At 38.6% G+C, this 57,671-nt stretch carries 45 protein-coding genes and 1 pseudogene (1 of these 46 running past the window's edge); 19 read left to right on the forward strand and 27 right to left on the reverse strand.

Annotated elements, in window-relative coordinates; all coding sequences use genetic code 11:
* From PVV63_RS00005 to virB11, 6 genes and pseudogenes are all read left to right on the forward strand, one after another.
* Positions 1-139, forward strand: a pseudogene (locus PVV63_RS00005) (trwi protein); the annotation flags it as partial.
* 239 nt (positions 140-378) lie between these two features.
* Positions 379-522 carry a TrwH protein gene (locus PVV63_RS00010; protein ID WP_273790050.1) on the forward strand — a complete coding sequence of 48 codons (144 nt, stop codon included), beginning with the start codon at positions 379-381 and terminating at the stop codon, positions 520-522.
* A complete protein-coding gene (locus PVV63_RS00015) occupies positions 519-1,220 on the forward strand; it encodes a virB8 family protein (RefSeq protein WP_273790051.1) in 702 nt (233 codons plus the stop codon). Before PVV63_RS00010 ends, PVV63_RS00015 begins: the two co-directional genes overlap by 4 nt.
* A 13-nt stretch (positions 1,221-1,233) precedes the next feature.
* A complete protein-coding gene (gene virB9 / locus PVV63_RS00020) occupies positions 1,234-2,043 on the forward strand; it encodes a P-type conjugative transfer protein VirB9 (protein ID WP_273790052.1) in 810 nt (269 codons plus the stop codon).
* The gene (gene virB10, locus PVV63_RS00025) at positions 2,043-3,200 is read left to right on the forward strand and encodes a type IV secretion system protein VirB10 (protein WP_273790053.1); all 1,158 of its coding nucleotides are present in this window, start codon (positions 2,043-2,045) and stop codon (positions 3,198-3,200) included. The genes virB9 and virB10 overlap by 1 nt, the downstream gene beginning before the upstream one ends.
* Entirely contained in the window at positions 3,175-4,236 is a 1,062-nt protein-coding gene (virB11, locus tag PVV63_RS00030; protein WP_273790054.1) for a P-type DNA transfer ATPase VirB11, read from the forward strand. The genes virB10 and virB11 overlap by 26 nt, the downstream gene beginning before the upstream one ends.
* 3,312 nt (positions 4,237-7,548) lie before the next feature.
* Here virB11 and PVV63_RS00035 read toward each other — a convergent pair.
* The 7 genes from PVV63_RS00035 to rimM form a co-directional block, all read right to left on the reverse strand.
* Positions 7,549-8,328: a succinate dehydrogenase iron-sulfur subunit gene (locus PVV63_RS00035; protein WP_273790055.1), complete on the reverse strand. Its 780-nt coding sequence runs from the start codon at positions 8,326-8,328 to the stop codon at positions 7,549-7,551.
* A 14-nt stretch (positions 8,329-8,342) separates the two neighbouring features.
* Positions 8,343-10,187 (reverse strand): succinate dehydrogenase flavoprotein subunit, encoded by a 1,845-nt coding sequence (gene sdhA / locus PVV63_RS00040; RefSeq protein ID WP_273790056.1) that lies wholly within the window; start codon positions 10,185-10,187, stop codon positions 8,343-8,345.
* Between the two features lie 6 nt (positions 10,188-10,193).
* Positions 10,194-10,580, reverse strand: coding sequence for a succinate dehydrogenase, hydrophobic membrane anchor protein (sdhD, locus tag PVV63_RS00045; protein ID WP_273790057.1), 387 nt, complete (start codon positions 10,578-10,580; stop codon positions 10,194-10,196).
* 18 nt (positions 10,581-10,598) lie between these two features.
* Entirely contained in the window at positions 10,599-11,000 is a 402-nt protein-coding gene (gene sdhC, locus PVV63_RS00050; RefSeq protein WP_254492571.1) for a succinate dehydrogenase, cytochrome b556 subunit, read from the reverse strand.
* A gap of 475 nt (positions 11,001-11,475) precedes the next feature.
* Positions 11,476-11,916, reverse strand: coding sequence for a 50S ribosomal protein L19 (gene rplS, locus PVV63_RS00055; protein ID WP_273790058.1), 441 nt, complete (start codon positions 11,914-11,916; stop codon positions 11,476-11,478).
* 209 nt (positions 11,917-12,125) lie between these two features.
* Positions 12,126-12,824 (reverse strand): tRNA (guanosine(37)-N1)-methyltransferase TrmD, encoded by a 699-nt coding sequence (gene trmD, locus PVV63_RS00060; RefSeq protein WP_273790059.1) that lies wholly within the window; start codon positions 12,822-12,824, stop codon positions 12,126-12,128.
* A gap of 283 nt (positions 12,825-13,107) precedes the next feature.
* Entirely contained in the window at positions 13,108-13,665 is a 558-nt protein-coding gene (gene rimM, locus PVV63_RS00065; protein WP_273790060.1) for a ribosome maturation factor RimM, read from the reverse strand.
* Positions 13,666-13,796: 131 nt separating this feature from the next.
* Between rimM and PVV63_RS00070 the strand changes: the two genes are divergently transcribed.
* Complete coding sequence (locus tag PVV63_RS00070) at positions 13,797-14,618, forward strand: SapC family protein (RefSeq protein WP_273790061.1); 822 nt, start codon at positions 13,797-13,799, stop codon at positions 14,616-14,618.
* A 3-nt stretch (positions 14,619-14,621) separates the two neighbouring features.
* A complete protein-coding gene (locus PVV63_RS00075; RefSeq protein ID WP_273790062.1) occupies positions 14,622-15,590 on the forward strand; it encodes a tyrosine recombinase XerC in 969 nt (322 codons plus the stop codon).
* Positions 15,591-15,608: 18 nt separating this feature from the next.
* Here PVV63_RS00075 and PVV63_RS00080 read toward each other — a convergent pair whose 3' ends face one another.
* Positions 15,609-15,881, reverse strand: a complete 273-nt coding sequence (locus PVV63_RS00080) for a BolA family transcriptional regulator (RefSeq protein WP_273790063.1) — start codon at positions 15,879-15,881, stop codon at positions 15,609-15,611.
* A 124-nt stretch (positions 15,882-16,005) separates the two neighbouring features.
* Between PVV63_RS00080 and PVV63_RS00085 the strand changes: the two genes are divergently transcribed.
* The 3 genes from PVV63_RS00085 (at position 16,006) to cobT (ending at position 19,718) form a co-directional block, all read left to right on the forward strand.
* The gene (locus PVV63_RS00085) at positions 16,006-16,626 is read left to right on the forward strand and encodes a J domain-containing protein (RefSeq protein ID WP_273790064.1); all 621 of its coding nucleotides are present in this window, start codon (positions 16,006-16,008) and stop codon (positions 16,624-16,626) included.
* Between the two features lie 201 nt (positions 16,627-16,827).
* A complete protein-coding gene (gene cobS / locus PVV63_RS00090) occupies positions 16,828-17,808 on the forward strand; it encodes a cobaltochelatase subunit CobS (RefSeq protein ID WP_273790065.1) in 981 nt (326 codons plus the stop codon).
* Between the two features lie 14 nt (positions 17,809-17,822).
* A complete protein-coding gene (gene cobT / locus PVV63_RS00095; protein WP_273790066.1) occupies positions 17,823-19,718 on the forward strand; it encodes a cobaltochelatase subunit CobT in 1,896 nt (631 codons plus the stop codon).
* Between the two features lie 48 nt (positions 19,719-19,766).
* Here cobT and PVV63_RS10415 read toward each other — a convergent pair whose 3' ends face one another.
* The 3 genes from PVV63_RS10415 to rpmB all read right to left on the reverse strand — a co-directional run bounded on the left by PVV63_RS10415 (position 19,767) and on the right by rpmB (position 22,226).
* On the reverse strand, positions 19,767-19,961 hold the full coding sequence (locus PVV63_RS10415) for a HaeIII family restriction endonuclease (RefSeq protein WP_375658048.1): 195 nt from the start codon (positions 19,959-19,961) through the stop codon (positions 19,767-19,769).
* Between the two features lie 1,144 nt (positions 19,962-21,105).
* Positions 21,106-21,789, reverse strand: coding sequence for a VUT family protein (locus tag PVV63_RS00100; RefSeq protein ID WP_273790067.1), 684 nt, complete (start codon positions 21,787-21,789; stop codon positions 21,106-21,108).
* Positions 21,790-21,908: 119 nt separating this feature from the next.
* A complete protein-coding gene (gene rpmB, locus PVV63_RS00105; RefSeq protein WP_273787609.1) occupies positions 21,909-22,226 on the reverse strand; it encodes a 50S ribosomal protein L28 in 318 nt (105 codons plus the stop codon).
* 297 nt (positions 22,227-22,523) lie between these two features.
* Here rpmB and PVV63_RS00110 point away from each other — a divergent pair, with 297 nt between their 5' ends.
* From PVV63_RS00110 to PVV63_RS00120, 3 genes are all read left to right on the forward strand, one after another.
* Positions 22,524-23,306: an SURF1 family protein gene (locus PVV63_RS00110; RefSeq protein WP_273790068.1), complete on the forward strand. Its 783-nt coding sequence runs from the start codon at positions 22,524-22,526 to the stop codon at positions 23,304-23,306.
* A gap of 717 nt (positions 23,307-24,023) precedes the next feature.
* Positions 24,024-25,643: a bifunctional phosphoribosylaminoimidazolecarboxamide formyltransferase/IMP cyclohydrolase gene (purH, locus tag PVV63_RS00115; RefSeq protein WP_273790069.1), complete on the forward strand. Its 1,620-nt coding sequence runs from the start codon at positions 24,024-24,026 to the stop codon at positions 25,641-25,643.
* Between the two features lie 349 nt (positions 25,644-25,992).
* Complete coding sequence (locus tag PVV63_RS00120) at positions 25,993-26,145, forward strand: DUF1127 domain-containing protein (RefSeq protein WP_273790070.1); 153 nt, start codon at positions 25,993-25,995, stop codon at positions 26,143-26,145.
* Positions 26,146-27,075: 930 nt separating this feature from the next.
* Here the strand turns inward: PVV63_RS00120 and PVV63_RS00125 are convergent.
* The 3 genes from PVV63_RS00125 to htpX all read right to left on the reverse strand — a co-directional run bounded on the left by PVV63_RS00125 (position 27,076) and on the right by htpX (position 31,344).
* The gene (locus tag PVV63_RS00125) at positions 27,076-28,821 is read right to left on the reverse strand and encodes a heparinase II/III family protein (RefSeq protein ID WP_273790071.1); all 1,746 of its coding nucleotides are present in this window, start codon (positions 28,819-28,821) and stop codon (positions 27,076-27,078) included.
* Between the two features lie 64 nt (positions 28,822-28,885).
* Positions 28,886-30,250 (reverse strand): RsmB/NOP family class I SAM-dependent RNA methyltransferase, encoded by a 1,365-nt coding sequence (locus PVV63_RS00130; RefSeq protein WP_273790072.1) that lies wholly within the window; start codon positions 30,248-30,250, stop codon positions 28,886-28,888.
* A gap of 47 nt (positions 30,251-30,297) precedes the next feature.
* Positions 30,298-31,344, reverse strand: a complete 1,047-nt coding sequence (gene htpX, locus PVV63_RS00135; protein WP_273790073.1) for a zinc metalloprotease HtpX — start codon at positions 31,342-31,344, stop codon at positions 30,298-30,300.
* Between the two features lie 83 nt (positions 31,345-31,427).
* Here htpX and PVV63_RS00140 point away from each other — a divergent pair, with 83 nt between their 5' ends.
* Complete coding sequence (locus PVV63_RS00140) at positions 31,428-31,643, forward strand: DUF1674 domain-containing protein (protein ID WP_273790074.1); 216 nt, start codon at positions 31,428-31,430, stop codon at positions 31,641-31,643.
* A 135-nt stretch (positions 31,644-31,778) separates the two neighbouring features.
* On the opposite strand, the gene rpsP is transcribed toward PVV63_RS00140, so the two are convergent.
* The 4 genes from rpsP to PVV63_RS00160 form a co-directional block, all read right to left on the reverse strand.
* Positions 31,779-32,153: a 30S ribosomal protein S16 gene (gene rpsP, locus PVV63_RS00145; RefSeq protein ID WP_273787601.1), complete on the reverse strand. Its 375-nt coding sequence runs from the start codon at positions 32,151-32,153 to the stop codon at positions 31,779-31,781.
* Positions 32,154-32,169: 16 nt separating this feature from the next.
* Positions 32,170-32,499: a chorismate mutase gene (locus PVV63_RS00150; protein ID WP_273790075.1), complete on the reverse strand. Its 330-nt coding sequence runs from the start codon at positions 32,497-32,499 to the stop codon at positions 32,170-32,172.
* Between the two features lie 24 nt (positions 32,500-32,523).
* Complete coding sequence (ffh, locus tag PVV63_RS00155) at positions 32,524-34,092, reverse strand: signal recognition particle protein (protein WP_273790300.1); 1,569 nt, start codon at positions 34,090-34,092, stop codon at positions 32,524-32,526.
* 230 nt (positions 34,093-34,322) lie between these two features.
* Positions 34,323-34,979, reverse strand: a complete 657-nt coding sequence (locus tag PVV63_RS00160; protein WP_273790076.1) for a carbonic anhydrase — start codon at positions 34,977-34,979, stop codon at positions 34,323-34,325.
* 275 nt (positions 34,980-35,254) lie between these two features.
* Between PVV63_RS00160 and PVV63_RS00165 the strand changes: the two genes are divergently transcribed.
* Positions 35,255-39,964 carry an NAD-glutamate dehydrogenase gene (locus PVV63_RS00165; protein WP_273790077.1) on the forward strand — a complete coding sequence of 1,570 codons (4,710 nt, stop codon included), beginning with the start codon at positions 35,255-35,257 and terminating at the stop codon, positions 39,962-39,964.
* A gap of 1,311 nt (positions 39,965-41,275) precedes the next feature.
* Here PVV63_RS00165 and PVV63_RS00170 read toward each other — a convergent pair.
* From PVV63_RS00170 to PVV63_RS00185, 4 genes are all read right to left on the reverse strand, one after another.
* Positions 41,276-42,331: a DUF2125 domain-containing protein gene (locus PVV63_RS00170; RefSeq protein WP_273790301.1), complete on the reverse strand. Its 1,056-nt coding sequence runs from the start codon at positions 42,329-42,331 to the stop codon at positions 41,276-41,278.
* Positions 42,332-43,057: 726 nt separating this feature from the next.
* On the reverse strand, positions 43,058-43,804 hold the full coding sequence (locus tag PVV63_RS00175; RefSeq protein WP_273790078.1) for a glutamine amidotransferase: 747 nt from the start codon (positions 43,802-43,804) through the stop codon (positions 43,058-43,060).
* Positions 43,805-43,948: 144 nt separating this feature from the next.
* The gene (locus PVV63_RS00180; RefSeq protein ID WP_273790079.1) at positions 43,949-45,508 is read right to left on the reverse strand and encodes a heme biosynthesis protein HemY; all 1,560 of its coding nucleotides are present in this window, start codon (positions 45,506-45,508) and stop codon (positions 43,949-43,951) included.
* Between the two features lie 11 nt (positions 45,509-45,519).
* On the reverse strand, positions 45,520-46,704 hold the full coding sequence (locus PVV63_RS00185) for a COG4223 family protein (RefSeq protein WP_273790080.1): 1,185 nt from the start codon (positions 46,702-46,704) through the stop codon (positions 45,520-45,522).
* 286 nt (positions 46,705-46,990) lie between these two features.
* Between PVV63_RS00185 and tsaD the strand changes: the two genes are divergently transcribed.
* From tsaD to PVV63_RS00200, 3 genes are all read left to right on the forward strand, one after another.
* Entirely contained in the window at positions 46,991-48,085 is a 1,095-nt protein-coding gene (gene tsaD / locus PVV63_RS00190; protein ID WP_273790081.1) for a tRNA (adenosine(37)-N6)-threonylcarbamoyltransferase complex transferase subunit TsaD, read from the forward strand.
* A 587-nt stretch (positions 48,086-48,672) separates the two neighbouring features.
* Positions 48,673-49,107, forward strand: coding sequence for an EVE domain-containing protein (locus PVV63_RS00195; protein WP_273790082.1), 435 nt, complete (start codon positions 48,673-48,675; stop codon positions 49,105-49,107).
* A gap of 905 nt (positions 49,108-50,012) precedes the next feature.
* Entirely contained in the window at positions 50,013-50,693 is a 681-nt protein-coding gene (locus tag PVV63_RS00200) for a response regulator transcription factor (RefSeq protein WP_273790084.1), read from the forward strand.
* A 914-nt stretch (positions 50,694-51,607) separates the two neighbouring features.
* Here PVV63_RS00200 and PVV63_RS00205 read toward each other — a convergent pair.
* The 5 genes from PVV63_RS00205 to argH form a co-directional block, all read right to left on the reverse strand.
* Positions 51,608-52,378, reverse strand: coding sequence for a class I SAM-dependent methyltransferase (locus PVV63_RS00205; RefSeq protein WP_273790085.1), 771 nt, complete (start codon positions 52,376-52,378; stop codon positions 51,608-51,610).
* A gap of 222 nt (positions 52,379-52,600) precedes the next feature.
* Complete coding sequence (locus PVV63_RS00210; protein WP_273790086.1) at positions 52,601-55,030, reverse strand: TIGR02302 family protein; 2,430 nt, start codon at positions 55,028-55,030, stop codon at positions 52,601-52,603.
* A 126-nt stretch (positions 55,031-55,156) separates the two neighbouring features.
* On the reverse strand, positions 55,157-56,437 hold the full coding sequence (gene lysA, locus PVV63_RS00215) for a diaminopimelate decarboxylase (RefSeq protein WP_273790087.1): 1,281 nt from the start codon (positions 56,435-56,437) through the stop codon (positions 55,157-55,159).
* A gap of 8 nt (positions 56,438-56,445) precedes the next feature.
* Positions 56,446-56,625: an LPS translocon maturation chaperone LptM gene (locus tag PVV63_RS00220; protein ID WP_273790088.1), complete on the reverse strand. Its 180-nt coding sequence runs from the start codon at positions 56,623-56,625 to the stop codon at positions 56,446-56,448.
* A gap of 51 nt (positions 56,626-56,676) precedes the next feature.
* A protein-coding gene (gene argH, locus PVV63_RS00225; protein WP_273790089.1) for an argininosuccinate lyase crosses the window boundary here: on the reverse strand, positions 56,677-57,671 show its 3' portion. 406 nt of this gene lie beyond the right edge of the window; only the last 995 of its 1,401 coding nucleotides appear in the window; its start codon lies off the right edge, out of view — the gene reads right to left on this strand; its stop codon occupies positions 56,677-56,679.

Raw genomic sequence — 57,671 nt, forward strand, 5'->3', positions numbered from 1 at the left:
CCAGAATATAAGCTTCATGTTTGGGGGAGCTCTCATCTTGTCCATTATATCCATCATGCTGTTACTCAAACTATCAAGCGTTGCCAATTCTCTCGCAAAAGGCATTACATTTGGACATCTATGGAGACATAGAAACTAGATGAGATAAAAAGCAATGGTCCCCGTAACAGACGCCCTTAATACCCATATGACAAAATAACAAGGATATCCAATCCTACAGTAAAAAATATTCGCACTGAAATTGAGCTGTTTTTATAAATTAAAATGGAATAAAAAAGTAAAATAATTACACACAACGTACTTTACTTTATGTTCAAAATAATAATAATGACAACAAATATCAGGATGTATATAACAATAAAAAAGAGTTATATTAAAATGAAGTCGATCATTCTTATAATTTTGATTGCAAACCTTTTATCGGCTTGTGCATTAGCACCAAAGCTAAAACAGCCAAATGATAGGAACCGTGTGCCTATTAATAAAACAATCCCTGCCGAAATTAAGCGAGGAGACAGATGAAAACAAAACAAGCAAAACCAGTGAAAGCCGAACAACTTAGAAGTTATTATGAAGAAAGCCGTGGCTTAGAACGTGATCTTATCAATGAATTTATAAGGTCGCGCAGAACGGCATGGCGTGTCGCGAGTACTGTGGGTCTTTTTGGCTTATTCGGTATGATATGTGGAGTTGTTGGATTTTCTCAACCAGCTCCAACTCCCTTAGTATTGCGCGTTGATAATACGACGGGTGCAGTTGATGTTATCTCAATCATGCGTGAACACGAAGAAAGCTATGGTGAAGTTGTAGATAGGTATTGGCTAAACCAATATGTGCTTAACCGCGAAACTTACGACTATGATACCATTCAACTGAACTATGACACAACCGCACTTTTAAGTGCGGCATCTGTTCAACAAGAATATTATAAAATCTATGATGGAGAAAATGCACGGGACAAAGTGCTTTCCAACAAAGCACGTATCACAGTTAAAGTACGATCAATCCAGCCTAATGGACTCGGTCAAGCAACTGTACGTTTTACGACTCAGCAACTTGACAGCAACGGTGCTGCTACTGGACCAAAACAGCACCAGATTGCAACAATTGGTTACACCTATATCGGTGCACCCATGAAATCATCTGATCGATTGCTTAACCCCCTTGGTTTTCAAGTAACAAGTTACCGTTCTGACCCAGAAATACTGTTGAATGATTAAGGAATTGATTGTTATGAAAAAACTTGCGTTCGTTGTTCTATTGTCTTCGTTTTCTTCTCTTTATACGGTACCTGTGCAGGCGCTCAAAAGTCCATCAAATTCACAATATGATCACCGCATTCGCTATATAACATATAACGAAGCCGATGTGGTTCAAATTGAAACAGTTCTTGGTGTGGCAACACATATTATTCTTGAAGAAGGTGAACAGTATATAACTCATGCCTTTGGCGATTCTGAAGCCTATGCCTTTGCTCATAAAGGGCGGCATATTTTTATTAAACCAAAAGCAGAGCTTGCCAATACCAATCTCATCGTTGTAACTGACAAACGGAGTTACAAATTCCGACTACAGTTTCGGAATGACCGTGCGGGATCAACTTATGAATTGGCTTTTCATTATCCCGATTCAAACGATGAAAAGTCAGAAGAAAACAATCGACGCCTTGCGATTGAACGTGGTTTTCACCAAAGCGTCAACGGCTATAATCTCAGTTATACCATGAGCGGTCACCAAGATATTGCTCCGATAAATGCTTGGGACAATGGGCGCATTACTTATTTCAAATTTCCCGCTAACATGGATATGCCATCGATTTATGTCGTAGATGCTGAAGGCAATGAAAGCTTAATACCACGCACCGTTATCGGCAGTTCTAATGATATTATCGCCGTTCATAAGGTCAATCCTAAATGGCTCATACGGCTTGGTAAACGCGCTCTAGCTGTTTTTAATGAAGCCTATGACCCCAATGGCGGCGTACCAAACACAACAGGGACAGTATCTTCGGTGGTTTATCGTATCAATAAAGGAGGAAAATGATGTTTGACAATAAGGAAGGAGAGGGAAAAGGTACAAAACTGGACAACGTCGAGCAAAAACATATTGAAGGTGCCTATGGAGGGTCCGAACTAGGTTCTGAACGTCGTCCGACAATTCCAGGTACCCGTGCATTGTTAGTGGTAGGACTTATTGTCATAGTAACGATACCGATTGCATTGACTTGGAAAGCTTTTACAATGCGTAATACCGTGGAAGTTGAGGAAGAAAAACCACAACAAATAGTACAGCAAATTATACCAAACTACGTCCCTCGGATTATAGAAGAGCCAAAGACTGTAGAAGAAGCAGAAAAATCAACACAAATAGAAGATTCAAACCTAGATATTCCACCGGCCTTGAGTAAGCTTCTTCAAACAGCCATTCCTCCACATATGCTCCAAGATTCTGAAGAATTAGCACGCAAACGTATGCTCAGTTCTAGCCTTAACAACGGTGGTAGCGAAGGATCTACAGATACGAATAATAAAGCATCGAATAATGATACAGGTAATGGCGCATTATTTGATAACCTTCAGCCCGTGCGTTTAGGTCAATCACATGCGATGCAACTTCGTAACCGTGACTTTTTGATTACACAAGGAACGCAAATAGATTGTACGTTAGAAACAAAGATCATTACATCACAACCCGGAATGACGACGTGCTATTTAACACGCGATATTTATTCCACAAGTGGACGTGTTGTTTTGCTTGACCGTGGTTCTAAAGTCGTTGGTTTTTACCAAAGTGGCATACAACAAGGACAAACGCGCGTGTTTGTGCAATGGTTACGCATCGAAACGCCTTCTGGTGTTGTTGTCAATCTTGACTCACCAGGCACAGGTCCTCTAGGTGAAGCGGGTATTGGTGGCTGGGTTGACAGACATTTTTGGGAGAGATTTGGTAGTGCAATTATGGTAAGCATTATCGGTGATTTAGGAGAATGGGTAAGAGGAAAAGTTAATAAAAGCAGCAAAGAAAATAAAGAGAATTCACAAAATAAAGATGCTCAGAATGCTGAATCTATAGCAATCGATGTTCTTCAAAATTCCATCAATATCACACCAACACTTTACAAAAACCAAGGCGAACGAGTAAATATTTTTGTTGCTCGTGATCTGGATTTCAGCAATGTCTACAGTCTCGTCACACGTTAACCCGATACAGAAAGATCAAGCAGTTTTTCAGCTTCTGCAACCGCTTGATTGTTTCTTAGAAGATCCCACGATCACTGAATTATCGATTTGCCGCCCCTATGAAGTATGGACGAAAAGCTTTAAGGGTTGGCAAGTACATAGCGTACCAGAGTTAACAACCACTTTTTTGCAAACGCTTATTACAGCTATTATCGTTTATAACGGTATGGCTCCCAGAAGTATTAATTATGTGCTCTTGCCTGGTGGACAACGTGGTACAATTATACAAACACCAGCTGTTGTTGATGGTGCTCTTTCCTTTGTAATTCGTAAACATTCTCTTGTAGTTAAGACGTTAGAAGAACTCAAAGAAGAAGGGGCATTTGACGATTTTTCTGATGTAAGTTTTAATAAGCCTTCAGCAAAAGAAGCCAATAACTTGTTATCGAAGCAGGACTTCACACGGTTGGAACCATTTGAAGTTCAACTTTTGCAACATAAACGTGATGGAAAAATTCTTGAATTTTTACAAGAATGCGTCCTTCACAAACGCAACATTATTATTGCAGGTAAAACAGGATCTGGTAAAACAACATTTGCCCGCTCTTTAATTGAAAAGGTTCCTGTAGAGGAGCGTATTATCACAATTGAAGATGTTCATGAGCTTTTTCTACCCAATCATCCCAATCATGTACATATGATTTATGGTAACAATGTAGGCCGTGTTTCAGCTGAAGAGTGTCTAGATGCGTGTATGCGTCAGTCGCCCGACCGAATTTTTCTCGCTGAATTGCGAGGCAATGAAGCATGGGAATATCTCAATTCGCTCAACACTGGCCATCCTGGATCGATTACAACGACGCATGCCAACAGCGCTTTGCAGACATTTGAACGATGTGCCACCTTGATTAAAAGATCAGAAGTTGGCCGGCAACTCGAGTTAGAAATGATAAAAATCGTTCTCTATACAACAGTTGACGTAGTGTTGTTCTTTAAAGATAGAAAACTCTCTGAAGTCTTTTACGACCCAATTTTTGCTAAATCAAAAATCGCTTAAGGGGAGCTTCCTCTCTCGGTAAGATGATACAAACAAACAATAGCCGCAACTAATTGTTACGGCTATTTATTTAACTTTTCCTATTCTCTTTTCTTTTCCAATGGATCTTCTACACTCTTCATGAATAAAAGAAGAAAAAAGTTAATAGACAACAACTCTACGAGAAAAACAAATTATACATAAGGCTCTCTCTATTCTCTTACCTTTGATCATTCTTCCCATTTATCTTTTGAAAAAGTATGTTTAATGCAAAAAAATAGCTATAAAATAAATATTTCAACAAAAGAAAAGAAGAAATTTTGATTCGCATATCAATGAAAGCTTCGTAAAACAGGTCCTTTCAATCATAATAAATAATTATCGTCAATCAAGACCAAAACTTATCGTTTAAAAATTCTAAGCGCTATTTTCAAGTGATTAATAAATATGTTTTTTCACCAAACAATCTCCAGATACGGAAAACCTCATACGAAATAAACTATCATTTCGATTTAGCATCCATAAACCACATTCTATTTGGTAATAAAAAGTATAGTCGCATATCGACGTCTTCTTCGGACGAAGAAAGATTCTTAACCTACGGCTGTTCGTAAACAACTAAATTTCTCTTAAGCAAGCTTTGCTAACCATATCACGTGGCTTATGTCCCCATCCTAAAGAGGATATCCATAGACTACACAGGTAAGCTCTACTCTCTGAATATTCCTGCTCTCTTCTCTGCACCTCAAAAAGCAAAAATTCCTAAAAGCACAGATATACAATCCCTCTTCTTAAGCCACGTCACATTGATTTATAAAGAGTGTTCATTATTTTGCGTGTTGGATAAAAGATCTTAATACCGTAAGATTCTCTCATTTCAAAGCTGTCTATTAACCAAAACCATGCTCTTGCACATTACAAGCGAATAAAGCCGTATAGAATGAAACTGTACAAAAAAGCACTAAAAATACCTTTTATAAACCATCCAAAATGCCAAAAACTGTCGCAACATTGGGAGTTTGCAAAGTGTCTAATGGCACCCAACTTGCTCTTTTATGAAGTGTAAAAATGGAGATGCTCTATAAATTTTATATTATTCATCGGAGCTTTACCATTATACCATCCACGAGCACTGTCGCGAAATGAGCTGGGGCTCCTTAAAGAAAGGTTTCTTTAAAACAAGCGCATAAATTGACAAGCCAGGTGTATTTGGGTTGGGGCGTTCTGTTTTGTATAAGGATTGTGATCTTATTAAAAAACGAGAGAAACAAAAGCGTGAAGCAATGCATAATCTCTATTATTTAAAAGACATTACTCTAGATACTTTTGAAAGTCATAAAACTGAACTAAAAAATGACGGCAAAATAGAAACTGGTTTGCACCTTTACAGCTTCATATTCCCCCCAAAATTAGGAGACTGTATACCGGTTTCAGAGATTATGCCAACAGAGAGATACCTAATATTCTTAACTCCCATCTGGTAGGTAAAAGCTGCAACAGCAAAAGCTTTTTTAGAAAAACAACGCCATAAAGTCATTAATGAACAGGCAATGAATTGGAGAAATGTTCCAGATTTTTATCAAACACTCTGCAAAGCAACAATAATGATACAACTGGCTTTGCGTCTGCTTATTCTTACAGGTGCTCGTACCCATCTCTTACATCAATTCGTGAAGATCAGATTGAAGAGGATATATAGACAATTCTTGGCTCGAGAATATGAAAGGTCTGCGTAATACTACAGGAGATTTCAGCATACCCTTATGATCAGAAGCATTAAAAATTTTAAAACAAGCGTGCTTGTTTTTTCGCAATGATTTCTTTTTTCTGCAACCGGTCGTGGTCCTTATTAATGTGAGTTTCCTATCACAATATATAAGAGAGATTAGTCTGAAAACCTGTCCACGTAGATTTCGCTCTAGTTTACGTAATTGGCTAACAGACTCCACCTATCACACCTCAAAGGGTGAAGCTTTTTACACGCACTGAGCTGCAAATTATCCGCCTCCTCGCCTAGCAGATTTCACCTTCTAACCACTTTAATTACCACATCCTAAATAAGATAGTGTTTTACAGCACAACAGAATAAATATCAAAACAATGACCGATTATACCGTTAATACTTGGACACCTCTCTTTCATGTTAAGAAATATCTTTTATGCTAAAAAATAAAATAAAAAACACTTTTACTGCTTAAATAACTTTCTTCAGCATATATACAAGAAAAAATGAAATCCCCTAACATAATAAATGAGACCTAAACCTAGAAACCTCTATTTTTTATAGATAAAAACATATAAAATCAAAACCTATGAAACTCATAAAAACACAACATGTTTTCTTTGATGATTGAATTCATTCAACTCAAACGAACCTATAAACATCCCTATTCCACATTCGCAACACGTGTTCTTAGAATTCTCACTAGCGTTTTCTAAATTTTTGGAAAAAACTATAAATTTGATATTTTTTAAAAACGTCTTATTTTCTCTTTAATGAATTTAAATCTATGACGTTACAATAGTTTTAAATTACAGCCCCCTTAACTGTATGATTATCTCTACACAAAAGAGAGGGATTTTACGTTCTCCATTTTGAGAACTATAAATTTTGTTTTTTAATGCGATTAACAATAAAATCTTTAAAATAAAAAATATGACCTTTATATATAATGCTTTTATCAAAAATTCCTAATCCATGAATATTAGCAATGTTTTCGATATTATAATAAATGTGTCGTAAAATGACGAACTGTCATAATAATCACTCCTGTGTATTTCATTTAAATAATTTACATGCGTTTAATATTTGTATCAGCATTTATTTTTTGTTCTATATTTATACAGAGTTATCATTTTTTATAAAAAATGATTAATTGAATCTGCATCAAAGTATAAATTATGATAATAATTTAATAAAAATAAAAACACATAACATATTGATTTTATTGTTTTTACATAGAACGCTATTTAAAGTATAGTCTACCCAAAAGACTATTGCCTTTTTAAAGGCAATAATAACTATGCTAACCGCCTCATAGAAGCCAATAAATTTTTAGAGATTAAGCCTCAAAGAGGCACAAAAAACACGCACAATTTTCTATTTTTCTTTTTACTGTTCGTTAAAAGGTCAGTTTTCAAAGATAATATTCAACTATGAGTTTTCTGCTCAGCCATTGCAAGAATTGCTTAACTTTTTAGGGATTACTTCACTTTTAGAATGATTATAGCTACTGCGCCCCCATAAGCAGCCGATCTTCTTTTAGAGATTTAATTGCTAAAAGGAGATACAATTTTCCACCTTGCGCTTTATTTTCATCAATCAGTAAATTTTCAAAGGCGGCGTTCAACCATGAGTTTTTTAATTTCAGCAATCGCTTTCGCTGGATTTAATCCCTTTGGACAAGTTTGCGCACAATTCATAATCGTATGGCAACGATAAAGGCGGAAAGGGTCTTCTAAATTATCAAGACGTTCACCACACATCTCATCACGTGAATCCGCAATCCAGCGATAAGCTTGAAGCAAAACAGCGGGACCCAAATAACGATCACCGTTCCACCAATAACTTGGACATGAAGTCTGACAACACGCACACAAAATACACTCATAAAGACCATCGATTTTTTGGCGATCGGAGTGACTTTGTAACCATTCTTTTGCAGGTTCAGGAGAAACTGTTTGTAACCAAGGCTCAATAACTCGGTGTTGCGCATAAAAGCGATTCAAGTCAGGAACCAAATCTTTAACAACCGGCATGGAAGGCAAAGGGTAGACTTTAATGGGGTGTTTTACATCATCCATACCTTTGGTACAAGCCAATGTATTGGTTCCATCAATATTCATCGCACATGAACCACAGATGCCTTCACGGCAAGATCGACGAAGTGTCAAAGTTGGATCAATGTGGTTTTTAATAAACAAAAGCCCATCAAGAATCATAGGACCACAAGCAGAACGATCCACATAATAAGTATCTAGATGAGGATTTTCCTCATCATCAGGCGACCAACGATACACGTGAAATTCCGTCAACTTTGTAGCACCTTCAGGTTTAGGCCAAACCTTTCCCGGTTTTACTTGAGAGTTTTTGGGAAGCTTAATTTGTACCATATTTCATTCTCCCCTTAATAAACCCGTTTTTTAGGTGCAATGCGCTTTAAATCGATCCCACCATCAGCTTCAGATGTTAATGGGTCCACATGGACAGGTCGATATGATAATGTCACCTTACCCTCTTTTGACAAATGTGAAAGCGTATGTTTACGCCAGTTTTTATCATCACGCTCTGGATAATCTTCACGAGCATGAGCGCCACGGCTTTCTAAACGTGCTTCGGCAGAATGAACAGTCATGATTGCATTCGCCATGAGATTTTCAAGCTCTAATGTTTCAACCAAATCAGAATTCCATATCAGAGAACGATCTGTGACTTTGAGATCCGACAATTCCCCCCAGATTTTATTCATCCGCTGACATCCTTGTTGCAAAGAATCTTCTGTACGGAATACTGCCGCATCTTCTTGCATCGTGCGTTGCATTTTTTCACGCAATAGAGCTGTTGGTATCGCCCCTTGTGCAAAACGTAAACGATCAAAACGCGCTATAATTTCGTCAACAGCTTCTTCATTGAGGGGTGGAATTTCTGCATTCCGATCAATAACTTCACCCGCGCGAATGGCAGCAGCACGACCAAACACCACAAGATCAATCAACGAGTTTGACCCCAAGCGATTAGCCCCATGAACAGAAGCACATCCTGCTTCTCCTACCGCCATCAGCCCTGGTTGAATACGATCAGGCGAATCAGCCGTTGGATTGAGAACTTCCCCGTAGTAATTGGTAGGAATCCCACCCATATTATAATGGACCGTTGGCAAGATGGGGATAGGCTCTTTTGTTACATCCACACCTGCAAAAATCCGAGCTGATTCCGAAATTCCCGGTAAACGCTCGTGCAAGATTGCAGGATCAATATGGTTGAGAACCAAATGAATATGGTCCTTCTTAGGTCCAACACCACGTCCTTCACGAATTTCAAGTGTGATACAACGCGAAACCAAATCACGTGAAGCCAAATCCTTAAAGGAAGGTGCATAGCGCTCCATAAAGCGTTCACCTTCAGAGTTGATTAAATAACCTCCTTCACCACGAGCTCCTTCTGTAATTAAGCAGCCAGAACCGTAAATCCCTGTAGGATGGAATTGCACAAACTCCATATCCTGAAGAGGCAATCCAGCACGTGCGATCATTCCACCACCATCACCCGTACAGGTATGCGCCGATGTCGCGGAAAAATAAGCGCGTCCATAACCACCGGTTGCAAGAACAACCATTTTAGCAGAAAAACGATGTATTGTACCATCATCGAGATTCCATGCCACAACCCCCGTACAAACCCCATCCGTCATGATGAGATCGAGTGCAAAATATTCAATAAAAAATTGCGCATTATGCTTTAAGCTTTGTCCATAAAGCGTATGCAAAATGGCGTGGCCTGTACGATCAGCGGCTGCGCAAGTACGCTGAACAGGTGGACCTTCACCAAATTGTGTCGTATGTCCACCAAAAGGACGCTGATAAATTTTGCCTTCTTGCGTCCGCGAAAAAGGAACGCCATAATGTTCTAATTCATACACAGCAGCAGGAGCATTACGCACCAAATATTCCATTGCGTCGGTATCACCCAACCAATCAGAACCTTTCACGGTATCATATAAATGCCACTGCCAATTATCAGGTCCCATATTTGAAAGCGATGCAGCAATTCCCCCTTGTGCTGCAACCGTGTGTGAGCGCGTTGGAAAAACCTTCGTAATACAAGCTGTCTTTAATCCTTGTTCCGCCATACCCAATGTTGCACGTAATCCTGCACCACCTGCCCCAACAACAACAACATCAAATTTATGATCTACAGTGCGATAAGGGGCGTTACCTGCTTTAGCGCCCAGAGATGATCCTGTACCCGCCATATTTGTTTAACCCCCTAATGCAATTTTCAAAAGAGAAAAAATAATGATACCACCTATGAGAAAACAAAATAAAATATTTAACGTCAAAAAGAATATCCGGAAACCTTCACGTGGAATATAATCTTCAATCACCACTTGCATACCAAGTTTCATATAATAAAGGACCGAAAAAGTCATCAATCCCATCAAAATAGCAACAATAGGATGTGCAAGTCTTGCACGCACAATGCTATAGTCCTTTCCCACAAGCGAAAGAATAAGAACAATAAAAAATATCAAAAGTGGTAGATTGATAAACCCTGTCAAACGTTCTAGCCAAAAATGCTCTGTTCCTTCATGAGCACTGCCACGCCCCCGTACTTTTCCAAGTTCCGTTCGAAAATCTTTTTTCATATCTCTTTTCACCCCCAGCTAAACAACGGTATATCCAATAATCCAAATCGCAAAAGTAACAATAAGAGAAATAAACACTGTCGCCCAAGCAGTGACTGTTGCCTTTTCTTTTGCCAAAAGGCAAGGTTTCAGATCCCAAACAATGTGGCGAACACCACCAACCATGTGATGAACCCCTGCCAAAGTATAAAGAAACAAAATACACAATCCAAACCAAGAACTATAAATCTCGTGAACCGTTCTGAATGCCTCCTCCCCGCACGCAATAGCAATTAACCAAACAGCAAGAAAAACCGTTCCAACATAAAGTGCCATACCCGTAATGCGGTGTGCAATGGACATAGCCATAGTAATTGTCCAACGATAAATACTTATATGAGGGGAACGAGGGCGCTCTTTTATCCTAGTTGTCTCTGTCATAAAATATCCTGACCTGGTTTTTACTGCAACCGCAATGAACGAGAGAGTTCGCGCAAAACGACTAAATATATTCTCTCGTTTTCACTTGTTTGGCATCTCAAGATACCGATACTACAGGTCGGTTGTCTCAAATAACGGATTAAAGGTCACGCATAAAAAAACCGATTACTCCACGGATATGATCCGCAAAACTTGCTTTAATCTAATACAATTTTATCTTCACGTCAAAGGTCTAACATCTTTTCTCAAATATAAACAGGAATTTTTTCAGATTAAACTTATCCTTTTGAGTATCCATGATATATGCAATGGTATCTTAAATTGCACCCATGATTAAGGATAAAAAGAGGAAAAAATTGATAGATTAAACATTTTTATGTCCCCTCCAAGCCTTTTAAAAGGCAAAACGAATCACGAAAGACACAAATAAGCGGCATAAAAGCCGCTTTTGCATAAAGTTTAGCCGATATAATCTTTACTCAGCAACTTTCTTTTCAACATCTGTGCTGACAGATGCTGCTTCTACTTTCTCAATAACCTTTTCAGCTTTTTTCCGATAATCTCTCTTTTCAGCGATACGCGCAGCTTTACCTCTCAAACCACGAAGATAATAGAGTTTTGCACGGCGCACTTTACCACGGCGCACCAGCTCAACACCTTCAATCAACGGAGAATAAACAGGAAACACCCGTTCCACCCCTTCACCATAAGAAATCTTGCGCACTGTAAAGGTCTCATTCAACCCACCGCCTGAACGTGCAATACAAACACCTTCATAAGCCTGAACACGCGTCCGCGTACCCTCCGTCACACGCACCATGACACGAACTGTATCTCCTGGCTTAAAGGCTGGAAATTGGCGCTTTTCTTCAATTTTTGCACATTGTTCAGCTTCAAGTTGTGCGATAATATTCATTTCTTTTATCCTTCATGTTCTTTATCGAACAGTCAGAGCGCTCAACTCTTACCAAAAAAGCCTTTATTAAGAATAAGGAGCTCTTTAGGCTATGTCTTACACAGGAGCGAATACACCATTCCTTCATTTTAATTTTGGAACTACAGAAAACCTTTTATAAAAAACTCTCTAAAAAGAGAGCCATGCAATACACTACCTTATCATATGAATCAAGTTTTCTGATGATTTTTATCATAACGCGCATAAAGATCAGGGCGACGTTGACGTGTCAACAATTCGGCTTGGCTTTGACGCCAATCTGCGATCGCTTTGTGATGACCTGAGAGCAATACAGGCGGAATACCCCGCCCTTCGAAAAGAGAAGGGCGTGTATATTGCGGATGTTCCAGCAAGCCATTTTCAAAACTTTCACACCTTGCAGAAGCTGCATTCCCCATCACTCCAGGCAGAAGACGTATAATAGCATCTAAGATAACCAATGCGGCTGTTTCACCCCCTGAAAGAATATAATCACCAATAGAAACTTCTTCTAATTCTCGTGCTTCTATGACTCGCTCATCAACCCCTTCAAAACGTCCACAAACTAACGTTACACCCGTATCACGAGCCAAGCTATGCGCGTAAGCTTGGTCAAAAGGGCGCCCACGTGGACTCATCAACAATCTTGGCGAATCCTGTGGACAACAATCAAGAGCCGCCGCCAATACATCCGCCCGCATTACCATACCCGCCCCCCCACCAGCAGGTTTATCATCAACGCTATGGTGTTTGTCTAAAGCAAAATCCCTAATCTGCACCGTCTCCAGTGACCAAATTCCGCGCTCTAAAGCTTGCCCTGCTAAAGAATACCCTAAAAAACCAGGAAACATTTCAGGATAAAGGGTTAAAACGCGCGCCTGAAACTTCATTTTATTTCTTATCCTTATTTTCTTAAACAGACTCTTAATAGCAAAAATAGCACAAACAAGATTTTTAACGCTATAGCGTTAAATTGAATCTCCTTGATCTGCGCTTTATTCAATACGATCCTTCTAAATACTTGCACTAAAAAAGACTCTAAAAATTCAGAACTATTTCGAGATAAAGTGCTTACAATATCTGCTCAAAAGTGCATTTTTAATATTTCCACACATTCCACTTTTTATTGACGAAATTCATCTGTTATTTTTTCCTTCATCTTTATTTTTAGATTCAAGCTATTTCCTTTTTATCATTATCTCCCCCATCAATTAAACCAGCGGCCATGGGATCAACAACAAGAAAACCAGAATCCATACAAATTTCTGGTACCGCCGCCTTACTAAAGGGAATAAGGACTCTTTTACCCGTATTCAAACGTATTTCAAGCAAATCACCAGCCCCGAAATTAAAAAAACCACACACTTCACCTAAGATTTTTCTTCCACAATCTTGGACACACAAGCCTATTAAATCGACTTGATAAAACTCATCCTCCATCAAATCATCAATTAATTGATCACGCGTCACATAAAGGCGAATACCTTTTAAAGACTCAGCCGCATTACGATTTTCTATCCCTTTAAAACGTACAATCGCCTTATTTTTTTGTATGCGAAGAGTTACAATTTCATAAGAACGCCCCATATCATCATAAAGAGTGCTGTAAAACTTGAAACGCTGTGGCTCAGCACTTAGAATTTTAACAAAAACATCTCCTTTTATACCATGAGGCATACCAATAATGGCAAGATAGACTTTATTTTTAAGCTTTTCTTTATTATACTTCATACGAAAATATTATCTCTCAAAAATGAACCCTTCAATCTTATAGTTTTCTATTCAATCTTGTTGCCATATGAGACAATCTTCTAAAAGACCTTTCTTGGTAACAAAAACAAATTAATAAAGGAGAAAGTCTTATGGCAAATATTATGCTATTTTACAAAGATATCACGCCAATCAACAAAGTTTCCCATAAAAATCTAAAATTTGCTCCTCCAAGTGATATGTCTTTTGCCAAGGATACTCACTGGGTTCCTTTAGCAAGTACTGAATATTTTCAAGCAGCACTAGACTATCCTATTTTATTTATGTGCGCCGAAGATGAACAAAAAAAACGGCACTACACATCCGCGGCTCTTGTCGGTCTTTCTAATGACGAAAATGACTATATCGCTTCTGATAAAAGTTGGAAAACCAATACTTATGTTCCCGCTTTTGTCCGTCGCTATCCTTTTGTTTTGGCACAAATTAGCAATGAAAAAGAACTTTCTGTTTGCTTTGATCAACAGTCAGGTATGTTTAATGAAGTTGCAGGAACAGAACTTTTTAATTCCGACGGCTCTATTTCTCCTTTTATGGAAGAACGTATTCGTTTTCTTGAAAGTTTTAAAATCGCTATGGAAAAAACCTCTGAGTTTATTGATGCTCTTGTAGAAATGGATCTTCTAAGCCAAAAATCTATCAATGTGAAAAACGATAAAGGTCTCTCAGCTCAATTAGAACATTTTTGGGTTGTTGATGAAGAAAAATTGAATAAATTATCAGCAAGCCAACTTGCCAAACTTCATAAAAATGGCTTTTTAGGATTAATTTTTGCGCATTTGATGTCAACGCACAATCTTGTGAAAATACTCTCTCTCAAAGGTGAAAAGCAACTTATCAATCGTGAAGAGCAACCCCAAAACAAGAATGATCATTCTAACGATGAAAAATCTAAAAAGAAAGAAACTCTCAACTAGATAATGCCTATCAAAAACGACAAGAGAAAAGATGAAAATATTCCTCTCATTCCAGCAGACCATGCAATTTTAAACGCAAGGAAAAATTGGTTAGAGTGTCTTACCCAAACACGTCGTATGTCAGCACAAACAGTGCAAGCCTATGAACGTGATACGCGGCAATTTTTGTCTTTTCTCTGTCAACACTTAAGTCATACACCAACCCTTACAGATCTTGCTCATTTACGCATCAGTGACTTGCGTGCTTATCTTGCTTATCGGCGTACAAACAATGTAAGTGCTCGTTCTTTAAGCCGCGGAGTAGCAGGCATCCGTTCTTTTTTCAAGTACCTATCACGTGAAGGAATCGTCAATGTTCCGGCGGCTCAACTTATCCGAAGCCCCAAACACCCAAGATCGCTCCCAAAACCTTTAGCGATCAAATCAGCACTTCACATAGTCAAACAAGAAAACCAGCTAGAAAATGAACCTTGGATTAGCGCTCGTAATGCGGCTGTCCTCATGCTTCTCTATGGCTGTGGAATGCGAATATCAGAAGCCTTAAGCCTCACACCAGAACAATTTTCTGATCCTGAAAAAACAAGTTTATTTATAACAGGAAAAGGTGGAAAAACACGCCTTGTTCCTCTCATCAAAATTGTTTCCGAAGCTGTACAAAATTATCTCAAATGTTGTCCATATCCTTTAGTGGATAACCAACCCATATTTCGCGGGGCACGAGGCGGTCCCCTACAGCCCGCCATTATTCAGAAAACTGTACGCAACTTACGAGCAAGCCTTGGTTTACCAGAAACTGCAACGCCTCATACACTGCGCCATTCTTTTGCCACCCATCTTTTATCACGTGGGGGAGATTTGCGCACGATTCAAGAACTTCTTGGGCACGCTAGTCTTTCCACCACACAAATCTATACCCATGTCGATACAGACCATTTGTTAAAAATTTATCAAAAGGCCCATCCCCGTTCCTAAAAGTGTCTCATCAAAAAATTAGAGTGTTTCAACCTCAAGTGCCAAAGCATGAACACAAGTAGCTAACTCTTCTTGTAAAACTTTATAAATCGCTCGATGTATTTCTACGCGTGTTATATTAGAAAAAGAAGAAGATAAAATTTTCACTCGAAAATGTGTTTCTCCTTTACCATCAAAAGCATGTTCATTATGAGAATGCCCCTCATGAAGATGACTTTCGTTAATCACTTCAAGCTTTTGCGGATGAAAAGCATCCTGAAGCTTTCTCTGGATTATTGTTTCTATAAACATTTTTCATTCCTCAAACAAAATGAACGTGCAAAAATACACCTTTTTCATAATAGAATAAGTGTGAAAACAAATTTTTCAAAAGTCAATTCTTGTAAAATTAATCAATTTTGCATAAACCAATAATATGACAATAACATCTAAATTATTCGATTCAATTCGCATAAGCTCAAATAAAAAACAAAACGCTGAGCCAGAAGCACAACAGTGTCAGTGGGAAGGTTGTGAAAAAACAGGGGCCCATAAAGCACCAGCAGGTCGAAATCACGAAGGACAATATTTATATTTTTGTATTGAACACGTACGCGCCTATAATAAAAATTTTAATTACTTCTCTGGTCTTAGCAATAAAGATATCGCAAAATTTCAAAAGGATGCTCTCACAGGGCATCGTCCGACATGGCCTACAGATCTGAGCAATGGTACATCGAAAAAAACAGCCGCTAATTATGCAAAGATTCGCTCTGGAACAGCTGCCTATCAAAATCGTATGCGCGATCCCTTTACGCTTTTTACTGGGCAGCATTCAAGCAATAAATTCTCACGAAAATTAAAGCCCTTAGAAGCAAAAGCTTTTGATACACTGGGACTACAGGCAAACGCTTCAGCAGAAGACATCAAAATGAAATATAAAGAGTTGGTAAAAAAGCACCATCCTGATTCCAATGGTGGTAATCGTGCTTCAGAAGAGCGCTTTCGTGATGTTTTACATGCTTATAATTTGCTAAAAAAGTCTGGTTTGTGCTGAAAACATGCGCTTATATGAGTCTATTTTCATTTAGACCATCATTATTTGCGCAAAATGTTACTTTTTTTGCAAAACATTATAGAATACGTAAAAAATCTTTCTTCAATATCTAAGGCTCTCATTATAGAGCATTGCATAAATACTCTAACTCTTGTATCGTTTCTAATGAATAAATAGCATCCTCTCCCTTCCAGAAACACAATGACAAATCTTACCGTTGAAAATTTGCCCGATATTACACTTTGTGCTCGCGATCTATTTCATATTGAAACAGATCTGAAAGTCCCTGCTTTTAGCACAAAAAGTTCCCATGTTCCTGATATCGATTCTGATTATCTTTTTGATCAGCAAACAACTTTAGCGATTCTCGCAGGTTTTACCTTCAACCGCCGTGTAATGGTTTCTGGCTATCACGGTACAGGGAAATCAACGCATATTGAACAAATTGCTGCACGTCTCAATTGGCCTTGTCTTCGCATTAATCTCGATAGTCATGTAAGTCGTATCGATCTTGTAGGAAAAGACGCTATCGTTTTAAAAGATGGCTTACAAATCACTGAATTTAAAGAAGGCATTTTGCCATGGGCTTATCAAAATAATATTGCTCTTGTTTTCGACGAATATGATGCGGGGCGTCCCGATGTTATGTTTGTCATCCAACGCGTTCTTGAAACCTCTGGAAAACTAAGCTTACTTGATCAAAGCCGTGTCATCTCTCCACACCCAGCCTTTCGTCTTTTTGCAACAGCAAACACCATTGGTCTTGGTGATACAACTGGTCTCTATCATGGTACCCAACAGATCAATCAAGCTCAAATGGACCGCTGGTCTATTGTTACGATACTCAATTATTTACCCCATGATAAAGAGGTTAATATCATTTGTTCAAAGGTCAAATCCTTTCAAACGACTGAAGGAAAAAAGATAATTTCACAAATGGTTCATGTTGCTGATATGGTACGCCAATCTTTTATCAATGGAGATCTTTCAACTGTCATGAGTCCACGTACCGTCATTACTTGGGCAGAAAATACAACAATTTTTCAAGATGTCGGCTTTGCCTTCCGATTAACCTTTCTCAATAAATGTGATGAACTCGAACGTGCCACTGTTGCAGAATTTTATCAACGCGCCTTTGGACAAGAGCTTCCCGAATCACTTATTCATGGTGTTTCGCCTTAAGGAATCTGTCACTCATGGCTACCGATATTGGCGACAACAAAAATCCGGCAAAAGATTCTTCCAACAACACTCTTAATATTGAAGCTTTTAAAAAAGCACTTTCCACCTGTATGCGTGCAATTGCAGGCACAAACAACCTTGAAGTTTCCTTTAGTCATAACCGACCATCTTTAAGCGAAAGTTGCGCGCGTTTACCAGAATTACCTCAATACGCAACGAATAAAGACATCACCATTACCCGCGGATTAGGTGATTCCATGGCTCTGCGCAAAGCATGGCATGATAACCGCATTCACATGCAATTTTCTCCACTAGAATCAGAAGCACGTGCTGTCTTTGATGCCTTAGAACAAACACGTGTTGAAGCAATTGGTACTTTAGCCATGGAGGGGCTTGCAAAAAATCTTGATATCATGCTCGCCGATAAATACAAAAGAGCCCATTATCATAAGATTAGCAACCAAAGTGAAGCCCCCATCCAAGAAGCAATTGCACTTTTATTGCGTGAAAAAATAACAAAGCGCGCAGCTCCAAGAGAAGCGGGTCCTGTCTTAGAACTGTGGCGTCAAGAACTCGAACAAAAAGCAGCAGCAGAACTCAATGAACTCCCACATCATATTTACAACCAACAAGATTTTGCACAGATTGTTCGCCAAATGCTTGTTACACTCAAAATGACAGTGCAACAAGCTGAATCTTCTAACAGTGAAAACAATAAAAAATTAAAAAATGCGTGTGAACCTCAAGACCAAGGAGAAGAAGAGAGTAAAAACAAAAAACACGCTCAAAGTGAAGAACAAACCAGCACTGAACAAGAAAGTGATGTGCAAGATGACGGAAAAACACAAGCGACACAATCAAACAACAATGATCAAGCTGACGGCGAGCAAAAAAATGGACCTTGGCAAGAAAAGCCGAGCAAACCCAAACACCTTTTTTCTGATTCGGAACAAATGGAAAGACTTGGCAATTATAAAATCTTCACCCGTCAATTTGATGAAATTTTGGAAGCAACAGATTTTTGTTCTGAAAACGAGTTAGATCACTTACGCCGTTATCTTGATAAGCAAATCAATCATCTCCAAAACATCGTTGGACGTTTAGCAAACCGTCTCCAGCGCCGCTTGATGGCGCAACAAAATCGCAACTGGAACTTTGACCTTGAAGAAGGATGTCTTGATACAGCACGGCTTCCACGTCTAATTATTGACCCCATGCAACCCCTTTCTTTTAAAATGGAAAGCAACACCCAATTTCGGGACACAGTTGTTTCACTTCTCATTGATAATTCTGGCTCAATGCGCGGACGCCCCATTAGCGTTGCCGCAAGTTGCGCTGATATTTTGGCACAAACTCTTGAACGTTGTGGTGTCAAAGTTGAAATTTTAGGTTTTACCACCAAAACTTGGAAAGGGGGCAAATCGCGCGAACAATGGCTTACCCAAAACAAACTCCATAATCCTGGACGCCTCAATGATTTATGCCATATCATCTATAAAAGTGCTGATACCCCATGGCGTCGCGCACGACGCAATTTAGGTTTGATGATGCAAGAAGGATTATTAAAAGAAAATATCGACGGAGAAGCTTTGATTTGGGCTCATCAACGCCTTTTATCACGGCGTGAACAACGTCGCATCCTCATGGTCATTTCTGATGGCGCTCCTGTTGACGATTCGACATTATCGGTCAACGCCAGCAATTATTTAGAAAAACACTTACGCGCAGTGATTCAAGAAATCCAAACACACTCCCCTATCGAACTCATTGCCATTGGAATTGGTCATGACGTCACACGTTATTATCAACGTGCTGTAACAATTATGAATGCTGAAGAACTCGCCGACGCCATAACAAAACAATTAGAAATACTTTTTAGTGATAAAAGGACTCATTTTCATAAGAAATAAACCTGCCTTAAATCAGCAACGATTACATTTAAAACATTATCTCTATCATTAAACCATCGGAATTTGATGACTAACAACCTGAGAAGATAATCCCACAAATTGAATAGCGAACTTTAAAGAAACTTCTACTTTACTGGATGCATTATAAATTCTAAAAGAAATGCTCCAACCATCTTCAAAAATTATAATGAGTTTGTTTTTACTTTCTGGTTTTAGTGCAACTGATAAAACTTTTCTTGGAATTTTTCATTTACGTTCATATCCCAGAGTGCCATTCAAATTAAAAGACTGAATAATTACCCGTTTTTGTCTCGATCTTGTGTTATTTCATTATATTTAAATATTGAAATACACGTATATAAAAAAATATCTCCACTAGACATAGCTCTAAAGTGCTGCTCTCACAGAAAATATAATGCATAGACTTTCACCTTCAGTAACACAAAAAGATAAAAGTTGTATTTATTATACGCAAAAAAAGAATCATCCAAAGAGGATATTTTAAACACTAAGAATTATTTTATAAAAGAATCGGCATAAATGGATTCATAGCAATTTTTCGGCAAAAATCGCTAAAGCAAGCGAAAGCCAACCTGTTCCCTAACCTTCCCAAAACAGTACTCACCACGGGTGATCTATCAACATAAGCTCCCATCTCCTAGATAAAAGAAAAAATCTTTACTCACATAAAATATAAGAAAAACACGAAAAAAAGAATATTACTTCATTCACGAAAAAGAACACACCATTATATATCTTATCCGCACTCCTACTTTAAAGAAACATTCTTCCTTGCTTCCAAGCTTATTTCACGACAGCGCCCATATATGGCATAATGCAAAATCCAGAATCATCCTTTACTTTACAAGCTACAAGCCAAAAGCAAAATCCTACTTTCAAGCTTCCAATGTTTTTAAGATAAATCAATATACTTCCAGCGCCTAATATTGCACTTCTATTACATTAAAGCTCTTCATAAGAGTATTGCTTTCTCAAATGACGTTGTCCGCACGCCAATTCCTCTTATAACATAGGCAAGCAAATGATTTTTATTAACTCAATATAAGAGTATTTAAAACGCGTAAAATTTTATGATATTGAGCTCTTTCACTCAAATGAAAAATATAAGTTATCATTTTAAATCAATCTATTAATAAACATCAGTTGCAATTTCTGTCACATTTAATCATTTGTAAAAAGTATATTAGCCCCTTCTCAAACAAATGACTTTATCTTTTCCTCACAAGAGAATTTTGAAATAAAAAACGCGTTTTGTGTTGGAACTCTTACTTAAGTTGGCAAATGATAAAGTATCCATTATAAATAACGTGCCACACCAAGCATAGCGTACAATTTTCTTGGCTTCATGAAAAAAAGACAAAAATCATTATTTATGACAAACAAAAGAAGAATCATCCTTTGAATGACTTTGATAAAGAGGAAGCTTTACAATATTAAGAATTGTCCCATAAGGAATCAACATCAACAGGCTCATAATAATTTTTACCGAAAAATCACCAAAAGCAAGCGATAGCCAAACTGGCATGCCTATCCCTCCCAAAACAGTACTCTCCACCAGTGAACTATCAGCATACCCTGTTATCTTATCAAGAACAGCAAAAGAGCTAGAAAAAGCAAGAGCAAAAAACAGCACTGTATCCAAAGCTGAACCAACCAACGCTGCTGCTAAAGGTGCTTTCCACCATGTTTTACGTCGTAAAGGAGTAAAAACAACAATATCAAGGAGTTGCCCAAATAAAAATGCAAAACTAGAAGCAAGGGCAAGCCGTGGTGTCGCCAATATCCAAGAAACAAAGACCCCCGCAAAAAAACCAGCATAAACCACACGCCGCGCCGCAGATGGACCATAAAAACGATTGGTTAAATCATTGATCAGAAAAGCAAATGGATAGGTAAAAGCCCCATAAGTCAACAGCTCATTTAAATCAAACCAATAGACAGGATATTGAACCAAAATATTAGAAGCCGTAACAGCAAGGCACATTGCAAAAATAGAAAAAACAACATACCTTTTCTTTTGCTGTTCTAATAAAGGACCGCTTGAAGACATTTTTTTAACCTGGGATATGGAACCAATAAAATGAAACGATCAACCTGCAAAAAACTTAACTTCTAGAACAGAAAACCGAAATCAAAGCGTTAATAAACCAAAAAGAATAGCGCTAACAATTACGCTGCTTGTTCAGCCTTTTGCTCACCTTCTTGCTCAGCTTTTTTCTTAATGATTTGGCGTTTTAGCAAACGCGCACGTTGCGACAACTCTTTATCATCTGCTTTAACTAAAAAACCATCAAGGCCACCACGATGCTCAACAGAACGCAATGCACTTGCTGAAATACGCAAGCGATAACTTTGCTGTAACACCTCTGAAATCAATGTCACATTGCAAAGATTTGGTAAAAAACGACGCCGTGTCTTATTATTCGCATGGCTAACATTATTACCATACAGAACCGTTTTCCCTGTCAATTCACATGCACGAGACATAAACTTCACCCTTAAACTCTAAGAAACTTTCAAATCCCCATACCCAAAGGACACAATGAACGCAAAACACGCGCAATGCAACCTTGAACGGGCATCATTGGGAAGTTTCTTTCTAATAGGGGGTCGACAACAAAAGGTCAAGTCTTTTATAAAACCTTTTTCATCTCTTGTTGGCTCATTTTTCATCTTTTTCCTCAATAAGACGTGCAAATTCCGCCAAAAAGCGTACAAAATGTTTTTTTTAAATACATACCATGTTAGAATAAAAGCCTATTGTCCCGAAAGGAAGCATAAATCATGAGCAAAAAAGGGCCCCCCATGACAAAGCTTCAGGGAAATTCTTGCCGTTTTTCTTCTTTTTTATTTGGAACTTTATGTATTTGTTTTTTTCTTCTCTTCAGTGCATTAGGTATATGGCAAGTACAACGGTTAAACTGGAAAACAAATCTTATCACCAGTGCTAATCAGCGCATTCATTTACCCCCCATAAAAGCCCCCAAAAAAAATCAATGGTCAGATGTTACTTTTGAAAAATATGAATATCAACCTGTTGTTATCACAGGAAAATTTTTAACAAATAAAAATATCTTAGTCACTGCTGCCGCTCAAAATACTACAGGCTATTGGGTTTTGACTCCTTTACAAACTGCTGATAATACACTGATCTTTATCAACCGTGGCTTTATCCCCATGGATGAACGTAATAATTTTCAAAACTCAGAGAAATCGCATACAAATGCCTCATCTCAGCAAAATTCTACCACGGACACAGAACAAACAATGATTATAGGTTTATTACGCATGAGTGAAAAAAATGGATTTTTCCCGCGTAAAAATAATCCTGACAAAAATTTATGGTATACGCGCGATCTCCCCGCTATGGCACAAAAACTTGGTTTGTCCACTGTTGCCCCTTATTTCATTGATGCCAGAAAAACATCTCCACAAGCAAATCTTCCCGTCGTTGGTCTTACGATTATTCATTTTCGAAATAATCATCTCGTTTATGCAATCACGTGGTTTATTTTAGCTGCTGGTGTGTTAGGAGGTTTTCTTTTTCTGCTACGGCAAAAAAACTAAAAAAATACCTCTTCCATCTCAAGTAACAAAAATTTTTAGAATCTTGAAAACTGATAAAGAGTATAAAATCTACCAACTTTCACCTTTGTTAAATAAAGATCATAGGCATACAATGAACTTTATACAATCCACAAAAGATTTACGCGACACTCTTTAAAAAATCATCATAAAACGAGGGTTTATTCATTAAAAATGTAATGCCCAAAAATGTGAAGCAATGCATTATCTCCACTCTATAAAAAATTCACTCTTAAAAAACATTGTCATAAACGCTTTTGAAAAACATAAAGCCAAATTTAAAAATGATAGGAAAGATAGGCACTCATTTTTGCCTTTATAATTTTATATTCTTGTTTCATTAGATTGTTTCCCATTTCAGAGATTACTCCAATTGATATACGCAATACTTTCGCCTTCATCTAGTATAAAAGCTAATATAGCAGAGAATATACGGAAGCATTTTTTGTTTCACAACTGCTATGAAGATGAGATGTTGAGTTATAAGCAACAAAAAAACATTTAATTTCTCAACGCGACTTTTATACCTATCACCACACCTCAAATGAGAGGTTTTTACAGGATAATAGAAAAAGGTGAGCATCCTATATTCTAAAAAGACAGTTTATCCTTTCAGTGTATTTTGCTAAAGGCTTATGCTATAAACGTATAAGCGTGTTTTACTAGAATTTTAACTCTTTCATTTTTAAGGCTTCTGTTATGGGTGTTGTTGCCAAAAATTTTCCCATACCTGATCTTCATCGGGTTCGTCGTGTTCTCTTTTCTGTGTCTGATAAAACGGGTGTGGTTGCTTTTGCACAAGCCCTTCATGCTACTTACAATGTTGAATTAATTTCAACAGGAGGAACAGCAAAAACCCTCATAGCAGCTGGTTTACCCGTAAAAGATGTTGCTGAAGTTACCGGATTTCCTGAAATAATGGATGGGCGTGTAAAAACACTCCATCCTTTGATTCATGGTGCTTTGTTAGGGGTAAGAGAAGATCCTAGCCATAGGGAAGCTATGGAAAAGAACAGCATTCATGGAATTGATCTTTTGGTGGTGAATCTTTACCCTTTTGAAGAGACGATCCTATCGGGAGCCGATGGGCAAACGATTCTTGAAAATATTGATATCGGTGGACCGGCGATGATTCGCGCCGCGGCAAAAAATTATGCTTATACCGGTGTTGTAACAGCGATAAACGACTATGATTCGATTCTAGCTGAATTAAAGCAGCATAATGGATGTTTAAGCTTATCTATGCGTCATCAGCTAGCAATGCGCGCTTATGCACACACCGCTGCCTATGATACGGCAATAGCATCGTGGTTTGCACGGGATTTAAAAATTGAAATTCCATCATGGCAGAGTTTTTCCGGTCATCTTGAAAGTGTTATGCGCTATGGGGAAAATCCACATCAACAGGCAGCATTTTATCGCAATAATGAAAAACGTTTTGGTATTGCAACAGCAAAACTTTTACAAGGCAAAGCGCTTTCTTATAACAATCTGAATGATACAGATGCAGCCTTTGAGCTTGTGGCAGAATTTGATCCGCAAAAAACCGCTGCTGTCGCTCTTATTAAACATGCCAATCCTTGTGGTGTTGCGGAAGGAGAAAATTTGAAAGACGCTTATTTGAAAGCTCTTATGTGTGATAATGTATCGGCATTTGGTGGAATTGTTGCTTTAAATCAAACCCTTGATGAGGAATGTGCTGAAGAAATTGTTAAAATTTTCACAGAAGTGATTATTGCTCCTGATGCCACAATGGCGGCACGTGAAATTATTGCCAAGAAAAAAAATCTTCGTTTGCTCATTACAGGTGGAGTTCCTGATCCACGCTGTGGAGGACTTCTTGCGAAAACACTTGCAGGAGGCATTTTAGTGCAATCACGTGATAACGTGGTGGTGGATGATCTTAAATTGCAAGTAGTGACAAAGCGGGCACCAACTCAAGATGAAATGCGTGATCTTCAATTTGCTTTTCGTGTAGCAAAACACGTTAAATCAAATGCTATTGTGTACGCGAAAAATAGCGCAACAGTTGGAATTGGAGCCGGACAAATGAGCCGCATCGATTCAGCAAAAATTGCTGCAAGTAAAGCAGCAGAAAGTGCGCAAAGAGCAGGCTTAACAGAAACCCTTACAAAAGGATCTGTTGTTGCATCAGATGCATTTTTTCCTTTTGCAGATGGTTTATTAGCAGCAGCTGAAGCAGGGGCAACAGCAATTATTCAACCAGGAGGCTCCATGCGTGATGAAGAAGTTATCGCCGCTGCTGATGCACAGGGTTTAGCAATGGTTTTTACAGGAACACGACACTTCCGCCATTAATAATTTTGCTGATTCCCTCTTCGTATAAGACAAATGTTTCAAGGAATTTTTCATAATCATCGTATAACTATTGATAACTATTGAAATGGAAGAAGTTATTCAATCCAAAGAATCTACACGTGAAGAAGTTTATCACCGAAGAAAATGCACATAATTTAGCCATTGTTTAGGGAAAGAATATTGTTCTTGTTGATATTTTTAATGGTTGCCCTTTCACATGAGGAAAATGTTAAAGGGATGTTATCTTGTATGTAGATGCATACCTGTTATGATATTATAACACAACTCTTTTTAGTAATATGCTCTATTCTTAAACTAAAGAGTGTAATGAAAAGTTTGAGTAGAGGATATGAATATTCTACGTTTTTATAGTAATTGGCGCCGTTATCGTCGAACCGTTAATGCGTTAAGTCGTCTTTCAACATATGAACTCAGCGATCTTGGAATTTGTCGAGGTGATATTGATTCAATTGCACGACGTTATTCGCGTAAATCTTTATGAAAGTTGTTTGAGATATTTGAGAGAATGCTTTGCTCTGAAAAAGCGTGCATTTTGTGATTTGTTATTACGCCTTCATTTGTAGTATAATAATAATAAAGAGCAGAAGAGTTGTTTTTCTCAGCCATTGCTGTGTATTGTTTCTCAAATTTTCAGTGTTTCTGTGATATACAACATTTGATTTATAATGATAATTTAGCGTTATTCATATTGAATTAGAACTCCGAATACCGTGAGATTCTTCCATTTCAAATCTATGTATGTTGAATCAACCAAAACCATTCGCCTGCACGTTACAAGCGGGGAGAGCTGTATGGATAAAAACTATTAAGAAAAGGCTAAAAATGCCTCTTATGAACCATCTCTAGTGCCAAGAGTTGTTACAAACATTGGGCACTGATAAATAGTGTGATAGTGCCGAACTGCTCCTTCATAAGCGTAAAGATGGGGGGTGCTTAATGGATTTACCGTTATACCCATCACGGGCATCGTCGCAAAATAGGCTTGGAAGCGTTAAGGGATTTTTCTTTAAAATAAGTCCGTGAATATACAATACAATAGCGCTCTGTTTTTCGTGAGGAGTGTAGCCCTATTAATGCAACTCTCTCAGAGATAAATATTGATCCCAACAGCACACTTAAAAACTTATCGAAGATAAGCAACAGCTTAATTTTCTCTCCATATCTTTAAAGATATGAAGATCCTTAACCAGTACTCATCTGTCAACAATGGTCTTTCCAAAAACTTTTTTTCTGGAGCCAATCCCTTTTAGCATCACCTCATGAGATTCTATGAGCAAACCTTGCCTAAAAACATCCAACCCATACTCTAACAAAATGGTTCATGTATAAAATTGATATGATCTTCAAATTTTGAGAATATTACCACAATAAACGATAATGTTTTGCGACACGCAAGATAAAACGCAATATACTATGGGTTGGAATAATGTTCTAATTTTTTATCAAACGCTTTACGGATAAAACGCCAACGAACTTTTTCCTGAAATGCTGGACGAAAATATAAAACAATCTGTTGTGTCCGTTGTGGACCTGTTAATTCTGCAAAATCAATCGAATCTTCAAGACAAATATCTGCATCAGGCGATATAAAATACCATACTTGTTCGCTCTTCACGTTCTCATTCTTTACGGCTAAACACACACGTTCGCCATCATAGTTAACTTCAACTTGTGGATGAAGATGAAACCGAACAGCAACATGATTTTTTTCATTTTGCACACTCTTGTGTCTCTTTCCCCCTTTATTGGGCATAAAAAAGCGATCAAAACCCTCAATCATATCTCCATTTGTCGCCAAAATAAGACCACGCTCATGAATAAGATTAAAGGGTCGCATATAACCATTATGACTCGCAATAAAACCCGTCTTCTCTGAATCCTCTATACGGCACACTTGAACATCTGTTGGTCCATCAAACAAAAATGGCGCGCCATTTTTCTTTTTATGATAAAAAGCACCCACTGAACAATCATTAAGCGTAGCTGTTGAATGTGCTGCAGTAACACGCCCTAAATGTCGATAATCTTCCCGCCCATCAGGATTAACACCGGTATTGATAATAAAACGGTGCCCTTGTGAAGACATTTCAAAAGACAAACACCCCGAACAAGCCTGCTGTGCTACAGAGCGGGGTGGAAACTTTCCTGTATCTGCAAGCACTGTTGTTTGATTGGCTTTTAAGCGCTGAAATCCTGAATAACGGGCATAACTAAAAGGATGGCCTCCTGTTTCATCAAGCTCCAAAAGTGATGATAACCGTTCCGATACAAGGGGACCAACCCCATTAAAATGGGCCAACGTTTGATCCTCATGGATAAAGAATCGTAAAGCTGGCAACATACGCTCAACAGAATCAATCAAAATACGGGGTGCTGTTTCATTGCTACGCATAAAAAGATGCCGTAACGACAATAAATCCGATAACAAATTCAGCAAAATAACAGGACTACGGGAAATATGCCCACCATCAACTAGGATTTGACGGGAAAGCTCCTCTATAAGTGTGGTTTGTACCTTTTTTTTCACTGCCGTAGAAACAGGCAAAGCAAGAGATGCGAATGTCAAAGCCACTGCTGCTTGTAAACGTTGATCATTGTGCTCCATACTACAAATTGTTACGCGCAAATAACGAAATTGCAAACCAAGTGCACGTAAAAAGCGTTTTTCAAACCGTTCACTTGCCCCTTCTAACAACATTTTCGAATGACAAATCCATGAAATCAAGCGCCGCGCCACAACAGGATCACTCCAAGCAAGCCCTTTTACCTTCTTACCAGCATGGTCAAACCAGTCTTCTAAAAGAGAGCGTGCATGTGCAGAAGCTAAATCACTTCCTGCTGCCTCCATATGGCGCAACCAATGAAAATCATGTAGAGCCGCTTCCCATTCTAGCGTTGGTGGAACCAATGAAAACGGAGAAACAGCACCAGAATGAACAATGTGACCAGCAAAAGCAAAACGACCATGATAAAATTCATGCGCCATCATCGGATCAGCTACATGCAAATCCATGGGATGCGCTAAAATTTTATGAGGACGAAACCCTGAAAACCGCCAACGAAACAATGGTCCAACCCATAAACGCCGCATAACATTCTGTATCGTATCGATACAGGCTGCCACTTTTACCTGAGGAGCTTTTACCGCAACCGCCAAAATTTTATCTCCATTTATGCTGAATCAAATACAATTTCGACCATTTTTGTAAATGAAGCGTTAATTAAGCAATTTTTCGTAAGCGCGCAGCAAAAAAACCATCCATTCCTAAAAATACGGTTTTCTCAGCATCAAAATTTTTATGACAAAAATCCGCAGGCGTTGTCCGTAACATCCCCCCACAAAGCAAATGTTCCAGTGCTCCCATTTCCTCTGGATAAATAGGGTCTAAAACAATGTCATTGCGTGTCGATAAAATTTTTTCAATAAGATCTTCACCTTCTTCTCTTGCCAATGAACAATTGGAAAAAACAATCCGTCCCCCCTCCTTTACCAAAGAAATTGCTGCGACAAGCAAATCATATTGCAACGCCACTAACTTGACGATATCTTCCCTCGATTTCGTCCATAAAATATCCGGATGACGACGGATTGTTCCTGTAGAAGAACAAGGAGCATCAAGAAGAACTGCATCAAAAAGCTGTGTGGGATAGAAATTTCTCACATCGCCCTGCCAAATGTGAACTGAAAAATGAAGCCGTTCCATATTTTCTTTTAAACGCTTTACGCGGTTAGCAGAAAGCTCAATTGCTGTCACCTCTGCCCCTTGCAAAGCCAATTGTGCTGTTTTTCCCCCAGGGCTCGCACAAAGATCAGCAACGCGTTTACCCTCAATACTCCCAAGTAAACAAGCAGGCAAAGCTGCTGCAAAATCTTGGACCCACCAAGACCCTTCACGATAGCCTGGTAAATCAGAAACAGAACACTCCAGACGCTTCAATCGAACAGAACCATTGGGCAATACCACACCGCCAAGCCTTTCAGCCCATCCACCACTATCAGATTTCACTGTCAAATCGAAAGGAGGTTCCACACTTTGAATTGCGATAATCTGATGTGCCTTTTCTGTTCCATAAGCTGATATTAAAAGCTGTCCAAACCACGCTGGCACACCTTCAATGGTAGGAACTTGTTGACGTAAAGGCTCTGCCTCACGTGCAACATTGCGCAAAAGAGCATTCACCACCCCTGAAAAACGGCGCATTCGAGGATCAAGTTTCGCCACACGCACAGCTAAATCAATAGCCGCATGATCGGGAATATCAAGATAAAGAATTTGTGCAACACTGATATGCAAAAGATGCTGAAGTGAAAGTGCTTGTGAAGGCAAAGGACGCGCCAAAAAGCGTGAGAGAGCCGCCATAATCTGCCCTCGATGACGCAATGAAGCTGTTAAAATAGCCCGACATAACAAACGATCTCGTTGTGAAAGCTTCAAATATTGTGGATGTCCGTGTTCATTATCCGTCAAACCAGACAGAGGCGTGTACTTATCAACTACCGCCCCCAAAAGACGCACACACACCTGTCGAACAGCTAATCCTGGAACATTTTTTTCAGACACATGCCCCGCTTTTTTGTGTTTCAAACCACCACCTTTATATCACAGTTTTCTCAAGAGCTCCCTCAATAACTCTATGAACGAGATCTTTTTGAATTTTCATAACGAAGCCAAGAAGGACGTTTTTTAACACGCTGAAAAGAACTATTTTCTTTCTCACCTAATGCATGAGTCTGACCACTATGAAAATCTCCATAGTTCATCCCGCTGCTTTTTTCATGTATAGCGTCTTCTTTATTCCATCCCACACTTTTGGCAAGAGCCCCTTTCATCTCTTCTGCTTGCTGATAAAGAGCAGCAATACGATTTGCAGTTGCTGGATGTGTCGAAAAAAGACTATCCGCTCCCTCACCGCTCAAAGGATTAATAATAAACAGATGCGCGGTTGCTGGATTATGCTCTGCTTCTTCATTATATACCCCACGTCCCCCATCAGCAATCTTACGCAATGCCGAAGCCAACCATAAAGGATTACCACATATTTCAGCCCCTCTCCGATCCGCAGCATATTCCCGTGTACGGCTAATCGCCATTTGCACCAGCATCGCTGCAAAAGGCGCCACGAGCAATGCAATAAATCCTCCAATTGCCCCAGCGCCATGAGAATCTTCTGAAGAGTTACGCTGTCCTCCCATAAAGAAAGCAAAATTACCAAGCATTGAAATTGCCCCTGCAATCGTTGCGGTCAGAGTCATTGTTAACGTATCACGATGCTCAATATGTGCAAGCTCATGCGCCATAACGCCGGCAATTTCCTCAGCGCTTAACCGCTCTAACAACCCAGTACTTGCAGCAACAGCTGCATTTTGCGGATTACGTCCCGTTGCAAAAGCATTTGGCTGTGCATTCTCAATAACATAAACCTTTGGTTGAGGAAGAGAAGCCTTTTGTGCTAAATCGCTTACAATCTTATAATAAACTGGTGCTGAATGCTGATCAACTTCACGCGCCCCGTACATGCGTAAAACGATTTTATCTGAATTCCAATAAGAAAAAAAGTTTAAACCACTTGCCATCAAAAGAGCAATGACCATGCCACCGCCCCCTCCAACAAGATAACCAACTCCCATAAAGAGAGCAGTTAAAAAAGCCAAAAGCATAGCTGTACGCATTATATTCATTACTCAAAAAACTCCATGATAAAAGTCAATCAATACTATATGATGGTGTTTTCTTTCTGCTTCTTCAATGGAATAGGTGTAAAATGAATAAAAAAGATGAGAAAACAAGCAAAAAAAATGCAACTGTCGTTAAACAGCAATCTCTTTCTCCCGCAGCACAACGCGCCCTTAAAGAAGCTGAAGAAAGACGAAAACGCGCAGCAAAAAAAGAACAACCTTTAGAAAACGGCGGACGCGGCGGCAAAGACCCTTCCCGCTATGGAGACTGGGAAATTAAAGGCCGCGCCATTGATTTTTAAAACCATTGATTTAAAAAAAACGGCGCAATTTAAACAAGCAGCTTTTTAATGAAAATCCGTTTTTGATAGACAAAAACGGATAATATTTATTTTTCTAAAGCTTTTAAAAACACATTGATTAAACAATCATGCTTCTTATGCTGAAGCAGATTCTGCTTCAGCCGCTGCCGCTGCTTCTTCTGCTGCTTGCTTTGCTGCTGCTATACGTTCTTGTGCTTTTTTACCCGGTTCACCTTTATGTGGATTATTACGAGTTGGACGCTTTTTCAAGCCAGCTGCATCTAAAAACCGTAAAACGCGATCTGTTGGTTGAGCCCCTTGCCCAAGCCAATATTGGATACGTTCTTCATTAAGTTTCACCCTCGGTCCATCTTTAGGCAACATTGGATCCCATGCACCAACACGTTCAAGAAACCGCCCATCGCGCGGACTACGAACATCTGCAACGACGATATGATAGTAAGGACGTTTTTTTGAACCTCCACGGGACAAACGAATTTTCAATGCCATATTTTATCTCCTATTGTCAGCTCTGGCTTTCGTTTAAATTGACTTTTTTTGTTTTTTGCTCTTCAGCAATAACTTCATGATGACTCACAACTTCTTTAATAATAAATTTTAAAAATCTTTCAGCAAAATCAGGATCAAGATCACTATCCATAGCCAATTGCCGCAAACGCGCTACCTGATATTGCTCACGCAGAGGATCTACTTTAGGCAAATCATAACGCGCTTTTAAGCGCCCAACAGCTTTCGTACAACGAAACCGCTCTGCTAAGATATGAATCAAAGTTGCATCAAAATTATCAATGGATGCTCGTAAATGTGCCAATTCGTTTAATACTGTTTCCTGCATTATATTCCTTTCCCTCTTTACATCTTATTTTTTCTTAGGATGCTGAGGAAAATTTCCCCCATCGACAATGCCATTGGAAAGACCAGGAAAAGTAGGTCCACGCTTGGGAAGTCCGGGCAAAAGCTTCCCTCCATTACCATTTTCAATTTGCTTTTGAAGCGTTGAGAATTGCTTTGGATCCAATCCCGACAAATCCGGCATAGCTGGAGAATCCCCTCCCAAGTTTCCCATACCACCAAAACCCATTTTGGAACCAAGGCCTCCCAACATCTTTCCCATAAAACCACTTTTTCCTTTACCACCCATGGCTTTCATCATATCAGCCATTTGGCGATACATCTTCAAAAGTTTATTAATATCAGCCGCCGTCGTACCAGACCCCTTAGCAATTCGTTGTTTGCGGCTATGTTTTAAAAGCTCTGGATTCGCCCGCTCTTTGGGTGTCATAGATGAAATAATGGCCAATTGACGATCAAACAAACGATCATCAAACCCCGCAGCCGCAATCTGCTCTTTGACTTTCCCCATTCCTGGCAACATGCCCATAATACCGCCCATTCCACCCAGTTTTTTCATTTTCTGCAACTGTTCTGCAAGATCATTCAGATCAAATTTTCCGGCTTGCATTTTTTTTGCAAAAGCAGCAGCTTTCTCATGATCCATTGTTTCAGCAGCTTTTTCAACCAAAGAAACAATATCCCCCATTCCGAGAATACGATCAGCAATACGACTGGGATGAAATTCTTCTAAAGCATCTATTTTTTCACCAGTTCCAATTGCTTTAATTGGTTTACCTGTAACAGCACGCATAGAAAGAGCAGCGCCACCACGCCCATCACTATCCATACGTGTTAAAATAATCCCCGTAATCCCTACACGCTCATCAAAAGAACGAGCAAGATGAACGGCATCTTGCCCCGTCAAACTATCAGCCACCAACATAATCTCATGAGGAAGGGAACATGCTTTAATTTCAGCCAATTCGAGCATCAAAGCTTCATCAATATGATTACGTCCTGCTGTGTCAAGAAGAAGCACGTCATAACCACCTAATTTAGCAGCCTGCACGGCACGTGATGCAATATCAACGGGCAGCTGACCCGCAATAATAGGCAAGCTTGCAAGTTTTGCCTGCTCTCCCAATTGGCGCAATTGCTCCTGTGCAGCGGGACGGCGTGTATCTAATGACGCCATGAGAACTTTTTTATTGTGCTTATCAGTAAAACGTTTTGCAAGCTTTGCTGTTGTAGTTGTTTTTCCGGAACCTTGCAAACCAGTCATCATGATAACAACTGGAGCTGGTGCATTTAAATCACTCAGAACGCTTTCATTTCCAAGAATATGAACCAATTCATCATGAACAATTTTAACCACCATTTGGCCTGGTTTAATTGATTTAACGATTTCGGCCCCAACAGCTTTTTCCCGAACTCTATCGGTAAAAGAGCGCACAACATCAAGAGCAACATCAGCTTCCAATAAAGCGCGACGAATTTCACGCAGCGCCTCTACAACATCCTGATCCGATAAAGCGCCACGTCCCGTCAAATGAGACAGGATAGAACCAAGTCGCTCTTGCAAGGATTCAAACATCATTTACCTCATTGTTGCATAACAAACAAACCAAAATAGCATCCGAGAACGCATCGCGCCGTCGGATGTTGACCTCTGAGATCTCTTTATACCCTTAAACTGGGGTCTCAGTCGGTGGCTCCAAGTTAATTTTGTCACTGAAAGCTTGCTCCTTCAAACAATAAAACCCCAGCTTTGTCAAGTTTTATCATAAAATATCTTTTTATACGAAGAAATAAAAACAACAAATACTATACTTCAAAACTTTCAACTTCAACACGCATAAAACAACCTGTTTCCTGTTCCATGCTCCATAATTTTCCGCTAGAGATATCAAACCAAACCCCATGCAATGTCAAAAAACCTTGATCTTTGCGAAGCTTTATCCACGGAAACGTCTCTAAATTTCTCAACGAATGGCGAATAGAAAGCTGCTCTAATGCCGTCTGTTTTTCTGGCCAAGACAGCGACTTATTATTCAAAACGATTTCTGCTGCTGGTGCTAAGAGACTTATCCATTGACCGATAAAATCATTTGATAATAAAGATTTATATGTCTCATTAAGAGCAGTACGAATGCCTCCACAATGGGCATGACCAAAAACGACAATATGTCTCACCTCAAGCAATTGCACAGCATATTCAAGAGCTGCTGATGTTGCGTGATATTGGTCATCAGGAGAAAAAGGAGGAACCACATTCGCCACGTTGCGCAGGGTGAAAATTTCCCCTGGCTTAGCATCAAAAATCATTTCTGGTACTGCACGCGAATCACAACAAGCAATGACCAAAACTTCAGGTTTCTGCCCCTCAATCGCCAATTGCTGATAATCTGCTATTTTATATAAAAAATGATTGTTTATAAAGTTTTGGTAACCACTTAAAAGTCTTTCTGGTAAACGCGCCATTCTCTCTTTACTTTTGCTTCTTTTTTTACTTTTATTTTGTATATTTTAAAAAACAAACTATTAACATACAAAAATACTAAAAGTGCCCTTTCCTTGAAGCAAAATATTTCTTTAAAGTGCAAAATATTACTAAAAAATAGCAAAAACAAACTCATTCTTTCCAAATAAAGAGCTATTTTCTTTAGAAAGAAGGTGTTACAGTATATAAAAAATATAATGGTCTGCTTTTAAAAAGAGAAGAAAAGACTCCTTAAGAGCAAAAAGGGAGAGTGAATGTGTTGCAACAAAAAAAAACAGAGACAAAAAACACCCAAGATAAAATAGAACAAATCCTTTTTGCCCAAACCGATAAAGAAGATATTGCTTATTATGAAAATGAAGAACTTCAAAAAGCCACAGCCATCGCGGTAAAAGCTTTTAATCTCCATCAGACGGGAAAAAATACCATCTGCTTTGAGCAAAATTTAACCCGTAGTAACAGACCTATAACCGTTATCACGCTTGTCAATGATAACAAACCCTTTCTTCTCGATTCTATTTTAAATGTTTTTAATCAACACAAAAACCATATCTATTTGATTGCACACCCCATTATTGATTGTGCTTCTGGAAAACGCATCAGTCTGATGCAAATTCACATCGAGTCATTAAACAAACAGCAAATACAAAAACTTGAAAATGAACTCACCTTAGTTCTTGAACAGGTTAATGCTGCTGTACAAGACTGGAAACCTATGCTTGAAGAAGTTGAAAAGCAGATTCATGCCTACCAAATAAGTCTTCCCCCACACTACAAACAAGAAGGCGAAAAAGCTATTGAATTTCTTCACTGGCTAATGGACGATAATTTCATTTTCCTTGGTATGCGCACTTACAACTTCATCAAAGACCAAAAACCCCTAAAATCCTTTACAGCCAGTAATATTGAACTTGGTATACTCACGGATGCTTCTATTCATATTGTTGACGATAAAAGCATGAAAGAACCTCCTCAAGAAGTTTTATCCTTCATGGAAAGCGATAATCTGTTTATCGTGACAAAAGCGAACAGCCGCTCCAAAATTCACCGTTCTGTTTGGCTCGATTATATTGGTCTTAAAATCTTTGATAAAGAAAACCAACTCTGTGGAGAATTACGCATTGTAGGGCTTTTTACCTCCTCAGCTTATACACGTTCTATTTTGCAAATTCCTTTCTTAAAAGAAAAAGCCCGAACTATTATTCAACGACTTGGACACAATCACGCCGATTATTCAGGAAAAGCACTCATCAGTGCTTTAGAAACCTATCCAAGAGATGAAATGTTTCGCTCTGATGTTGATACATTGACAGAAAACACTAAGCTTATTCTACAATTAGATGAGCGCCCACGTTTACGGGTTCTTGCCCACACTGATTCTTTTGGACGCTTTGTTTCTATCCTTGTCTACGTACCGCGTGACCAATATAGCAGCAGCTTGCGTGAAAAAGTTGGCGAACATTTTGTTGAGCTTTATAAAGGTGACTTTTTTGAATCTTATCCGCTATTTTTGGAAAGCACCCTTATACGTGTCTATTATATCATCCATCGCAAAGGAAACGAAACTGTTCCTCTTCATGAGCGCTCCACACTTGAACAACATGTACGTTCGATTGCACGAAGTTGGGAAGACAGGGTTCAAGCCATCGCTCTTACCCAGAAAATAACAGAGCAACAAACACGTCTAGCCAGTGAATTCCCCAACAGCTATCGTGATTTATTTTCAGCTGAAGACGCTATTAACGATGCCGGACATATTCTAAGTCTTCATGATGAAAAGCCCCTTTTCGTTATCTTTTATCACGCACAAAACAAAGAAAAACAGTACATTTCTCTTCGGCTTTTTCACCGCCATGAAGCTCTTGCCCTTTCCAAACGTGTACCACTCCTTGAAAATATGGGGTTTCGCGTTATTGCTGAACAAACCCTTGAATTACCAGATGGCAATGGGCGCTCTGTGTATCTTCATGATATGCAGCTGGAAAGTACTTTCCAGCGCTGTATCGATTTTGAAAAAGACGGGCAAAAACACGCCGAAACCTTTGAAGCCATTTGGGCACAAAATGCTGATAATGACGGCTTTAATGCTCTCACACAAACAGCTGAGCTTGATTGGCATGAAATTGTTATTTTGCGCCATTATGGGCGCTATCTCCAACAAGCTGGAATTCCTTATTCGCAAGATCGCGTTGCCCAAACTTTAAATGCTTATCCTGACATTACCCAAGATCTTTATGCTTTATTTCATTTAAAATTTCATCAAAGCCATACAGAAAAAGAACGGGAAAAAAACCAACAAGTCATTCAAAAGCGCATTGAAGAAAAATTACGGAAAGTCTCTGGTTTAGATGATGATCTGATCTTACGCCGTTATTGTAACCTTATTGAGGCGAGTTTACGAACGAATGCCTTTACGCCTCTTCCTGATGGAAATCCACGGCGTATTTTAGCCACCAAATTAAATCCACGCCAGATTGAAGGTTTGCCTGAACCGCGCCCTTACCGAGAAATTTTTGTTTATGGACCAGAAGTTGAAGGGGTCCATTTGCGTTTTGGACCTATCGCTCGTGGCGGCATTCGTTGGTCTGACCGTGCATTAGATTATCGCACCGAAGTGCTTAGCTTAGTCAAAGCCCAACAAGTTAAAAATGCAGTTATCGTTCCTGCAGGTGCAAAAGGTGGATTCTATCCCCATCGGCTTCCCCAAACAAATGACCGTGCTGTCATCATAGAAGCAGCACGACAAGCTTATACAGACTTTATCACAGCTTTGCTCTCCATCACAGACAATCTGATTAACGGCAAAATAAGCTCTCCCCACAATGTCATCTGTCATGATGACCCTGACCCCTATTTTGTTGTCGCGGCAGACAAAGGAACAGCAACTTTTTCTGATACAGCCAACGCCATCAGCCAAGCAAATCACTTTTGGCTCGATGATGCTTTTGCCTCTGGAGGCTCAGCAGGTTACGACCACAAAGACATTGGTATTACAGCTAAAGGTGCATGGGAAGCCGTCAAAAGACATTTTAGAGAATCATTTAATCACGATATTCAAACAACGCCCTTCACCTGTGTCGGTGTTGGCGATATGTCTGGTGATGTCTTTGGCAATGGAATGCTGCTTTCCAAACAAACAAAATTGATTGCCGCTTTTGATCACCGCGATATTTTTATTGATCCAGATCCGAACATAGACGAAAGCTATGCAGAGCGTACGCGTCTCTTCAAACTGCCTCGCTCAAGCTGGCAGGATTACGACCAAAGCAAATTATCAAAGGGCGGTGGTATCTTCTCACGAAAAGAAAAAACCATTACTCTCTCACCTGAAGCAGCACAAGCCATTGGTTTCGAAAAACAAACAGGAACACCCTTTGAAATTATCTCTGCTCTTCTCAAAGCCCCTGTTGATCTTTTATGGTTCGGTGGCATTGGTACTTATATCCGTGCTGCAACAGAAAACGATGCCCAAGTAGGTGATCGTGCAAATGATGCAATACGCATTACCGGAGAGCAGGTGCGTGCAAAAATTATTGGCGAAGGGGCTAATCTTGGTGTTACACAACGTGGACGAATTGAATATGTCTCAAATGGTGGTCGATGCAATACGGATGCCATTGACAATTCTGCTGGTGTTAATTGTTCTGATATTGAGGTCAATCTCAAAATTGTTCTTGCATCAGCACTACGTGCCAAAACGTTAACCCGCGAAGATCGCAATAAGCTCTTGAAAAAAATGACGCCTCAAGTCGAGCAACTCGTCTTGCGCAACAATTATCTACAACCTCTTGCGCTTTCTTTGGCGGAAAACCAGAGCACTGCTGATTTGCCCTATCAAATACGCTTTATGCACGACTTGGAACAAAAAAAGCTTCTAGATCGCAGAGTTGAAATACTCCCTGATGAGCAAATTTTACGACAAAGAACAACCCAAGGCAAAGGTCTTCTCCGTCCAGAACTCGCCGTTATTTTTGCCTATGCTAAATTGACCTTAAAAGAAGAAATTGCTAATAGCCCCATTGTTGATGATCACTATTTCAATACAACCTTGCTGAACTATTTTCCAACCCAAATTCAAGAAAATTTTAAGAAGGAAGTTATTAACCATCAATTGCGTCGTAATATTATCGCAACGCTGATTGCCAACGATATTGTAAATCGTGGAGGTCCCACTTTTGTTAATAGACTACACGATGCAACAGAACAAAAGACTGAAAATATTATTCGCGTTTTCATTGCTATCCGCGATGGTTTCGAAATTCCTCAATTGTCTGAGCAAATTGATAAGCTTGATAATAAAATACCCGGTCTTGTCCAAAATAAATTCTACGCAGCAATGAACCCAATGCTCTTTGAAACAACCAATTGGGGTTTGCACAACATAGATCTCTCACGTCCATTAGAAGAAATTGTAAAAACAATAAAGCAAGCCCGTAGCGTTATTGAAAAAGAGCTTATGCATTCTCACGGCAACGATATTAAGCAAAAGATTGAAGAAAAAGCATTACACTACAGCGAAGAGGGAGCACCAAAAGCATTAGCGAAACAATTAGCCCTCTTGGAAGCTGCTTCAACAATATGTGATATTTCTTTAATTGCAAAAAAAAGCAACAGTGATCTTATTAAAACCGCAGAGATCTACTTTTCACTTGCGCAAATCATTCGTATAAACCGCATTAACGAAGCAAGTCGTATAATCCCTGTAGTAGATTATTATGATAGTATGGCTTTAAGCCAAGCCAAAGAAAATGTTTCTGAAAGCTTTCGGCAAATCGTTATGAAAATCCTCAAAAATTATGGAAAGAAAAAAGATCCTTTTGACACTTGGAAAAAAACAGAAGAAGATCATATTCACAACATTACAAACCGCATTAGCGCCCTTATTGAAAATGATCTCAATATTTCTCGTTTTACTTTTGCAGCAGGATTGATTTCTCAACTTCAAAATATTGGCTTTCAAACCTAAAGCAAATACAAAACGACCCTCTCAATCTCCCGTTCTATCCCACCACCACAACAAACCAACTAAGACAGAGTAGAAGTTTGCATTTTAGACATAACACCAAAAATAAAAATCTCGCTATTTATCACAATAGAATTGTTTGCAACAATTTCAAAAAAACAGTAGGATTGATTTCTCACCCTAAAAACATAAACTTTCAGACTTAAAAGCAGTACAAAACAGCTAAGCTTTTGCTCCGTTCTATCCCCCCATGACTAATCAGCAAGGGAAGAACGAAAGCCCTATCCTACATTTTTAGACAGAGCACTCAAAATAAAAAATAAATTCAGATTTTACTGTCAAATATCCTTCATCATAAAAATATAATATATTGATTTACAATCATAATTTTATCATTTTTATGATAACTGATAATCCGATATTCTAAATTTGTCTCATTTAAAATCTGTTTATATTCAATCAATTAACCCCATTTCCCCTTGCATATTGCAAATGGGAAAGCCGAATAGATAAAAACAGTAAAGAAAAGACTAAAAATGCCCCTCATAAACCGCCTCAAATGCCAAAATCCGCAGTAACATTGGGAGTTAGCAAATATAATATGATGGTGTTGCCCCAGCTTATTACTCCATAACCGAAAAGATGGTAGCCCTTAATGGCTCTATCGTTATACCATTCATAGGCGACATCGTAAAATAAGAAGCACTGAGAAATATTTTTTTTAACAAATGCGTAAATATGCAATACAAATATATTCTGTTTTACGTGGAAGACATATAGCTTCATTAAAAAACATCAGAAATAAAAGGATAAGCTTAATCTATCATTTAAAATGATATAACTGTAACTGCTTTTGAAATGCGTAAAATCGAATAAAAAATGACAGTAAAGATGGATGTTGATTTTTCCCTTTACAACTTCATATTCTCCTCCAACTAGGCTATTTACTGGTTTTAAGAGGTTACTCCCAAACAGATATATGCAATATACTCATTCCATATATAAAGAAAAAGGTTCCTAACAAGCACCACACCACCTGTATAAAAAGGCAATTCAGCATACTTTAAAATGCCACTTTTTCCATACAAACACTGTTACTATATGTAGTTTGATATAAGATTTTGTACTAAGTGAAAAGAGGTTGGACGAATTAGGAGTAGGTGGTAATTTTTTATTTTTATAGCTATTTTTTTTTACCATTAAATACGCATTTTGTTAAAATAGATTTTGACACTCTAAAATTGCAAAAAAGTATGAAAATCAGAAAAAATCGAAATTTTGTGGTAAAAATTAAAAAAGGCTTTGGTACAACACCTAAAGCGGAGCAAGACGACCAAGTTTTAAAAAGCCTAATTTTACCCACCCATTGTTAATGAGCAAGGAAAGAACGGGAGCGCCGTCCGCATTTTTAGGCAAAGCACCTAAAATAAAAAATAACGCTTGAAGATTATTGGTTTGCGTGGGAAATAAGCGCTGCAGAGTGTCAAGAAGCTTCATAGACTGAATAAGGACAAGTTCAAATTTTGCTGTCAAATATCCTTCATCATCAAAAGAAAAAGGTCCACTAATACGCACTGCACCACCTGTATGAAAAGTCAATTCACCTTGCTTTAAAAGTCCACTTTTTCCATACAATCGCTGTTGCCAATTTTTTCCTTCATTTTCAAACAGAAGAGAGGCATCATTTAAAATCCATTTCAAATTGCCATCAATTTTAGGAATATCAACAAAAGAAGATTTTAAAAAGGGAGAAGCATCAAAACCGTCAAAAGTTATATGTCCCGATAAATCATTCTTTTCATGTTTAAGATCAAGTCGAAAAAATTCTGCCGTTATTTTTGGGGAAGCTTCTTTTGGCTCTAACGGCTGAATAATCACGTTATGCGTATTTTGCAAAGATGCCTGATCTTCAATATTTTCTTGTGTCGTTTTTTTATCTGTCGTTTGTGCTCCTAACGCTTCTTGAAGCTTTTGACCTTCAAGGGAAGAAGAAAAAGGTGAAATCTCAAGCCCTTCAGCTATAAACTTCAATGTCTTACCCGTTTTCCAATAAGGTTCTGTTTCAATCATCAAATTGCGCCAACTGGATACTATGGAAGTTTTTCCAGAAAAAACAATTAATGCAGGGGAATGAACATTAAACTCGACCAAATGAGGTGCATAAATTGGTGCACCAGCTGTCAAACGCCCCGTCGATAAAGAAACCCCATGTAAAGGCCAAGAAAATTGAAACTTGTCACAAACAACACCGACACGTAAAGGATAACCATCCTTGTGCACATTCTCACATACCGCCGCCATATTATGGGAAGATATTTTTGTGAATATATCAGAAACATAGTCTTCTATTTTACGTGAAAAAAAAACCAGAGCGCGCTATAAATAAATACCAAAGCAAGACAAAAGAGCCCACAAATTAAATAACTCAAAGAAAAACTTTTTTGTGATGATGGTATTTGAAAGGATTTAGACAATATTCAAACTTTCTTTATCTCTTAACTTCCTCCCCACCCTAAAAAGGATAAAGATTCCCAACCACGGTCAGTTTATACACAATCCAACTTCTTAATCGACCGGATTTTATCTACTGGTCACTTCAAGAAGTCCCTATACATCGTTCTAAAGTACAGTATCTCATAAGCTCAACAAACAAGATTTTCTTAAAAAACCCTTTACACCCTTTAACAAAAAACACCTCATGTGTAAAGTTTTACATAGATTTTCTACCTCTGCCCTAAACCATACTGTTTTACAGCACAAAAAAAATGATAATGAATAGTGTTTCTTAACGATAAAACCATTGAGCACCCCCATCTTTACGCTTATTGAGGAGCAAAGCCAGCACCATCATTATATTTGGCTACCCCCACAATTTTGCGATAGCCCTTGGCACTTAAGACAGTTCATAAGAAGCATTTTTAGTCTTTTCTTATACAGTTTTTGCCCACACGCCAGCCCTACTTGTGACAGCAAGCAAGAGGTTTTTATTGAGTCAACATACACAGGTTTGGAATGAGAAAACCTTACGATATTCGGGGTTCTCATTCAATATGCAAAACAGTAAATTATTTATATAAATCAATGCGTTGTCAATAATCACACAAGTACGGGCGGTGTACAAAAAATCTGGTGTAATGCGCTTTCAAACCATTGGCTCAAAGCTCGATCATAGATTAAACGACCTTTCAAATGTGCACAAGCAGGTTGAGCACCTTTTTCAGTCAATTTATGTGCCGAACGCACGACCAAACGCCGCATCATAGCGCGTGTAAACTCAGCATGAAACTGCAAGCCCCATGCATTGTTTCCATAACGAAAAGCTTGTGTAGGATATGTATTCCCTGTTGCCAAAAGCATTGCCTCTTTCGGTAAATCATAAATACCTTCATCATGGAAATGGTAGACCATTTCTGGCCAATTCATCAATTCCTTCCCTTGTGGGGTTGCTTCTAGTGGATACCAGCCGACTTCAACAGTCCCATCACTTCTTGTACCAACGCGCCCCCCTAGATTTCGCGCTAACATTTGTGCTCCAAGACAAATACCCAAAAAAGGCTTATTTTCCTTTAGTGATAACGAAATCCAATCAATTTCCTCACCAATATAAGCTTCGCTGTCATTCACACTCATCGGCCCCCCTAAAATAACAACACCGGCATAATGCTCTAATGTATCAGGGAGTTTTTGTCCAAAAATAGGACGATAAATATCAAGAACAAAACCTTTTTGTTGTAAAAATTTTCCCAAACGACCAGTATAGGTAGAGCGCCGATGAATAACGACAGCAATCCTTGGTTTGTTATTTTTTTGTTTTTTATCAAGACATCTCTGATTTAAAAACATTTTTTAACCAATCACCTCTGCAACCAAGCAAAACTTTATTTTTAAAGCATAAGAGAATAATTTTATTGGACAAGACTAACGATATTTTTTCTTCTAGGTCAATTGTTCTTCTGAGAAAACACTCATATTATCCATTGGTGCAATTTAAAATAAACGAAACTTTTTCCTCGATAAAGATGTTTCTTCTTCTGTTTTAACCCCTGGATCATCAACATTTAAATGAATTTGACTGAACATTTTTACATCTTGTTCTTTTATATCTTGTTTCTCCACCTGCACATTATGCAAAAGAGAATTATCTATAGGTGTTAATTTTTCCAGCTTCTTATCTTCAACATCATCACTTTTTCCCATAACATACTCTTTGTCTTGCTTTTTCGGCACAATATTGTCCGCCTCTAATGTGAGAGAAGGCATACAGGGAGGCGCCTTCCATTCAAAACAGCCCAAACGTCCACTGATTGGAGAAACCGCTGACCAAGAAGAAAAAATGGACCCATCACACATCCATACTGGATCACGTTCAGCACGAAGTGCTAAAGAAAGCCATTGACGCACAGCACCTTGATTGTTTCCCTGTGCCTCTTCAATATCTGCCAACAATAAATAAACACTTTCCCGTGGATGACATTGTAATGCTTTTTGTGCCTTCTCTCTTGCTAATGCTGTTTCACCAGCATCCAAAGCTGCTTTAGCAATAAGGAAAGCCGACTCAAATGCATCTTTATTATAAGAAGCAAGTGTCTTAGCCCTTTTCAATCGCCCAATGGCTCCTTCTTCTCTTTCAAGATAAAGCGCCCCCAAATCAGGATGAGGATTCTTTTGCCAAGCCGCTATAATCATTTTATCCGCTTTACGCGTTTCATTTAACTTATAAAGAATATCAGCAGCAATAACTATTATTGGAACAAAATCAGGCGCCAATTTATGGGCTTTCAAAATAGCTTCACGTGCTTGTACAGGATGTGTATCAAACAAAGAAAGTGCCTGCCCACTTAGTAGTAAAACCTGTATATGCTGCCGCTCTGGAGTCGCGCGAACAGAACGCGGGAGAGCTTTTTGCGTTCTTTCAAAAACAGTAAGTGCCTTATCCCATTTACCTTCAGCACTTAACCGATCAAGCACCGCCTTATGCGCCCATAAAAGTGCTGGCGATAAGGTCAGTGCCTCTTCGGCATATTGTTGCGCTGCCTCATAAGCTTTACTCTTCATTGCTTCACGAAACAAACCATAAAGTCCAACCAGTTTTGTCGGATCTTCCTTTCTCATCTCTTCATAAAGACCAATGGCGCGAACAGAGTCATTTTGTAAAGACAAGGTTTGCGCCTGTAAGAGTTTTACCAATGGCTCTTGTTTTCCTGCAAGATATTTAGCAACCCGTTCTTCCATTTTTTGCGCAACCATACTATCACCAGCAAAAGTTGCAAGAATCCCCTTTGAAAGAGCTTCGTAACCACGCTTTTGATGGCGTTTATAAAAATAATTGGAAAGAGCACTCGGTATGGAAAAAAAGAAAGATAATAACCACCATAAAAGCACCAGCGTTATAAAAAACAAAATAAGCACACTTAACACTGTAAGAAATGAAGCAGAAAATCTGAAATGCAAAAATGTGAGAACAAAAATACCATTGTGATTAGCAACCCACGTGAAAGCTAAACCGAGGATACAAACAACAAAAATATAAATAAAAACACGTATCATCTTGGGCCTATTTACATCTTTGTTGCTTTAAAAGATCCTTGTTGCACAGACAATAACAATTGCTGCAACAACTGTTGAATAGCAATATGTCTTTCAAGCTGCTTAACAAAATCCATTGAAACATCTTTTGCACTTTGAGGCAATGATTGCCATTCGCTCAAAGCCTTTTCGTAATCACCAGCTTGAATGGCAACTTCCATGCGCGCCGCAATAGCCCCCAGCGTTGTCCCTTCAACATTTCCAATCGGTCGCGAAACAATGAGCCCTTTTATCCACGCTAAAATTCGGTCAAAAAAACCAGCATCTGACGCAACAAGATTTTGCGTACCAACAATTGCATCGGCAACATGAGCAAAGTCAACTGAAAGTTGTGCTGAACTTGGAAGACCCACAGTAGCTGTTTTTTGCAACACATCAAGTCCATTAATCGAAGGCGATAATTGCTGTAACAGCTTTAGTTCATTATTATAAGATCCACCACGCTCTACAGCATTTTTTAATGAACTAATTGCAGTAAAGAGCGCGGTATCTATTTCTTTTTTCTTACTATTTTTAACAGCAGTTTCTTCCTGTAGTGCTTCTAACTGTTGTTTTAACGCAGCAAGATCATTTGCATTGCTCTGCCCAACAGACAAAGCCGTCTCTATATCTTTCGACTTTCTAACAAAAGTTTGTACAATTTCTTCAAGAGCTTTTACTTTTTCCTCTAAAATCGCAAAAGCTTTTTTGCTTTCTTCTTTCGATAGTTCATCATTTTTCGTTGTTTTAAACTGTTGTGATGAAAAAGAAGACAACTCTGTTTTTAACGCATCGATTTCTTGAAAGACCCGCCTCAATTGTTCCTTTGTGTCTTCACCTTGACTTTTTGCGGCTTCAGCAATCTGCAAAGCTTTTTCTCCTCCAGCAGAATTTTCCACAAAAGGAGAAGGAAAAAAACCAGCCCATTGAAGCCCCATAAAAATTCCCAAAGCAATGAATCCTCCCAAAATCCCAGAAAGGGACAAGAAAAGCCAAGTTGTACTAGAGGTACTTTTATCCTGACCTTGCATATTCTGTTTTTCTCGCGCATGAGCTTCTACAGAATTGTGGATTTTTCCCTCTGAATCATGGGGAACAGCTTCATGTTCAATAACTGGTTTCTTACGGCGCGTACCAGCATAATGTGGTTTAACTTTTGGTTTTGAAGAATCGACCATCTCTGTCACTTTTCGTGCACACTTTTTTTAATGATAAAATAATAAAATGAAAAAAGTTTTAAAAACGCAGCTTTTCTCAATAATATTTACAAGTATCGCCTTTAATAGACAAGTTTTTAAAAAAACATTTGCATTTTATACTCGAAAATACAGCTTTATTTTTTAATCAACGATATCATAAAATTCAAAGAAATAGAAAAAACAATTCTAAGAGAAATACTTTCCATCTTTTTCTGTTCATGGTACGCACGCAAGAAAGAAGCTTCAATATAAGGTTTTGTTTAAAATGCGTCTGCTGGGAATAGAAACAAGTTGTGATGAAACGGCAGCGGCTGTCATTGAATATAACAATGAATCAAACAGCCGAATTCTTTCCAATGTTGTTTGGAGTCAAATTGATCACCATGCACCTTACGGCGGTGTTGTTCCTGAAATTGCTGCTCGAGCCCATGTTGAAGTTCTTGATCATTTAATTCTGCAAGCACTAACAGAAGCAAACACAAAATTAAAAGATATTGATGGCATTGCAGCCACCAGTGGTCCTGGTTTGATAGGAGGATTGTTAGTAGGCGTTATGAGCGCAAAAGCACTCTCTCTTGCCACTGGCAAGCCATTTATTGCGGTAAATCACTTAGAGGGACATGCTTTAACAGCTGTGTTAACGCACAACGTCAGCTTTCCTTATTTATTACTTTTAGTTTCAGGGGGTCATACACAAACAATCATTGTTCATGGAGTAGGTAACTACCAACGTTTAGGAACCACTATTGATGATGCATTAGGAGAAGCATTTGATAAAACAGCAAAACTTTTAGGTCTTCCTTATCCTGGTGGACCAGCACTTGAAAAAGCAGCTTTATTTGGTGATAAAAATCGCATCCCTCTTCCACGACCTTTAAAAGGTGAAAAACGGTTAGATTTTTCTTTTTCAGGACTCAAAACTGCTGTTCGACAAGCCGCAACAGCCATAGCTCCCCTTACAGAAAATGATATTGCTGACATTGCCGCAAGTTTTCAAGCCGCTGTGACCGATACAGTACATGATCGTATTCACCTAGCCCTACAACACTTTACCCACCAATATCCTCTCTCTCATGATCAAGAAAAGCGTTCTCCTGCTTTGGTTGTCGCAGGCGGTGTTGCCGCAAACCAAGCCATTCGCTCTACGTTGCAAGAACTTGCCCATCAACATGGTTTTGAATTTATAGCCCCTCCTCTTTCCTTGTGTACCGATAATGCTGCAATGATTGCTTTTGCCGGTGCACAAAAACTCGCACGAGGAGAAACAAGCTCTCTTGACATTGCACCCCGCTCACGCTGGCCATTAGATGAAAACGCCGCGCCCTTGATCGGGATGGGACGCCGTGGAACAAAAGCATAATAAAATTGACGTCCCACACACACCTTAAAGAATGAAGATTTCTACTCAATCCGGTTTATAGATAGCCCGAATTCTCTATCGAGCAGATTCCAACCTGCTTCCCATTCACACAATTCACTTAACCCAAAGCTCGACACGTAAACCTAAATATTCACCACATATTCTGAAAACCTTCATGTTTCAAGAAACTGCCTTATATCATTACATTTCAAATGACGGTATTTTACAGCATAATAAGATCTACTCTCTCCCACGAAGCATAGATATGAATGCCATTCGTTGACCTCTTCATCTTTGACCATTCATTCGTTTCATTATCATTGTAATCTTAAAGCTTTTTAGAACCAATTTTCTTCATTTTTTCCCAAAAACTCTTATAGTGACCGCATTTCAAACCATAGCTGAAAAGATAAGAAAAGAGCAAAATACCTTTATACAACATGAAATATCAATGGAGCGCGTCTCTCTATTTTGAAACAAGAAAAAACAGATAATAGCCGTTCTTTACCCCATTTTAAAAATCATCGTTGATGGTATTACAAAGATACTTATAAAAATACATAACAGTCTATGAAAAAGGAGAACTCATGGCTTATTGGCTTTTTAAATCTGAACCCCATAAATGGTCATGGGAGATGCAAAAGAAAAAAGGAGTTAATGGCGAACAATGGGATGGTGTACGCAATTATCAAGCCCGTAATAATATGCGCGCTATGAAATATGGCGATAAAGGTTTTTTTTATCATTCAAATAAAGGTTTAGAAATTGTAGGAATTGTAGAAATATGTGCTGAAGCGCACCCTGATTCTACAAGCTCTGATCCACGCTGGGAATGTGTGGACATCCGTGCACTTTGTGACATGCCAACACCTGTTTCATTAAAACAAATTAAAGCCAATCCCAAACTAGCAAATATGGTGCTGGTCAAAGCCAGCCGCTTATCAGTGCAACCCGTAACAGAAGATGAATGGAAAGAAGTCTGTTTGATGGGCAACCTTAAGGAGGAAATGCTTTTATCTTAAAACAATAGTTTTTTATTCATTAACTCATATAAAAAGATGCTTCGTAGCGCAGAAGAATAAGCTCAACACATCCTTCTGTTGAGGTATTCTTATGCTAAATGCATAAATATGATATTTTTTTGTCATTTTTTATCCTGCACTCTTTCTCAATACAGTCTCCTTCCAAATTACACAAAAAACCTCTTTATGATGCATCTTTTCGGCATTGCTAAAGGCAAAGCTTGCTCAACGATTATAATAAGCACCACCACGAACATAACACACAATCCCCTTCACACACAAATGCAACAAAAAAACAAAACTGAACGTGGATAAAAACAATAAAAACGATCGTGAAGTTCTCCTAAACAGTGCATATGTGCTAGGTGTTGCACAATTCTCTTCACGCTTAAAAAACGCATCATATTGCGTGTTCATTGTTTTGCATGTTGGACGAGTGCGCCTCATGCCGCAGGATTCTCTCATTCCCAACCTGTTTATATTGAATCAATCAAAAGCTATTTGCTTGCACATTACAAGCGGAGAAAGTCCCATATGGATAAAAACCGTGAAAGAAAGGACTAAAAATTCCTCCTATGAATCGTCTCAAGTGCCAAGGACTATCCGCAACACCCACGAGCTGGCAAAGTGAATGATAGTGCTAGCTTGTTTCTCCATAAAGCGTAAAGATGATGACACTCAATAGCTAAAACACGTTCTAGAACATAAAAAACGCTTCCAACCAATACGTAAAATACTCTGCAGACGGAATACCTTCTTTTCAGCAAGCAACCATTAGAAATTATAAAAGTTTATTTTTTAGAAACGCTCTTTTTTAATTTTTCTCTTTTAATTTTTCTTGCATGAAATCTCATTTTTCATGAAACTATACCAATCAGTGCATCAACATGCCTATAAGGAACAACATGAACCACTATACTCTTTTAATCGTTGAAGATGATGATCTACGCCCCATTTTAGTAGAACAATTGCAAATGCATCAAGAGTTTAAAATTTTCCAAGCAAAAACAGCAGAAGCGGGAATGAGAATAATCCAAGAAGAAAATATTGATCTCACTATTTTGGGACTTCAACTTCCTGATCTTGATGGTTGCAAAGCAGTTAAACAATTACGCTCCCAAGGATTTCGTGCCCCCATTATCATGATAACGAATTATGATACAGACTGCGATAATATTTTAGATCTTGAAACAGGCGCCAATGATTATGTGACAAAACCCTTTCGCTTTGCGGTGTTATTAGCGAGAATTCGAGCACAGTTGCGCCAATATGAACAAAATGAAGACGCAACCTTTCATATTGGTCCCTATACTTTTAAACTAAGACAAAAACTTCTTCTTGATCAATGCAACAATAAAATCTGTCTCACAGAAAAAGAAGCAGCGATCCTTAAATGTCTCTATTATGCCAATGATAAAATTGTCAGCCGTGAAACATTGTTAGAACAAGTTTGGGGATATAATGAAAATATTGTCACCCATACTTTAGAAACCCACATCTATCGTTTGCGACAAAAAATCGAAAACGATCCCTCCAATGCACAAATTCTCATGACAGATCAAAATGGTTACCGTTTAAATCTTTAATTCGAGATTTACTGTTTCAAAAATAATTTTAATATCCTAAATGAAAACAGAAACGAGATGAAAAAAACTTCGCGTATAATTCAAATGCTATTACATAAAACTTACTCTTATCTGTACTCTTATAACAAAATATATAACATTATGAATAAAAAACGAAATATTCAACATGAGAACCAGAAACAAAAATGCTTTCAAACCTCACGATATACTTTGTAACTTCTGTTTCACATACTTTTGTTCTTTCTAAAATTTTTAATATGTTCCGCATATAAATAATCGTGATATCTTTTAGCAACATTCTTGATCATAACTATCATCTTTAGATGAGTGCTATTTATGATTATTTTTTTCAGAAAAACCGCTCCACGCAATGCTTTATCTCATATTCACTAGCCTAAATTGAGAGATGTTTTTTATCTTTATAGTTTTCCTCCATTCTTTATGATTTTATCTCCTCTTAAGAGGTTGTATAATTAATGATATAACGCTAAATGTTTATCCTAACGATAAAGCCACTGAGCACCACCATCTTTACCCTTATAAAAGAACAAGCCGACACCATCACACACTTATGTTAGATTTCAATGTTGCAGAGGAGCCCTTGACACTTGAGAGATGGTTCATAAGAAGCATTTTAATCCTTCCTTGTACAGTTTTTAACCACCATGAACCATATTATGCAAGATCCCTTGGATCTCTACTATTTTTATGCTTACGAAGATACCAGCATTTTTTCTCTTAAAATGTTTCCACTATTCATGAAATATGGTTCAGTATATAGATACTTGAGATTTTTTATTCACATGCCAATTCCACATATAATGTACAAAAGAATATTTTTTAATTGTAAATGCAAAAAATTGAAATAAGAGAATCCTTCTATATTTGCGGTTCTTATGCCAAAGGCAAAATGATTAATTATCTTTATAAATTAAAATATTTCGCACTTGTGGTGATAACGCAGGAATAAAAATACGTCGCGACTGACGACGCTGTACGAGCAAACCCTGATAAACACGTTTTTGTGCCTGACACATTAAGAGTCCACCAAAATAAGGCAAAAGATAGCGTGCAAATGGCTCATAAAAAAATGAGAACAACCGCGAAACATAACCCGTAGAGGGCATATAATGTACAATTTCTTGTATTGGCCCAGAAACAAAATTTGTTTTTTCAAACAAACGAGTAATTTGTTGCCGACTATAGGGTTCGCCATAACCAAAGGGCGTAGTAATATTGCGCGCCCAAAAGCCAGAGCGATTAGGTACAATAACGATCAAGTGGCCATTGGGTGCTAAAACACGCCATATTTCATTCAACGTTTCAAACGAATTTTCTGTATATTCTAATGCATGTACCAATAAAATACAGTCAACTGACGCATCAGGAAGTGGCAAATCTTCTTCAAAAACAAGCGCTGTAGCAACTTGCTCAGCACAAGGCCAAGGCGAAGCACCCTGAGAAGCTGGCATAAAAGCAAAACATTGTTGGGCACGTTCACGCAATGTAGACAGATAAGGAAGCGCATAACCCAACCCCATAATCCGTTTATCCGTAAGATCAGGCCACCATAAATTCAATTGGTCACACAGCGTCTTTTGCACACGCAGCCCAAGTGCAGAAGCATAAAAATCTTTCAGCGTAACGATATCCAACTCAACATACCATGTAGAAACAAATTTCAAACATTACAGATTTTCATATACCAAACTTATATGGACTTCTGCTCTTTTTCCGCAATAGCGAACATTTTAATATTTCATATTTTAAACTTAAATGATCAAAAAATCAGTACAGCAGGATAATTATTGCCTTACAAGCACTTTAATCATTTTTGGGGAGATGAACTCCATAGAGGTTCTTCATACACTGTTTTTGACATCAATTAAGAAAAAAGCCAACATTGGTTAATTAAAATGAAGCAATCTTTCAAGATAGTTTTTTTCTTCTTCTGAAAGATGCTCTTTACCAAGACGTTTGCGAATTTCATCCAAAATCTGCCGCGTACGCATTTGATCACTTTCTTGTGGTAGTGCCTCACCTTCTTGTTCTTCATCTGTTTTTGAAGAAAGTGGACGTCCTAACGGATCTTTAGGACCAGAATCAGCATTTTGATCATCTCCCGTTTCTTTGAGTGTTTCGCGCATTTTTTTCAAAACATTTTGTGCACCTTGCCTCAAAGATTCCAAAGCATCAGACTGATTTTGTATAGATACCTGATGATTTCCATTATCAAGAGCATTTTCCGCAGAATTCATTTTTTCTTCTGCCCTTTTCAACGCGCCCCCTGTTTCAAATCCTTGTTCTAATAATTCTTTTTCTAATGTTGATAATTCAGACTGCAATTCAGCTTGACGTTTTTTTAAAGATTTTTTTTGTGTTTCTGGCACATCTTCTCCGCGTTTTTGTTCCATCTCTAACTGATGTGTTTCATTGAGAATTTCTTGCTGACGACGCATTAAATCTCCAAGCTGGTCCATCTTTTCTTTCATTTGTGCAGATTGGCTTTTTTCTCCCTCATTTTGATTGCCTTTTTGCACATGCAAATGATCAAGCGTCTGTTCAACTTCCGCCAAGAGTTGTTCAGCTGCTAAAGAAGAGCCCGTTTTAGCCATTTCCTCAATTAAATTTAGTTTTTCTTGTAATGTAGATTCAGAAAGATTAGGACTTTTTGAGCTTTTAGAATTTTTAGAAACTTGACTATCCGGTGCTTTTTCAGCCAAAGCACGAATATACTCATCCATAGCTTGACGTAAATCTGCCATAAGCCGTTCAATTTCTGCCGCTGAAGCACCGTAACGCAGTGCATCACGTAAAGCAGCTTGTGCTTGTTTTAACTTTTTTTGCACGGATTCAAGCTGATTATCTTCAATACCCAAAGCAATTTGCCATAAATAATCCACCACATCGCGCAAATCCTCGTCTGTTTGTGCTAAAGAAAGTCTTGTCCACGCACTTTGTAGAACAATAAAATGCGATGCATTTTGCAACCCCTTTTCTGGACGCACAAGCAAAGCAGAAAGCATATCCAATACACGCTCTTTCACAGAAGCATCAAGAGCTAATAGACGACGCAATTCAACCACTGCGCGTGCAACAGGATTCGAAAAAACACGCTGTGGTAATATCATAACAAAAGTTTTGCTACGCCCTTTCTGCTCCGCACCATCTTCTGCCACCAAAGTAATTTTGACTTGCGAACCTGCCCATGGATGCGCTGATATATCCTGCACCATTCGCATTTTCCCCTTTCCACCACGCGGAAGAAGAAGCTCTATTTCCGGAGCATTATAAAGAGAAGAAGCACTTTTATTCTGAGGAAGAAAAGGCTCTATTTCAACAAAAGCCTTTGTCACACCATAATCATCATCCACCACATATCGTAACTCCAACGATCCCGTTAAAATCCTCCCTGGTTTTTCTAACCAATGAATTGTCGGAAGCTTGTCCTTAATTATCTGCAAATGCCACTGCTGTTTTTTACGACGTGATGATACAAATAAATTTATTGAATGCTTTAAATGTGTTTCAAAATGAACGATTGGATCATTCAAAGCTGTTTGTTCCGTTTTCTCTGAAAACGAAACTTCCCTCCCATCTTCTACAGACTTTGCTTTTACTGTAATACCAGCTCCATTGACAACACGCACAACAACATTACTCCCTTCAGGGATTTCTAGTTGTGTTTTCTCATCTTTTGTCAAATAAATCGGTGCCACACCGGTATAAGCTGGGGGTGTTACCCAAGCATCAATCCGCATGAGTTTTTCATCAACGACAGGACGAAAATCAAAGGCATCAGCCAAACGCCCCCCTTGTGAACCAAAAGAAAAACTAAAAGCGCACACAAAAAGAAGAGCACACAAAGCCCTCAAAGCCAAAGGATCATAATCCGCACTATTAAGAGAGATAAATCCAGTTTTTAAATGGTATAATTGCTTTGCCATTCGGCGTTGATGTTCACGCCAAATAACAGCACTAAAATCTTCATCATTTTCAGAACATAAACGATCTGTCTGAATATTCAAAGGCTGGTGTCTAAGATCATTGACGCGTTCAAGGCGGCAATTTACTTCCCGCATTGTGGGAAACCGAAAACGAATAAGAAAAAACAAACTTGCCCCAGCACAAACAAGTATAACCCCAAGTAAGAGCAAATGTGACCAATAGCCCAAAATGCCAAAAAGTCCCAACCAGCTAAACGAACAAAAGAGACTAAGAACGAGGAAAAATGGCAACAACCGTACCCACATCCGTTCAAATGAAAGGATCCCCCACATCAAAATGCGCACACACAAAAGCTTCATTGCAAAACCTTTGATGTTTTTATTTTTCATAAACAAGCATTTATCCCCTTTTATCGTGGTGCATTAAGATCATAAACCCCATACAAAACAATTTCTAGAAAATAAATTGTTTCATCAAAGTTTAGTAAAAATAAGACCCAAAATATTTAATAATGCTCAATCTAATTTGGGCTCAATCCAATCTGGAATATGATCACATCCTATCAATTGTGCATAATCAAGGCGTGGACGAATGACTGCATAACGTGTATCCTGAACCAAAACTTCCGGCACCAAAAGTCGACTATTATAAGTGCTTGCCATCACTGCGCCATAAGCCCCTGCTCCTGTTAACATCAAAACATCACCCGCTTTCAACACTGGTAAAGAACGTTCCAAGCCTAAATAATCACCAGTTTCACAAATAGGACCAACAATATCAGCATTAATCAGAGGGGCATCTACTGGTGTTTTTTTCACTGGCATTACATTTTGCCACGCATCATAAAGCGTTGGACGCATGAAATCATTCATCGCCGCATCAACAATAACAAAATTTCGTCCTTCCCCCTTTTTTAAATACACAACCGATGTCACCAACACACCAGCCTCACCAACAATACTACGCCCAGGTTCTAAGATAATATTAATCCCTAAAGGCGCAATATGTTTCTTTACCAGTGCTGCATACTCAAAAGGAGAAGGTACTGGATGCTGCTCATAACCATAAGAAATACCAAGCCCGCCCCCAATATCGATATGGGTTATCGCATAACCATTATTCCATAATTGACGCACAAAATCTGCAACAATAACAAATGCATCTTCAAACGGTTTTAAATCACAAATTTGACTGCCAATATGGAGATCAACACCACACACATGAAGACCGGGCAATTGGGCTGCTTTTTTATATGCATCACCCGCCAAAGACAGTGGAATACCAAATTTATTCTCAGACTTACCTGTTGTAATTTTCTTGTGAGTCTTAGCATCCACATCAGGATTAATACGTAAAGAAATACGAGCCGTTTTTGAAAGCGCAGCAGCCCGCGCCGATAATTGTTCAAGTTCTGGCTCTGATTCAACGTTAAAACAATAAATATCTTGTGCAAGAGCAAAATCTATTTCTTTCACTGTTTTACCAACACCAGAATAAACAATATTCTGCGCAGGAATACCAACAGCAAGTGCACGCCGTAATTCCCCTTCTGAGACCACATCAGCTCCCGCTCCATTGTTAGCTAAAAGTTGTAAAACCGCTTGATTGGAATTCGCTTTAACCGCATAAGCAATTAAACTCGGCATATTATGAAATGCATTCTGATAATCTTTAAAATGTGCAACGATTGCGCTAGCTGAATAACAATAAAAAGGTGTTTCAACTTTCCGCGCAAGTTCCAAAAGCGAAAGACCTTCAGCGTGGAGCACACCCTGATGATAAGAAAAAAAACGCATAAAAATCCCTATTGTATCAACCTATCAAGAATAAAAGGTTTATCTGTTTTGCCTTGAGGAACAAAAGTTCCTTGTGAAGAATTCACTCCTGTTGAAGGAGGTAACTCTAATGACCCTTTACGCCCACACCCAACGATACCCAAGCCCCCCAAAAGGACAATCATCACCCCCTTTAATATAATTTTCATCTGTCCTCTTTCCTCATCTCGATCTCTTTTTTACCTTTAAAATACAATCACTCAAGCGCTCACGAGACGCTTTTTCCAATACGCAATTTGCCGAAAAACCTCTGAAGGCGCTGTTCCCCCAAAGCTTTTGCGACTTTCAACAGATTTTTCAACGGTCAAAACATCAAAAAGTGTCGCATTGATATCAGGACAAATTGCTTGAAGTTCATCTAATGATAAATCATGGAGGCGACACTGTTTTTTTTCTGCCAATGCCACAGCACACCCTGTGATGTGATGTGCTTCGCGAAAAGGAATCTCTGATTCGCGTACAAGCCAATCAGCAAAATCTGTAGCTGTTGCATACCCTAAATCCGCTGCTTGTTTCATGGCTTTTTTATTCACTTTCAAATCAGCAATCATCCCTGTCATTGCTGCTAGTGATAATTCCAAACTCAAAGCCCCATCAAACACATATTCTTTATCTTCTTGCATATCCTTTGAATAAGCAAGCGGTAATCCTTTCATCACCGTTAACAATCCCATAAGCGCACCATTCAATCGACCTGCTTTCGCTCGTACTAACTCTGCCGCATCAGGATTTCTCTTTTGTGGCATAATAGACGAACCCGTTGAAAAAGCATCTGATAAATGAATAAAACAAAACTGTTCACTTGACCAAAGAATTATTTCTTCTGCTAAACGTGAAAGATGTGTTGCACAAAGAGCGCCAGCGCTTAAAAATTCCAATGCAAAGTCACGATCTGAAACACTATCAATTGAATTGCGTGTAGGTTCGCGAAAGCCTAGCGCTTTTGCTGTCATAAAACGGTCAATTGGAAAGCCTGTCCCCGCTAAAGCAGCCGCTCCTAAAGGCGATTCATTCATTCGCTCAAGAGCATCACGCATCCGCGATAAATCTCGACCAAACATTTCAACATAAGCCATCATATAATGACCCAATGTTACGGGTTGAGCCAATTGTAAATGCGTAAAGCCTGGCATAAAGGTATCAACATGTTGTTCTGCGCGAATAAGTAATTGCTCTATCAATCCTTTTAAAGCTT

The organism is Bartonella sp. CM31XJBT (assembly GCF_028618555.1).
GTDB lineage: Bacteria > Pseudomonadota > Alphaproteobacteria > Rhizobiales > Rhizobiaceae > Bartonella.

Excerpts from the sequence above, each read along its gene's own strand:
- PVV63_RS00120 (WP_273790070.1), top strand. The coding sequence starts at position 25,993 with ATGAATATTCTACGTTTTTATAGTAATTGGCGCCGTTATCGTCGAACC.
- PVV63_RS00140 (WP_273790074.1), top strand. The coding sequence starts at position 31,428 with ATGAATAAAAAAGATGAGAAAACAAGCAAAAAAAATGCAACTGTCGTT.
- virB11 (WP_273790054.1), top strand. The coding sequence starts at position 3,175 with ATGTCTACAGTCTCGTCACACGTTAACCCGATACAGAAAGATCAAGCA.
- PVV63_RS00180 (WP_273790079.1), bottom strand. The coding sequence starts at position 45,508 with ATGATACGTGTTTTTATTTATATTTTTGTTGTTTGTATCCTCGGTTTA.
- PVV63_RS00160 (WP_273790076.1), bottom strand. The coding sequence starts at position 34,979 with ATGGCGCGTTTACCAGAAAGACTTTTAAGTGGTTACCAAAACTTTATA.
- PVV63_RS00100 (WP_273790067.1), bottom strand. The coding sequence starts at position 21,789 with ATGTCTTCAAGCGGTCCTTTATTAGAACAGCAAAAGAAAAGGTATGTT.
- PVV63_RS00200 (WP_273790084.1), top strand. The coding sequence starts at position 50,013 with ATGAACCACTATACTCTTTTAATCGTTGAAGATGATGATCTACGCCCC.
- PVV63_RS00085 (WP_273790064.1), top strand. The coding sequence starts at position 16,006 with ATGACAATAACATCTAAATTATTCGATTCAATTCGCATAAGCTCAAAT.
- rpsP (WP_273787601.1), bottom strand. The coding sequence starts at position 32,153 with ATGGCATTGAAAATTCGTTTGTCCCGTGGAGGTTCAAAAAAACGTCCT.
- PVV63_RS00010 (WP_273790050.1), top strand. The coding sequence starts at position 379 with ATGAAGTCGATCATTCTTATAATTTTGATTGCAAACCTTTTATCGGCT.
- rimM (WP_273790060.1), bottom strand. The coding sequence starts at position 13,665 with ATGAAGTATAATAAAGAAAAGCTTAAAAATAAAGTCTATCTTGCCATT.
- PVV63_RS00070 (WP_273790061.1), top strand. The coding sequence starts at position 13,797 with ATGGCAAATATTATGCTATTTTACAAAGATATCACGCCAATCAACAAA.
- PVV63_RS00075 (WP_273790062.1), top strand. The coding sequence starts at position 14,622 with ATGCCTATCAAAAACGACAAGAGAAAAGATGAAAATATTCCTCTCATT.
- tsaD (WP_273790081.1), top strand. The coding sequence starts at position 46,991 with ATGCGTCTGCTGGGAATAGAAACAAGTTGTGATGAAACGGCAGCGGCT.
- PVV63_RS00220 (WP_273790088.1), bottom strand. The coding sequence starts at position 56,625 with ATGAAAATTATATTAAAGGGGGTGATGATTGTCCTTTTGGGGGGCTTG.
- trmD (WP_273790059.1), bottom strand. The coding sequence starts at position 12,824 with ATGAAGTTTCAGGCGCGCGTTTTAACCCTTTATCCTGAAATGTTTCCT.
- PVV63_RS00015 (WP_273790051.1), top strand. The coding sequence starts at position 519 with ATGAAAACAAAACAAGCAAAACCAGTGAAAGCCGAACAACTTAGAAGT.
- purH (WP_273790069.1), top strand. The coding sequence starts at position 24,024 with ATGGGTGTTGTTGCCAAAAATTTTCCCATACCTGATCTTCATCGGGTT.
- PVV63_RS00195 (WP_273790082.1), top strand. The coding sequence starts at position 48,673 with ATGGCTTATTGGCTTTTTAAATCTGAACCCCATAAATGGTCATGGGAG.
- lysA (WP_273790087.1), bottom strand. The coding sequence starts at position 56,437 with ATGCGTTTTTTTTCTTATCATCAGGGTGTGCTCCACGCTGAAGGTCTT.
- sdhD (WP_273790057.1), bottom strand. The coding sequence starts at position 10,580 with ATGAAAAAAGATTTTCGAACGGAACTTGGAAAAGTACGGGGGCGTGGC.
- PVV63_RS00210 (WP_273790086.1), bottom strand. The coding sequence starts at position 55,030 with ATGAAAAATAAAAACATCAAAGGTTTTGCAATGAAGCTTTTGTGTGTG.
- sdhA (WP_273790056.1), bottom strand. The coding sequence starts at position 10,187 with ATGGCGGGTACAGGATCATCTCTGGGCGCTAAAGCAGGTAACGCCCCT.
- rpmB (WP_273787609.1), bottom strand. The coding sequence starts at position 22,226 with ATGTCTCGTGCATGTGAATTGACAGGGAAAACGGTTCTGTATGGTAAT.
- htpX (WP_273790073.1), bottom strand. The coding sequence starts at position 31,344 with ATGAATATAATGCGTACAGCTATGCTTTTGGCTTTTTTAACTGCTCTC.
- PVV63_RS00150 (WP_273790075.1), bottom strand. The coding sequence starts at position 32,499 with ATGCAGGAAACAGTATTAAACGAATTGGCACATTTACGAGCATCCATT.
- PVV63_RS00175 (WP_273790078.1), bottom strand. The coding sequence starts at position 43,804 with ATGTTTTTAAATCAGAGATGTCTTGATAAAAAACAAAAAAATAACAAA.
- PVV63_RS00035 (WP_273790055.1), bottom strand. The coding sequence starts at position 8,328 with ATGGTACAAATTAAGCTTCCCAAAAACTCTCAAGTAAAACCGGGAAAG.
- cobS (WP_273790065.1), top strand. The coding sequence starts at position 16,828 with ATGACAAATCTTACCGTTGAAAATTTGCCCGATATTACACTTTGTGCT.
- PVV63_RS00185 (WP_273790080.1), bottom strand. The coding sequence starts at position 46,704 with ATGGTCGATTCTTCAAAACCAAAAGTTAAACCACATTATGCTGGTACG.
- virB9 (WP_273790052.1), top strand. The coding sequence starts at position 1,234 with ATGAAAAAACTTGCGTTCGTTGTTCTATTGTCTTCGTTTTCTTCTCTT.
- virB10 (WP_273790053.1), top strand. The coding sequence starts at position 2,043 with ATGTTTGACAATAAGGAAGGAGAGGGAAAAGGTACAAAACTGGACAAC.
- sdhC (WP_254492571.1), bottom strand. The coding sequence starts at position 11,000 with ATGACAGAGACAACTAGGATAAAAGAGCGCCCTCGTTCCCCTCATATA.
- ffh (WP_273790300.1), bottom strand. The coding sequence starts at position 34,092 with ATGTTTGAATCCTTGCAAGAGCGACTTGGTTCTATCCTGTCTCATTTG.
- rplS (WP_273790058.1), bottom strand. The coding sequence starts at position 11,916 with ATGAATATTATCGCACAACTTGAAGCTGAACAATGTGCAAAAATTGAA.
- PVV63_RS00080 (WP_273790063.1), bottom strand. The coding sequence starts at position 15,881 with ATGTTTATAGAAACAATAATCCAGAGAAAGCTTCAGGATGCTTTTCAT.
- cobT (WP_273790066.1), top strand. The coding sequence starts at position 17,823 with ATGGCTACCGATATTGGCGACAACAAAAATCCGGCAAAAGATTCTTCC.
- PVV63_RS00110 (WP_273790068.1), top strand. The coding sequence starts at position 22,524 with ATGAGCAAAAAAGGGCCCCCCATGACAAAGCTTCAGGGAAATTCTTGC.